We start from the raw sequence: 55792 nt of genomic DNA, 5'->3' as shown, positions 1-55792 counted from the left end.
AGTTTGGGAAAGTGGATATCCCGCAGGAGGCGTTTATCCAGGCGCTGAAGATGGGCGATTGAGGACACTTTCGCGCGATGCATACCTCAGGCGCAAGTTACTGCTGCCTTGCGTTAAGATGCAAAAATCAATTAACTTCCACTAGCAAACGGCGGAATGACGGATACGCCAGACGAGGGTGGTGGGGAATGAGTGGTGATCGGGATGCTTTAGCTGCGCTCATCGAGGGTTATCATCTTCGTTTCCCCTTCTCTTTGTTGGCTCTGGTTTCTCAGCAAATGCGTTAGACAAAAACAAAGACCCGCTGCCGACGGGGAGAGCTTTGGTGAGGCTGCTTCATGAGCGGCTGAAAATGCCTCTAAAGTACGAACTCGATACCATATCCAGAGAGTACATACATCAGATTGGTGAGCTCGATCTATTCGAACTTTTAAAAGAAAAGCTGACGCCTGACGAAATACCTCCATATATCGAGGATATAACCGGCTTTGCATGGAAGAGAATATACACTACAAACTACGACAATGTAATCGAGATTGCTAGGTCTAAGAAGAAGATCAATTCAACCCCTATAGATTGTACAGCTTCCCAATATTTTCTGGAAAAGAATAATACAACGTCAGTTGTACATATAAACGGAATTTTGGATGGCGTGGCCTTCCCCGATTTCGCGACTCGAATTAAATTGACGAAGGCAAGCTATCTAACCAATACATTCATCGAATCGCCTTGGTATTGGAAGTTTAAGACAGACCTATCGATCGCTGGATGCGTCGTCATAATAGGTTACAGTGTTTATGATATCGATATTGCGCGAATATTATACTCCGATCCGGTGCTGAAATCGAGACTTTTCTTTATCGAAGTAGATGATATTGACCCAGTCCTGAAGAGAGAGCTTGAGCAGTATGGAACCGTACTAAACATCGGAGTCGAGCAGTTTGCCGAGATTGTCAGGCAAGCCAAGCATGTGGATCGGACTACGAAAGAGCTAATTTCATTCAGGTTGGAAGCAATGCCGACCGACTCTCGCCGACCTACCGGCGATGACGTTTTAAAATTGCTTTTGTATGGCAGCATCGAGGGCGCTGCTCTATTGGGGCAAGGAGTCCAGAGCACTCCCTATGTGGTGCGTAGGGAGGTTGAGGAAGCAATACTCGACCGTTTGTCAGAGGGCCCATGCCGCATATTGCTTCACTCAGACTTGGGTAACGGCAAGTCAGTTTTGGCAGAATCGCTCAAAATGCGGCTACTCCAGCAGGGCCGCACAGTTCTTCACGTGAATGCCTCCGATGAGACGCTCGGCCAAGACTTGTCGGTTGTATCGCGCCACTTTGTTGAGCCAATATTTTTTATCGATGATGTTTTTCGATTTTCCCAAACAGTCAAAGTGATCTTGTCTGAAGTTCCCAGGGCATCTATTGTCGCTATGACTCGCTCATCGATTTATGAATTGAGGTCATATCGGGTGGCGGAGATTCTTGGAGACGGTTACACAGAATACGACGTCAACAAATTGACTAGAAATGATATAGCTGCTTTCGTAAAAGTTATTGACGATAATGGCCTTTGGGCAGATTTCTCGAACAAAAGTCAAAGCGACGAAGAATATTTTGTAAGCAAGGAGTGCAAGGGAGAGGCCCGTAACTTACTCGTCTCACTATTCCAATCGCCGTCTATACGAGAGAAGATTATTAAGGCGTTCAATGAGAACCCAAGTAGCGAATCTCTTCGTATAGTTTGCATAACACTTTTCTTGGACATCGCGGGCTTCAATCCTGACATAATGCTTGTGGGGCAACTGTCAGATATTGACGTCTTCACCAAGAGGGAATTGATTAATAATCAGTTCTCAATGGAATTGATAGAGAGGCGCCATGGGACAATTCGCCTAAAATCTTCTATATTCGGCGAATATGTTTTACAGCATGTTGTGGATGTGGACTACGTCGTCGATTTAATAGTAAATGTTGTAAAGAAGTGTGAGAATGCTGGCAGAAATAGGCTGTTCTTTGAACTACAGAAGGAGCTTATTCGATTCAGCTTTATAGACCGGATATTTGCTCGTAGAAAGATGGGCGACAAATATAAGGTAATTTATGATCGCCTGAAAGAACTTCCATCAATGGCTAGGAATCCATTGTTCTGGCTGCAGTTTGCAATATCCAGACTTGAGGATGGTAATTATCCGGCCTGCGAAATTCATTTTCGGACAGCCTATAGCCATGCGAGCAGGAAAGGAAATTTTGATACGTTCCAGATTGATAATCATTACGCGCGCTTCCTACTAGAGAGCAGAACCAAGGATATGTCGTATAGGGACGATTTTAAGGTGTTCTTGGAAGCACACGCTCTTTTAATAAAGCAGGCGGTAAAGGAAGAGGATGCGTACTATCCATTCAGGGTGGCGTCTGGCTATCTGCCTTTTTTTATAGCGCGCGGGTCTAGCTACGATGAAAATCAGAAGAATGTTATTAGAAAGAGTGCTGAAGAGGTCATATCTCGAGCCAAGCTTATACCAAGGGGCACCAAGAAACATCATCATGTAGAGCAATGCGTTGCCAATCTTGGAGAATTACTGGCGATGCTCGGGTAGCAGCGAAGATGTGGATATTTAAGCTCACGGATCAAGACTTCGTTGCTGTCTGGGAGGCTAGATGCAATACCGGCGGCTCGGCAATGACCTCGTCGCGGCCGGCTTCCTGGCTTTCCTCGCTGGCAAAAGCTTGCTTCTGGCCGGCAATGCGGCCGGGCTGCAGGCGGGCGTGCCTTCCTATGCCGGCATTGCGCCGTGAGCGACGGGGTTGGGGTTCCGGGCGCTGTCGTCGGATGGTGCGCACGGGCGGGTGTTCCCGCTTTTTGTCTTTGCCTTGGGCTGCCTTGACTGGGGGCTGTTCAAAGCGAGCAGCGGGTTCGACAGCAGGGTTCAGGTGACGGTGGATGCCAAGGGCTTTCGCGACAAGCGCGCCGGCGACGCGCTGATGCCGTGGCAGACGGTGCGTAGGGCCCGCGTGCATGGCAACCATGGCGGGCCGACATTGGTGAATTTCGAGCTGACCGGGCCGATGCCCGAGACACCGGATCACCTTTGAGAACGCTCCCCCCTGACGTATCCTGCTCTCAGAGACACACCACATGCGCACCACCTCAGACATCATCGCCTCTCTCGGCCTCGCCATCGGCGGTGCCTTTGGCCTCGCCGGCACCTTCGTCGCCAGCGCGCCGCTGCGCGAAACGCTCTGGGCGATCGACGGCGTGGCGCTGGTGGTGGCCACCGCGCTGCTGACGATGAAATACCAGCGGCTCGGCAATGATTGCGTGGCGGCTGGCTTCCTGACCTTCCTGGCCGGCGAGAGCCTGCTTCTGGCCGGCAATGCGGCGGGGTTGCAGGCCAGCGTGCCTTCCTATGTCGGCGGCATTTCGCTGTGGGCGGCGGCGCTGATCCTGGTCAGCGTGCCGAACATTTTCGCGCTGTGGATGCGGATCACCGCGCTCATTGCCGCCGTGCTGTTCCTGGTGTCGGTGGGCATGGTGCTGTGGGGCGCGCCCCTGCTGCCGACCTCGGCGCCGCTGCCAGCGGCAGGCTATCCCTTCCTGGTGCTGACCTTCGCCGGCTGGATCTGGACGCTGCTGAGGCCGGCGCGGTGAGCGGGGCCGCCTTGTTTCCTGCGTCGGCGCCGCCCCTCACCTGCCTGCCGGCGTTCGTCGCTCGAAAAGCCAAGCAGTTGGCTTTTCGTCCGCTATGCGGACCGCTCCTCAACTCCCCGTATACGGGGCGAGGGACGCTTATTGCACCTGCTTTCGGCAATTGTCGGCGTTGCAAGAAAGGCGTCGGCGTTGCGCCCAGCCCTCTCGCCCCGTTTACGGGGAGAGATGTCCGGCAGGACAGTGAGGGGCAGCGCCGACCTTGGCAATTGTACAGTGCGCCCCGAACCACGGCCGCCCCGCATTGACATCGGGCGAATACCGGCGCCTTTGGACCTCAGCCATTGGGGGCCAGGGGGAATTTTCATGAAAAAGACCTATGCAAAGCCGACGCTGAGCAAGCGCGAGAAGCTTTCGGCCGTGACGGCCATAGCCTGTCCGGTATCGCAACCCTGCGGATAGCTTCCGCTGCAAGGCCCGCGCTGGCGCTGAACGGCGACTTTTTCCAGCGTGTCGCCGACTGCGATCCGAAGCCTCCCGTGAGGGTCGGTACGAATTCGTACCAATCTCCCGACTTGGTTGATCGCGCAGCACGGTGCCGGTACATAAATCGGGCGGCGGACCTTTATAAGGTCGCTAGTGGCCGGCGCGGGGCTCAGGCAATTGTCTCACCGGCATGCGCGCCGGCCATTTTCCCCAAACGATGAGCGTTGGCGCTGCCCCTCACCTGCCTGCCCACCCTTCGCAGCAGTTGAGGAAGGGGGCCTTTCCTCTCCCCCGTCGATCGGGGGAGAGGTGTCGAGCGAAGCTCGACGGAGTGGGGGTCGACCCTTGGACGCACGGCGAGGCGATGCTTGCGCTATGTCCGTTCGCGGTTGCCAGGTGGGTTCCCCCACTCCGTCGCTGCTTCGCAGCGCCACCTCTCCCCCCTCCGGAGGGAGAGGAAGCCAAGACTGGCGAACCTCAACTCTCAATCCAGACCTTTTCGAAATGCTGTTCCAGCGCCTGGTGCTGTTCGCAGCCTTCGATGCCTTTGCGGTAGGTGCGGTAGACCGAGCGCCAGTAGGGCTGGATGATGATGCCGGAGTCGCGCAAATTCTGTTCGATCTTGGCCATGATCTCCTTGCGGGCTGCAGGATCCGGCATGGCCAGCGCCTTGTCGAGCAGCTCGTCGAACTCCTTGTTGGCGTAGGCGCTTTCGTTCCAGGCGGCGCCGGATTTGTACGCCAGCGCCAGCACCTGGACGCCGAGCGGGCGGCCGAGCCATTCGGTGCAGGAGTAGGGGAACTTGCTCCAGTCGTTCCAGAAGGTGGCGGCGGGCAGCACGGTGCGCTTGATCTTGAGGCCGGCCTCGCGGATCTGAGCGGCGATGGCGTCCGCCGTGTTCTTCTGCCATTCGACGTCGACCGAGATCAGCTCGTATTCATGGTCCGCCTTGCCGGATTCGGCGAGCAGCTTCCTGGCCTGCTCGACGTCGCGTTTGGCGGGGCCGATATCGGCATATTCGGGGTGCATGGGGCCGACATGGTGGTTGTCGGCGGGCTTGCCGCGGCCATCGAGGCCGAGCTTCAGCACGGCGGAATTGTCGACGGCGAGCTGCGCGGCGCGGCGCACCTTGACGTCGTCATAGGGCAGATTGCCGACATTGAAGCGGGCGACGATGGTCGAGCCGGTGGCGATCTCGGAATTCTTCAGCCCCATCTTTTCCGTCTGCGAGACGGCGTCGGAGGCGGTTTCGTGGTCGGTGTCGATCTCGCCGGATTCGAACGCCGACAGCATGGCGTTGGGGTCGGAGCCGTAGTCGATCCACTGGATGCCATCGAGGTAGAACTCGCCCTTCCACCACGGCTTGTCCTTGCGCTTGACCTCGGCGCCGGTCTCGGCGTCCCATTTGACCAGCTCGCAGGGGCCGGTGGTGATGGCCAGCGCCTTCAGCGGGTCGCCGTTGCCGTCATAGGAGCGATGCATGATCAGCGCGGGATAGTCGGCCATGCCGGCGATCAGCGAAATGTCGGGTTTTGGCAAATTGAGCTTGATGGTGAAGTCATCGACCTTCTCGATGCCGCCATCGACCACCTTCTTGGTGTCGGCATTGACCAGAGCGCCCATGCGCGCGGCGACCGAATTGCCGGCAACGCCGGCCTCGCACCAGCGGGTGAGGTTGTGGACGACGTCGTCGGCGTTGAAGGCATCGCCGTTCGACCACGAAATGCCCTTGCGCACGTGCAGCGTCAGGGTTTTGGCGTCGTCGCTCATCTCCCATTTTTCCAGGAGCCAGGGCTCGAATGTAAAATCGGTGTTCCAGCGCACCAGGTATTCGTTGCAGTGGCGGGCGACGTTGGACATTTCGACGCCGTCGAAGGTGCGCGGGTCCTTGAAGCCCTTGACGTTCATGGCGACGCGCAAGGTTCCGCCCTTCTTCGGCTCGGCGGCGCGGACTGGGGTCGCGGTCAGACCGCCCAGGGTAAAGGCGCCGGCGGCGCTGACGCCGAGCCCGGCCATCAGCGCCAGATATTCGCGGCGGCTGATGCCGCCCTTCCTGAAATCGTCGGCGACGGGTTTGGCGCGCGGGTGGAGCTTGCGGTCGGTCAGCATGAATTTCATCGTCGTTCCCTCTTTTGTTGGCGCATGCCGCCCAAAAGTGCCCGGCGGTTTCGGGACAACGGCATGCACGAAAACAGGCTCGCCCCGACAGATCGCCAACGCGGGGGGCGGCTGCGACCGCCGGGCCATTGCCGGAATGATAAAGCCGGGTGACGTAGGGAAATGTTCTGGAATCCGCAGGACTTGTGCGGCGCTCCGCAGGGGGATGACCGGCCGTGGCCTGTGAGGGATCCAGCCCTGGTGGCCGCCGAGTTCCATCACACTCTGGCCTGCGGCTTCGCGTTTCACCAGCGGCTTCCCCCACTCCGTCTCGGCTTCGCCGAGCCACCTCTCCCTCCGGAGGGAGAGGAGGGGGACGCGCTTGGCGAGGTCGCGCCTTTCCTCTCCCCCGTCGATCGGGGGAGAGGTGTCGAGCGGAGCTCGACGGAGTGGGGGTCGACCCATGGCTCGATCGTTGTATTTCAATCGACCAGAACCGTTAATGTGGCGCCTATGGGTGCTGTCCCACCAGCGTTGCCAAGGGTCATCAAGGCAACAAAAAACCCGGCACGAGGCCGGGTTTTCAAACGATCCCAGTCAGGCGGGCCTCAGCTCACCTTGGTCTGCGAGGCGGCCTGGTCCTCGGCCAGCTTCTGCTGGAACATCTGGGCGAAGTCGATCGGGTCGAGCATCAGCGGCGGGAAGCCGCCATTGCGCGTCGCCTCGGCGATGATCTGGCGGGCGAAGGGGAACAGCAGGCGCGGGCATTCGATGAACAGGATCGGCAGCATGTGCTCCTGCGGGAAGCCCGAAATGGCGAAGACGCCGCCATAGACCAGCTCGACGTTGAACAGCACTTCCTGGTCGAAGGAGGCCTTGGCGTTCAGCGTCAGGTTGACGTCGAACTGCTTGTCGGAGAGCGGGTTGGCGTTGACGTTGACGTTGATGGCGATGCCGGGCGCCTTGTCGCGGCCGCGCAGCGAGTTGGGCGCGCCGGGGCTTTCGAAGGACAGGTCCTTGACATACTGGGCCAGGACGTTGAGCGAGGGCTGCGCCGCCGCGTTGCCGTTTCCGTTGGCCGCGCCGGTCGGCGCGTCATCATTGCTGGCCATGAGCCGTTTCCTTTTCCCCTGGGCAGCGTTGCTGACCGAATTGAAATCGGGCGTTCGCTACCATGGCCGGCATGACAAGACAAGGTTTGCCGCCTTGTGACCTTGGGGCGATCGCTCCGACCTTTTATGGGGGGAGATCGATTGCCAAGGGCAGCGCTGCCCCTCACCTGCCTGCCGGCATCCTCTCCCCGTAAACGGGGCGAGGGGTGCTGTCATCGGCGCTTTCGCCAATCGCCAACCCTGCGGGATTGAGCGCCAGCCCTGCCGCCAGCTTCTTTCGCCCCGTTTACGGGGAGAAATGCCCGGCAGGGCAATGAGGGGCGGCGCTGGCCTGTCAAAACAGACCAGAACGCTGCAATCGCGACCTAATCGTCCTTCAGCCGCCGCCACGGCGAATTATGGTCGGGGCCGCGCTTCAGGTCGTCCTCGCGCGAATAGTCGCCGTCGTCGAGGTCGATGACCTTGTCGCGCTGCCGGCGGAAGCCGCCGGTGGAGAAATTGGTGGCCACGACGATGCGGCCCTTCAGCCTGCTCCAGGCAAGGTCGCGCACCGGCGGCAGGAACAGGAGCAGGCCGATGATGTCGGTGATGAAGCCGGGGATGATCAAGAGGATCGCCGCCACCACGATCATGGCGCCATGCGCGAGCTGGCGGCTGGGGTCGTGGCCGGCGTCCATCTCGGTGCGGATGCGGGTCATGACGCCGAAACCCTGGTGCCTCAGCAAAAGCACGCCGGCGAAGCTCGAGGCCAGCACCAGGCCGACCGTCGCCAGCGCGCCGATCTCACGGCCGACGATGACGAAACCGGCGATTTCCAGCAGCGGCAGCGCGAGGAGAAAGAGGGGAAGCAGCGAAATGCGCAAGTCTTTACCGACCATTCGATTGTTTTGCCCCGCCGGCGACCAATCGCCGCTGGCATGGAGGCTGTTAGATAGGTATGCCTGCCTTTGATTTGAATGATTGCGCCTTGCGTTCTATATGCTTTGAATGTTGAACGCTATGCGACCGCGGGCTCCAGGCCGCGCGGTCCGGCCTAGAGGCAGGGATTGATTGGCGGAAGATATGGGCTTCTTCGACTTCGGCACGATTTTCTTCCTGATCGCGGCGGTGGTGATCTTCTTTCAGCTGCGCAACGTGCTGGGCCGTCGGACCGGTAGTGAGCGGCCGCCCTTCGATCCCTATACGGCCGCGCGCACCGACAAGGACGCCACGCAGAAGCCCGAAAACGTGGTTTCGCTGCCGCGCAAGCGGTTGCCCGGCGAGCCGGCGCCGGCGGACAATTATGCCGCCATCGACGCCTTCGCCAAGCCCGACACCGATCTCAACAAGGGCCTGCGCGCGATCAAGGACAACGACCCGTCCTTCGACCCCAAGGGGTTCGTCGACGGCGCCAAGATGGCCTATGAGATGATCGTCATGGCCTATGCCGACGGCGACCGCAAAACGCTGAAGAACCTTCTGTCGCGTGAGGTTTTTGACGGCTTCGTCGCCGCGATCGGCGAGCGCGAGGCCAAGTCGGAAAAGATCCAGTCCTCCTTCGTCGGCATCGACAAGGCCGACATCGTCTCGGCCGAGATGAAGGGCGGCGAGGCGCATGTCACGCTGCGCATCATCAGCGAGCTGATCTCGGCGACGCGCGACAAGGCGGGTGCCGTCATCGACGGCGACCCCGAAACGGTGGCCGAGGTCAAGGATGTCTGGACCTTCGCCCGCGACACGCGCTCGCGCGATCCGAACTGGAAGCTCGTCGCCACCGAAGAAGAAGACTGACCCCGGCAAGGCGAGGCTCCGGTGTCGCTATCGCCTTCCTTTGCGGCAAAGTCTTTCGACGATCTCCCCGGCTGGGACGACGACGACCATCTGCCGGCCTTCGAGGCTTTTCGCCGTTCCGCCTTCCACGTGCTGGTAAAACCCTATCGCAGCGGCGCGCTGGGCGTCGATTTCGGCGCCTTTGCCGAGGCCTATGCGCAAGCACGCGAAGCCCCCCCGGCGAACCGGTCCGAGGCCCGCGCCTTCTTCGAGCGCCATTTTGTCCCGATGCTGGTCCGGCCGGAGACCGGCGCTGGCCTTGTCACCGGCTTCTACGAGCCTGAAGTCGAGGCTTCGCCGGTGCGGACGGAGCATTTCGTCGTGCCGCTGCTGTCGCGGCCGGCCGACCTCGTCGATGTCGACGACGCCAACCGGCCCGCCGGGATGGATCCCTATCTCGCCTTCGCGCGCCGGACCGCCGACGGGCTGGCCGAATATCCCGACCGTGGCGCGATCGAGCGCGGCGCGCTCGCCGGCCAGCGGCTGGAGATCGCCTGGCTGGCCGACAGGGTCGATGCCTTCTTCATCCATGTGCAAGGCGCGGCACGGCTCGCCATGACCGACGGCCGGCTTTGCCGCGTCACCTACGCCGCCAAATCCGGCCAGCGTTTCACCGGACCCGGGAAGGTGTTGAGGGAGGCGGGCGAAATCCCGCTCGCCGAGGTGACGATGCAGTCGATCCGCGCCTGGTTCAAGGCGCATCCGGAGCGCGTCGACGAGATCCTGTGGCGGAACCGCTCCTATATCTTCTTCCGCGAGGCCGCCGGGGATGACGCCGCGCTGGGACCGATCGCGGCCGCCAAGGTGCCGCTGACGCCGGGCCGCTCGATGGCCGTGGACCGGCTGCTGCACACGTTCGGCACGCCTTTTTACATCGACGCGCCGACGCTCACCGCCTTCGACAAAAGACCGTTCCGGCGGCTGATGATCGCGCAGGACACCGGCTCGGCCATCACCGGACCGGCGCGCGGCGACCTGTTCGCCGGTTCGGGCGACGCCGCCGGCGAGATCGCCGGCGTGGTGCGCAACGCCGCCGACTTTTTTGCGCTGGTGCCGCGCGCGCTGGCCAGGGGCGCAAGATGAGCAAGCGCGGGGATAAACTCAGCGAGGACGACCGGGTGCTGTGGAACCTGGTGGCGCGCACCGCCAAGCCGCTCAAGGGCCGCGCCGCCGTCGACATTCCAGACTTGGCCGTCGATGCCACGCCAACGCCGCCGCAACCGGGCCAGCCCGTCGCCGCGCCGGCCGGCCTGGCAAAGCCGAAGGTGCAGCATGTGACGCAGCGGCTCGACGAACCGACGCTGGACAAGTTGCAGAAGGGCCGGCTGCCGATCGAGGGCCGCGTCGACTTGCATGGCATGACGCAGGACGAGGCCTATTCGCTGCTGTTTTCGTTCCTGCACCGGGCGCATGCCGGCGGCGTCCGCTATGTGCTGGTCATCACCGGCAAGGGGTCGTCCTCGGGTGGCGATGGCGTCTTGCGGCGCGCCGTGCCGGCCTGGCTGTCGACGCCGGCGTTCCGGCCGCTGGTCTCCAGCCACGACCATGCCGCCCGCAACCATGGCGGTTCGGGAGCGCTCTATATCAGGCTGCGGCGGGTACGCTCATGAGGACTTCGCCCATGAGTCCAGGCGCATGACGCCGTTCGGCGAGAAGCTGCGGGCGCTGAGGGCCGAGCGCGGCGTCAGCCAGAAGGACATGGCCGCGGCGATCGGCGTCAGCGCCGCCTATCTCTCGGCGCTGGAGCATGGCCGGCGCGGCGCGCCGACCTGGACGCTGATCCAGAAGATCATCGGCTATTTCAACATCATCTGGGACGATGCCGAGGAACTGGCGCGGCTGGCCGAAGCCTCGCACCCACGCGTGAAACTCGATACGTCGGGCCTTTCCCCTGCCGCCACCGAACTCGCCAATCTTCTGGCCGAAAACATCGAGAAGCTGGACGAAGCGGAATTGCGCCGCATCACAGCGTCGATCCATGCGGCGTTGGGCCGGCGATCCTAGAGCTCTTTGTTTTCACGCAATTCCGGACGGAAAACCGTTACACACTTTTCCTGGAATTGCTCTCGAACGGCTTTGCCCGGACTTTGCGGCGGCCGAGCGATCGCCCGAGCGCAAAAAAACGGCGCCCGCCGGCGAGCAGCCAGCGGGTGGCCGTGGCGGGATCAGCTCTTGCCGGTCGTGCTGCCGCCATTGTTTCCCCGGCCGCCATTGTCGTGATGGTCGCGGCCACCGTTGCCGCCGCCCAGACAGTCCGATGCGCCAGCGCTGCAACAACGGCCGCTCCACAGATCGTTGAGGTTGGTCTTGGCACAGCTTTTGGTCTCATCGGCCAGGGCGGATCCGGTCAGCGCCGACACGGCAGCGGCGGCGAGAAGGGTGTTGCGCAGAAAAGCAGTCATTTGAAGTCTCCATGATTTGGGTTCGGTTACAGCCATGTGTCGCTGGTCCGAACGAAATGGTTCACGGAGGGATGAAAGAGTCGCGGATAACGATGCGAGATGTGCGATCGGCAATGCCGGCGCCGCCCCTCATCTGCCTGCCGGCATCTTCTCCCCGTAGAACGGGGAGAAGGGATTTCCCGCGCCGTCGCCGCTTGTCCTGCAACGGTGACGATTTGCGAAAGCAACGACAACGGCGTCTTTCTCCCCGTCACTATACGGGGAGAAATGTCCGGCAGGACAATGAGGGGCAGCGCTGCCCTTTGCTAAAGATAAACGGACACTTTCATGGGCACGAGAGCTGCAGCGGCTCGAAGCGCGGCGCTCGTTGCTACTGTACCGAGCCGACCAGGACCTGCTGGCCGCCGCGGATCGAGACCCAGCGGCCGGTGTTGTCTATCGCCTGCCGCTTGAGGAAGCGGTAGCCGGTCTCGTCCCAGGGCTTGACCTTGTCGGTCAAATTGTCGAGCACGTAGTCGCCGCCATCGGTGCGCACCGTCAGCACGGCGTGGCCCTCACCGTCGGGCTTGCGCACCACGGTTATCAAGAGATCGGCGAGCGATATGCCCATGCGGGACAGCTGGCGCCGCTTCTCCAGCACATAGTCCTCGCAGTCGCCCACGCCCTTGTCGGGATAGGCCCAGACCTCGTCCTTGCCGTAAATGTCCATGTCGCTCATCGGCTTGACGGCGGCATTCACCCTGGCGGTGACGTTGACCAGCTTGCGCATCAACCCGTCGGTCAGGACCGCCGGCGCGAGGTTGGCTGGGCGGATCGAGCATTCGCCCGGATGCTGCTTGCAGAAATCGTAATGGCCGATCGGCTGCGAGGTGAGGCCCCCGGTGGCCATGGCGTCCGACGCCCAGGCCGGCGCCATCCAGCCTCCCGTTACTGCCAGCCCGGCTGCCACGCATACGCGCAGCCTTCCCATGGTAGAGGAATTCATTGTCCCCGCTCACCCTGTTGTTAACGAAACGTTAAGGGCGATTTACACTCCGTGTCAATTACGGCGTCGGGCTGATTTCAAGCATGGTTACCCGCGGGGAGGGACAGCGGCCCTTGTGCAACAAAACCGGACCTGCCGCCCGGTTCGTTTTCAAATGCCTACCGCCTGGCGGTGCGGACCAGCTTCGGCTTCACTGCCACCCGGTCCTGGCGGCCATAGCTGGTGATGAAGTCGACGATGCGCGGCACGATCTCGGAGCGGAAGCGCGAGCCGTTGAAGACGCCGTAATGGCCGACCGCCGGCTGCATGTAATGCGCCTTCTTGTCCGCCGGGATGTTGACGCACAGGTCCTGGGCCGCCCTGGTCTGGCCAAGGCCCGAAATATCGTCGTTCTCGCCCTCGACCGTGAACAGGGCGACGTTGCGGATGGCGGACGGATCGATCCTGGTGCCGCGATGCATCATTTCGCCCTTGGGCAGCGCATGGCGCACGAAGACGGTGTCGACGGTCTGCAGGTAGAATTCCGCCGTCAGGTCCATCACCGCCAGGTATTCGTCATAGAAGTCGCGGTGCTTTTCGGCGTTGTCGCCATCGTGCTTCACAAGGTGCATGAAGAATTCCTTGTGGGCGACGATGTGGCGGTCGAGGTTCATGCTCATGAAACCCGAAAGCTGCAGGAAGCCGGGGTAGACCTCGCGGCCGAAGCCCGGCACCGGCCAGGGCGCGCGCATGACCACGTTGTCGCGGAACCAGTCGATGCCCTTTTCCTCGGCGAGCAGATTGACGGCGGTCGGGTTGCGGCGGGTGTCGATCGGCCCGCCCATCAGCGTCATCGTCGAAGGGACGAAGGGGTCGCCCTTTGCCTCCATCAATGCCACGGCGGCAAGCACCGGCACGGAAGGCTGGCATACCGCCATCACATGCGTGTCCGGACCCAGCGTGTGCAGCATGTCGATGACGTAGTCGATATAGTCGTCGAGATCGAAGCTGCCTTCGGCCATGGGCACCATGCGGGCGTCGACCCAGTCGGTGATGTGGACATCGGCATAGGGCAGCATGGCTTCCACCGTGCCGCGCAGCAGCGTCGCGTAATGGCCCGACATCGGCGCCACGATCAGCAGCTTCGGGTCGGCCTTGCGCCCGGCGGGAACGGCGCGCTCGAACCGGACGAGATTGCAGAACGGCTTCGACCAGACGGTCTTTTCGGTGACCGCGACGCTCTTCCAATCCACCACGGTCTTGGCGAGGCCGAATTGCGGCTTGCCGTAGCGGCGCGTGGTGCGCTCGAACAGTTCGGCACCCGCCGCGATCGATCGGCCCCAGGGGGTATGCGAAACCGGATTGAGCGGGTTGGAGTAGAACATCCGCACCGCATCGGCATAGAGCCGCGCCGGCTGCAAGGCGGCGTGGTTCATTTCGTAGAGCTGGTAGAACATCCGTTACCCCCCGCGACCGAAGGCACGACGAGTAGCGCCGAGCCCTAGATGTCTCGCGGGGAGGTTAACAACTAATTGCTGCGATGCAATACGTCACGTGGCGTGACCAATGCTTCTTTCGTCCAAGAGCCTTGAAAACCGGCGCCGGACGGCACAGCCGGCTCAATGTGCAGCGCCGAAATGTGTAGGATATGTGTCAGGCCTTCGCGCCGGACCCCTGACCATGCCCCCCTGAACGTTCCGCTTTGCGCCGTTGACTGCGGCCCGGAAGAGATCATGGTCAGGAGGCGATCAAATCAGACGCGCGCCATGCAGACCGAAGTCTGACCGGAGCCGATGAAGCCGAGCTGGCCGGCGGCACCTTTCGACAGGTCGAGCACGCGGCCCTTGATAAAGGGACCGCGATCGTTGATGCGCACGACGACGCTGCGGCCGTTGTTCTTGTTGGTGACCCGCAATTTGGTGCCGAAAGGCAGCGTGCGGTGGGCGGCGGTCAGCGCCAAGGGGTTCATGCGCTCGCCCGATGCGGTCCTCGAGTGCAGTGCGTACCAGGAAGCGCGGCCACACTGGCCGGCGGCGGCGGTTGCCGAAGTGGCGGAGGCTCCGACCATCAGGCCAGCAGCGATCGTTACCGCGACAAGCGCAGTCTGTTTTGGGGTCTTCATATTTGGGGGATGGCTCCGTTTTTGACAGACCCCAGCCGTTAGGTCGAGAATAAGGCAGGAAATGCGGCAGTGATCTGGCGGTTCCATGGCGAGATCACACGTTTGGAGTCACAGGGTAACAGTCTGTCAGGGACTTTTTGGCGCGCCAGGACCAGTTTTCGATCATGTTTTGAGCGCCATGATGGACTTTCGCGATAAGATCTGGCGTTGATCTTCAAATAGAAGTCTGCACGATCTGGCCACTTCCTTCGGCTCTTTCATCACGGCGATAGCGCCGCAATCGATCGACTTGAAAAGCGGGATTCGACAATGAGACTGATCAAAAATCTGCTGGCGTTGATTGTGCTGGCCATCGGTGCGCTGTGGTCGCTGCAAGGCATTGGTGTGATTGCCGGCAGCTTCATGACCGGCCAGTCGCAATGGCTCTATATCGGCCTCGCCGTCATGCTGGTCGGCCTGGCCGGGCTGGTGTGGGCGAACCGTCCGCGCGGGTAAGCTTCGAACAGACGGTGGCGAACGTTCGCCGCCGTTCCCGATATCCGCGCTCCGTGCGCCAGGTTGAGCAAGCGCTTGCTCGGGTGGAGCACTTACGCGGGCGATCGAAAGCGCCTTCCGCGATCACACCATAGTCGGCTGGGTGCAGTCTGGTAATTTATCCGGAGCGTCCCTATCTGGGGCCGAAGAACTTCCGTTCTTAACTATAAGACGGCAGGACTAAAGTCTTGCGCGCAGGTAGGCCTTGGTCTGAGGGGCCCTCAAACGTTCCGTACTTGTCCATTGGACGTTCCGTACTTTAGTCAATTGAGATATATGTGGCCTGACGCAGACCCGTTGCAAAGAGGCGCGTGCTCCAGCCTTCGGTGTCTCCAATTTGCCACGGATTTCGAGCCGGGCTTTCTCTTTAACTCCCAGGGCCAATTTCGACCGGATTTCATTGACGGCGTTTGCGATGGCGTCAGCGGTCGAGAAGTCGAGGGCCAAGTCCAAAATGCACTCCGTTGTCCAGATCGAAAGGATGCCCAGAAGGCCCTTCTCATCCTCGACCGTGCTGACGTGGATCTCGGTCGGCACGAAAGGCAGAGCCTTGACGGTTCGGCGCATGGATCACCTGCTCTCCCCCAAGCCGCGACATTCGCGCGCCCAGGTTACGATTTCAAGTTGGCCATAAGCTACCCAGCGGGAAAAGAATGGCCGGTGCGGGGATGCTTGGGTTGAAAGCGGGTCGCACCGGCCATTGCGGGTTTAGGCTTCGATTTGGGATCGTCCCCCGCATGACCAAGCTATATGTATATTAGCTATTGCTCAACTAAGACTGAAGTCCCTCCCGCTGCCAGCCGGAGGGACGGCGTTCAGCCGCCCAACGCCTCAGACACGGCGCGCGCGGTCTCGGCGCCGGAAAAGTTCTGCTGGCCGGTGATCAGGTTGCCATCGCGCACCGCAAAGCCGCGCCACAGGCCGGCCTGGAGACGGTGCGCCAGCTCGGATCGTTCGGGGGCGCTGCCCCGCTCACCTTCGTCGTTAACGACATTCACCGCTGGAATTTCATTCCCCGTCTGGCCACCGGATTGGCACGATCTATCTTCTTTCCAACTGCGATCGGCTGGAAAAGACGCTAGGTTGACCCATGGAGGCTCCGACATGAACGAGCACAGAAAAGCCACGGCCGATAGTGCCGCCTCGAAGAGCGACCCCTCGGACAGCGCCATGTCGCGCCTGCGCCCGCCCTATGCGTCGGTGCTCGCCCTGATCGGACAGACCCCCATCGTCGAGCTGACCAAGTTCGACACGGGAAAATGCCGGCTGTTCATCAAGCTCGAGAGCCAGAACCCGGGCGGCTCGATCAAGGACCGCATCGCGCTGTCGATGATCGCGGCGGCCGAGAAAGAGGGCAGGCTGAAGCCCGGCGGCACAATCGTCGAGGCGACCGCCGGCAATACCGGGCTCGGCCTCGCCCAGGTCGGCATCCCCAAGGGCTACCGGATCATCCTCGTCGTGCCCGACAAGATGTCGCGCGAAAAAATCCAGCACCTGCGCGCGCTCGGCGCGGAAGTGCGCCTGACGCGCTCCGATGTCGGCAAGGGCCATGCCGAATACTATCAGGACATGGCCGAGAAGATTGCCGCCGAACTGCCTGGCGCCTTCTATGCCAACCAGTTCGCCAACCCCGCCAACCCGCTGGCGCATGAAACCACGACCGGTCCGGAGATTTTCTCGCAGCTTGACGGTGATGTCGACGCTGTGGTGGTCGGCGTCGGCTCGGGCGGCACGCTGACCGGGCTTGGCCGCTTTTTCGCCAAGGCGTCGCCGAAGACGGAGATGGTGCTGGCCGATCCGGTCGGCTCCGTGCTGGCGCCGCTGATCAAGACCGGCAAGATGGAAGAGGCGGGAAGCTGGACCGTGGAAGGCATCGGCGAGGATTTCGTACCGCCCAATGCCGATCTGTCGCTGGTCAAGAAGGCTTATTCCATCAGCGACAAGCAGAGCATGCTGGCCGTGCGTGATCTCCTGTCACGCGAGGGCATCCTGGCCGGCTCCTCGTCGGGCACGTTGTTGTCGGCTGCGTTGCGCTATTGCCGCGAGCAGACGGTGCCGAAGCGCGTCGTCACCTTCGTCTGCGACAGCGGCAACAAATACCTGTCGAAAGTCTTCGACGATATCTGGCTGGCCGAGCAGGGTCTGGCCGACCACGAACAGCATGGCGATCTGCGCGACCTCGTGATGCGCTCGCCCCGCACCGGCGACATCGTCTATGTCGGTCCTGACGAAAGCCTGCTCAACGCCTATGGACGCATGCGCCGCTCCGATGTCTCGCAACTGCCTGTGCTGGATGAGGGCAAGCTGGTCGGCATCGTCGACGAGAGCGATATTCTTGCGCATGTCGACGGTCCCTATGACGGCCGCTGGGAACGCTTCAACGGTCCGGTGCGCTCGGCCATGACCTCCAACCTGCACACGCTGCAGGCCAGCCAGACGCTGGACGCGCTGCTGCCGGTGTTCGACCGCAACGAGGTCGCCATCGTCTTCGACGGCGACGAGTTCGTCGGCCTGATCACCCGCATCGACCTGATCAACCATCTGAGGCGCCGCGCAAAATGACCACATCCGGCAAGAATCGCCTGGCCTTCTCCACCCGCACCATCCATGGCGGCCAAAGCCACGACCCGCTGACCGGTGCGGTGATGGTGCCGATCTACGCCACCTCGACCTATGGCCAGCAGTCGCCCGGCGTGCACAAAGGGTTCGAATATGCCCGCAGCCAGAACCCGACGCGCTTTGCCTTCGAGCGCGCGGTGGCCGACCTGGAAAGCGGCTCGGCGGCCTTCGCTTTCGCTTCCGGGCTGGCGTCGATCGCCACGGTGTTGGAGCTGCTCGATTCCGGCGCGCATATCGTCGCCACCGACGACATCTATGGCGGCTCGTTCCGGCTGATGGAGCGGGTTCGCAAGCGCTCAGCCAACCTGCAGGTGAGCTTCGTCGACTTCACCGACCTTGCGGCGGTAGAGGCCGCGATCCGCCCGGAAACAAAAATGCTCTGGGTCGAGACGCCGACCAACCCGCTGTTGCGCATCGTCGATCTCGAGGGCGTCGCAGCCCTGGGCAGGCACAGAGGCATCCTCTCGGTCGCCGACAACACCTTCTGCAGTCCCTATATCCAGCGGCCGCTGGAGCTCGGCATCGACATCGTGGTCCACTCGACGACCAAATATCTCAACGGCCATTCCGACATGGTCGGCGGCGTCGCGGTTGTCGGCAACAACAAGGATCTCGCCGACCGGCTGAAATTCCTGCAGAACGCCATCGGCGCCATATCGGGCCCATTCGACAGTTTTCTGGCGCTGCGCGGGCTGAAGACCCTGGCGCTCAGGATGGAGCGTCATTCCGCCAACGGCCTGAAGATCGCGCAGTGGCTGGAAGCCCGCAGGGATGTGCGCCGTGTCATCTATCCCGGCCTCGCCAGCCATCCGCAGCATGGCATCGCTGTCCAGCAGATGCACGCCTTCGGCGGCATGATTTCCGTCGTGCTCGACCGCGATCTCGCCGGCACCAAACGCTTCCTCGAACGCACGCAGCTGTTCACGCTGGCCGAAAGCCTCGGCGGGGTGGAGAGCCTGATCGAACACCCGGCGCTGATGACGCATGGCTCCATTCCCGCCGAAAAGCGGGACGAGATCGGCATATCGGATTCGCTGGTGCGGCTGTCGGCGGGAATCGAGGATGGCGATGACCTGATCGCGGACCTGGATCAGGCGCTTGGGGGCTGAGCCACTCCGCCGAGGCGAGCCAATCGCCAAAGCTGGCGCCGCCCCTCATCGCCCTGCCGGGCACTTCTCCCCGTATAGTGACGGGGAGAAGGGGCGGCCGCGACCTCGGCGACCTCTTTGCGACGTTGGTGATTGGCGAAGCACGCGGTGACAGCGTCCCTCTCCCCGTCCCTATACGGGGAGAGGATGCCGGCAGGCAGGTGAGGGGCAGCGCTGACGCCTCACAAATCAGCAGTTAGCCAACAGTCCGATTGACCCCAGCCGCCATTCGCCCGAGATGTAGCGCCCATGGCCACGCGCGAACCACCAAAACCCACAGACGCTCCCCTCACCTTCGCGGTGCTGGTCTTCCCCGGCTTTCCGATGATGGCGTTCAGCTCCGTCATCGAGCCGTTGCGCGCGGTCAATGTGCTGGCGAAGCGGGAATGCTACCGCTGGATCATCGTCGGGGCAACGGAGGGCCCGGTCGAAGCGTCGAACGGCGTCGTCATCCAACCGGGGTTTTACGCCGAGGCCGCGCCCAGGGTCGACCGCATCGTGGTCTGTTCGGGCGGCGACGCCGATCATCTCGTCGCCGAGGATGCGGCGAGCTGGATCCGCCGCAGCCTGCGCGCCGGCGCCCATATCGGCGCGGTGGCGGACGCGGCGTTCTTCCTGGCGCGTGCGGGCCTGCTCGACGGCCATGCCTGTACCTTGCACTGGACCAGCCAGGCCGCCTTCACCGAGGCCTTTCCCAACATCGAGCTTAGACGCGACCTCTATGTCATCGACCGCAAGCGCTTCACGTCGGCCGGCGGCGTCGGCAGCCTCGACATGATGCTGGAGATCATCACCCGCGACTACGGCCCCGAGCTTGCCGCCGGAGTCGCCGAGTGGTTCGTGCACAGTCCCTTGCGATCGAGCATCGACCGCAAGCTGATGCCGTTGCGCCTGCGCACCGGCGTCCAGAACGAACTGGTGCTGTCGGCGATCGCGATCATGGAGGACGCGGTGGAGGAACGGCTCGGCATGGCCGAGCTGACGGCGAAGCTCGGCGTTTCCTCCGACAAGCTCGAACGCTCCTTCCGCTCCGAACTCGCCATCTCGCCCAACGGCTACTACCGGCGGCTCAGGCTGAGGCGCGCCGCCGACCTCCTGGCGCACTCGACGCTCGCCGTGCGCGACGTCGCGCTGGCCTGCGGCTTTGCCTCGATGTCGAGCTTTGCCCGGGCTTTTCGCGAGGAACACGGGCATGCGCCGAAGATGGCGAGGAGGCATTAGGCGCAGTCAGCGGGCGGCCGTTTCAGCCGCGCCGAAGGAATAGCAGGTAGAAAGCCATGAACATAAAAACTATCCCAATATTTGCAGCCAGCCGCCCCCAGAATTGACCTCTGAAGAACAGGAAATCCACACCGACTATGACCACCACCATCGCCACCACGTAAAGCGCAACGGCTACTTGTCTGCTCATTGGAGCTGGCTTCTCCTTTTCAAGTTCGCCAGCACGTGACCTGACGTGCCGGTGCTCCATTACCCGGCCAGAATAACGCGGTTGGGAGGTTCCGCAAAAGGACGCATCGTTGTTCCTGGGCCACTCGACGGCCACGCTTGAGTTGAATGAGGTTCAGCGGCATCCCGCACAACACACGCGGTTTTCCGCACAATCCCTCCGCCCCGCCTGCGCCATGGTCACACCTTGCAACCGACCCAAGGCCAGACCCATGAGCATCGTCGTATTCGACCCCGACAGCACCGAGGACGTTGACTTCAAGGACCGCATGCGCCACCCCGCCGCCGCCGATCCGGCCGGCGGCATGTGGTTGTCCGACACGGAGCCGTCCTTCATCGACGCCGACGCGCTCCGCAAAGGCCGGCTCAACAAACTGCGCGGCTGGATGCGCGAAGCGGGCTATGGCGGCGTCGTGCTGTTCGACCCCTACAACCAGCGCTACGCCACCGGCTCGCGCAACATGTTCGGCTATTTCCTGCGCAACTCGACGCGCTATTTCTTCATTCCGACCGACGGGCCGATCGTGCTGTTCGAATATCCGCAGAGCTACCATGTCTCCATGGTGCTCGACACGATCGACGAGGCGCGTCCTTCCAAACTCGTCTGGTCGTCGGTCTCCGGCCGCGACGACGAAACCGCCGGCCCGTTCGCCGACGAGATCGCCGAGCTGCTGAAAAAACATGGTGGCGGCTCGATGAAGCTCGGACTCGACCGCTGCAGCCATCTGCAGGCGCTGGCGCTGGAAAAGCGCGGCTGCGAGGTCCGCGATTGCCAGGGCGAGATCCTGGCGGTGCGCGCCGTCAAGACACCGGAAGAAGTCAAATGCCTGCTGGTGTCGATGGCCGGGGCCGAGGCCGCCGTCTATGCCGTGCGCGAGGCGATCAAGCCGGGCGTCTCCGAAAACGATCTGTTCGCCATCATGTATGGCGAGGTCATCCGCCAGGGCGGCGAGTTCATCGAGACACGGCTGCTGACCTCGGGACAGCGCACCAATCCGTGGTTCAACGAGGCCAGCGGCCGCAAGATCAGGCCCGGCGAATTGCTGGCGCTCGATACCGACACGATCGGCTGCTATGGCTATTATTCCGATTTTTCGCGCACCTTCCGCTGCGGGCCGGGCAAGCCGACCCCTTACCAGAAATCGCTCTACCGCATGGCGCACGACCAGGTTCAGCACAACATTTCGATCGTCAAACCATGCATGGCTTTCCGCGAGATCGCCGAGAAGGCCTGGAAGATCCCGGACCGCTTCGTCGACCAGCGCTATACCTCGGTCATGCACGGCGTCGGCATGCATGGCGAGACACCGTTCATCGCGCATGCCATGGATTACGAGACCTATGGCCGCGACGGCCATATCGTGCCAGGCATGGTGGTGAGCGTAGAAAGCTACATCGGTGAGAAGGGCGGCCGGGAGGGCGTCAAGCTGGAAGACGAGATCCTGATCACCGAGACCGGCACGGAGCTTCTGTCGCGCTTCCCCTATGAGGACGAGTTTCTGGAGAAAGAGGTTTGATTCCCGTTACGCATCCGTTGGCAATCATCGCGAACGCCCCTCTCTTCGTCATCCTAGGGCGGAGCAAGGAGCGCAGCGACGCGGCGCAGACCCTAGGATCCATGCCGCGACCCAGACGTGTCACCACAGGGCAGATTCTGCCCCGCTCCGTCCTCTGGCCAATGTCACGGCATGGATCCTCGGGTCTCCGCGACGGAGCTTCGCTCCTGCTTCGCCCGTGGATGACGAAGGTCGGGAGGCACCGGCCAATCGCCACCGGCTGCGCCAACTCTCTGAACGGAACGGCGTTGGCCGACCGCTGCCCAGGCCCGTCCGCATGAAAGCCCCCATCTCCATCAAGCGCGGCACCGTGGCCGCCGTGTTCATCGACCTGCAGGAAGAGCACCGGCAGGACCCGCGCTATCTTGTCGAGGGCTACGAAGAAATCCTCGCCAACGTCCAGCGCCTGCAGGCGGCGGCGCGGCAAAACCATGTGCCGCTCCATCACTGGGCCTATATTGTCGATCTCGACAGCCAGGACCGGCCCTTTCATCCGGTCGGCGAAGACGGCAAGTCGGCCTTTTCCGACAAGAGCGACCCGCTGACCGAAATCTGCCGTGAGGTGGCGCCGGCGAATGGCGAGGCGCTGCTGATCAAGGCCGAGGCCAGCGCCTTCCGTTCGGGTCCGGCCGCTGACCGGCTCAAGGCTTCCGGCATCGAATGGCTGGTTGTCGCGGGCGTGTGGACCGAAGCGTGCATCGACGCCACCGTAAAGGACGCGGTGACGAAGGGCTTTCGCGTGCTGTTGGTCAAGGACGCCTGCGGCAGCGGCAGCGCGGCCATGCACCAGACCGCCATCCTCAATCTTGCCAACCGGCTCTATGGCGGCGCCGTCACCGACAGCGACGGCGCCTGCCGGCTGCTGGCCGGCGAGACGGTCACCGTCTGGCAGGTCGAAGGCTCGGTACCGCTGCGCTTCACCTTCGAGAACGCTGCCCGTCTCTATGCCGAGCTTTGACGTGCCCCTCAGATTGAAATGACCAGCCGCGGCAAATACGGACCATGGCTCGACCCGACGCTCTGGGCCTATATCGACAGCATCAACGCCTGGTACCCGCCCGAGATCGTCGGCCTGCCGGTCGACAAGCAGCGCGCGGTCTATGCCAGGATGTGCCGGGCCTTCCACCAGGGCCGCCCGCCCGGGGTCAAGGCCAGCGACAGCCTGGTTGCCGCTTCCAAGCATGACATCCCGGTCCGCCGCTACCGGCTCGCCGGCGCGACGCCGCGTGCGACAGTGCTCTATTTCCACGGCGGTGGCTTCATCCTCGGCGGACTCGAAAGCCATGATGACATCTGCGCCGACATCTGCGCCGGCACCGGCTTCGACGTGCTGTCGATCGACTACCGGCTGGCGCCCGAGCACCTCCACCCTGCCGCCTTCGACGATGCGCTGGCGGCTTTCGAATGGGCGGCGGCGGCCAGCGACCTGCCGCTGGTGCTGTGCGGCGAAAGTGCGGGCGGCAATCTGGCGGCGGCGGTGGCACAAGCCACGCGTCACCATCCACGCGCCGCGATCGGCCAGGTGCTGATCTATCCCGGTCTCGGCGGCAACGAGGCCACTGGCTCCTATGTCGAGCACGCCGATGCGCCGCTGCTGTCGACAGGCGATGTCGCCTTCTACCGCGACGTCAGGTCAACCAGGAAGCAATCGCCCGACGATCCGACCTTCTCGCCGCTGCGCGACACCGACTTCTCCGGCCTGCCGCCGACCGTGATCGTCACGGCCGAGTGCGACCCGCTATCGTCGGACGGCGAGGTCTATCGCAACCGTATCCTGAAAGCCGGCGGCAAGGCGTGGTGGCATGAGGAACCTCGCCTCGTACACAGTTTCCTGCGCGCCCGCACGACAGTGCCGGCCGCGGCGGAAGCCTTTGCGCGCATCATCGCGGCGGTTGCCGCGCTGGGCCGAGGGCAGTGGCCCTACTGAGGCAACTTTTCCCGGACGGCTTTTATGAGGACAGCGCCTGGGCTGCTTCCTGCGGGGAGGCTTTCAGCCACAGCGCCTTTTCGCCAAGCGTGGCGACCATGGCCGCATGGGCCGCGCGCTCTGCTTCGGTCAGCCGCGGCACGAGCGGCGCCGGCCGTTCGGCAACGATGATCTCGATCTGGCGGACATTGTCGCCGCGCTGGGCCGGCCCGGCAGCGCTGTCGAGAATGAGAGCGGCCTGCTTGCCACCGATCAGCTCGATATAGACCTCTGCCAGCAATTCGGAATCGAGCAGGGCGCCGTGCTTGGTGCGCTTCGTATTGTCGATGCCATAGCGCCGGCACAGCGCGTCGAGCGAATTGGGACCCATCGGGTGCTTGCGGCGCGCCAGGGCCAGCGTGTCGACGACAAGCCCGTTATCGACAGGCGGGTGACCGAGCCGGCCGAATTCGACATTGAGGAAGCCGATATCGAATGTGGCGTTGTGGGCGACCAGCTTGGCGCCTTCCGTGAACCTCAGCCATTCCTCGGCGATTTCGGCGAAGGTCGGCTTGCCCGCGAGATCGGCCGCGCTGATGCCATGCACGGACTGCGCCTCGGCGTGGATCGCGCGCCCTTGCGGGTTGATATAATGATGGAAGGTCCTGCCGGTCGGAAAACGATTGACCAGTTCGACGCCGCCAAGCTCGATCACGCGGTCATCGCGCGAATCGAGGCCGGTGGTTTCCGTATCGAAGATGATCTCACGCATCGAATCAGGTCGCTCCTGGGAGCAGGATCGTCAGACCGGAACAAAATGGCAATGGGCAATGCTGACGGCCTGCCGTCAGGAGCCCGACTTATCCCTTGATTTCGGCAATAATCGCTGCGACCGCGACGCGCGCGGCGTCCAGCCCCTCGCCGGTGTCGATGACGAAATCGGCAAGCCTTCGTTTTTCGGCATCCGGCACCTGCCTGGCCAGAATCGATGCCAGTTTTTCTTCCGTCATGCCTGGTCGCGCCAGCACGCGCTGGCGCTGGACTTCGGCCGGCGCGGTGACGACGACGACCTTGTCGACCCGGCTACGGCCACCGGTTTCGAACAACAGCGGGATGTCGAGGAGCACGATCGATTCGCCCGCGTTACGATGCTTGGCCAGGAAGGCTTCGGCGTCGGCCCGGACCAGCGGGTGGATGATGGCCTCGAGCTTTTTCAGGGCCGCCGTATCGCCGAGCACACGGGCGCCGAGTTTTGCGCGGTCGACGCTTCCGCCGACGGTGGTGCCGGGAAAGGCGGCTTCGACCAACGGGGCCGCCTTGCCCGCATAGAGGCGATGCACCGCCTCGTCGGAATCATGTACCGGCACATCGGCTTCGGCGAACATCTTCGCCGTCGTCGACTTGCCCATGCCGATCGAGCCCGTGAGGCCGAGCACGATCATGATTTTGGCACCAGATCGGCAACGATGATCGCGCGCAGTTCCGGCGTAACCTTCGGCCTGACGCCGAACCAGCGCTCGAAGCCGGGCACCGCCTGGTTAAGCAGCATGCCGAGCCCGTCGACCGTCTTCAGCCCTCGTGCCCGCGCGGCGGCGAGCAGCGGGGTTTCGAGCGGTACATAGACGATGTCGTTGACGACGGCGTGGTCGGGCAGCAGCGCGGGGTCGACGGGCAGGCCCTCATTGCCCTGCATGCCAAGCGCGGTGGTGTTGACCAGCAGCCCGGCGTCGCCCAGGAGTTCGGCGGTCGCGGCCACTTCGTGCGCCGAGACACCGGCGCCAAAGCGGTCACGCAATTCAATCGCCCGGGCGAGCGTGCGGTTGACGATGCGGATGTCACCGAGGCCGCGCTCTTTCAGCGCGTGGACGACGGCACGGGAGGCACCGCCAGCGCCCAGCACCACGGCCGGGCCATTGGACGCCCAGCCCGCGGCGTAATCGTCGAGATTGGCGGCAAAGCCATGGCCGTCGGTGTTGCCGCCCCACAATGTGCCGTCTTCGAGCCACAGCGTGTTGACGGCGCCGATCTCGTCCGCCGCATGGTCGCGGCGCGCGACCCCGGCAAAGGCTGCCTCCTTGTGCGGGATGGTGACATTGCCGCCGCGGTAGCCATTGGCCTGCAAGCTTGCCAGGAAATCGGCGAAGTCTCGCGGCGCCACGTCGATCGCCTGGTAGCTGCCGTCAATGCCATGCTTGGCCAGCCAGTGGCCGTGGATCATCGGCGAGCGCGAATGTTTTATGGGATGGCCGGTGACGAAGGCTTTCTTGAAGATATCAGCCATCGATGGCTCCCAGCATACGCAGTTCCGCCAGCAGAGGCAGCAGCGGCAGGCCGACAATGGTAAAATGGTCGCCTTCTATTTCAGCGAACAGCTGGATGCCTTCGCCCTCGACCTGATAGGCGCCGACGCTCGACAATGCCTTGGCGCCGACGCGGGCGAGATGCCGGCCGATGAAGGCGGGGTCGAGCCTGCGCATGGTCATCGAGGCGATGCCGACATGGCGCCACAGCACCTTGCCGTCGCGCACCAGCACGGCGGCGCTGTTGAGCTGATGGGTCTTGCCCGACAGCGCCAGGAGATGGCGGCGCGCACCTTCCATGTCGGCCGGCTTGTGGAACACCTCGTCGCCGAGCGACAAGGTCTGGTCGCAGCCGAGCACCAGCGCGCCGGGCCGGCGCTCGCTGACTTCGGTTGCCTTGGCTTCGGCGAGCACCAGGGCGACGTCCTCGGGCGATGCGCCGCTGTCCTGCAACGGCGCTTCCAGCGCCCGCTCGTCGAGCATCGCTGGAACCGCCTCGATGTCGACGCCCGCATCGACCAGCATCGCCTTGCGGAACGCGCTGCCGGAGGCGAGGATGATTTTTTCTGTCATTTTTGCTCCCGGGCGCAAATACAGGGATGAGTTTTATCTGCAACGTTGGCGCCGCCCCTCATTGTCCTGCCGGACATTTTTCCCCGTATAGTGACGGGGAGAAAGAAGTTGGCCGCAACGTCGGCGCCAATCGGCGAAACCACCCATAACGGCGCCCCTCTCCCCGTCACTATACGGGGAGAGGATGCCGGCAGGCAGGTGAGGGGCGGCGCCGACTTTCCCATAGGAAGACTCAAGAAACTCACTTTTCGCCATCTATCTGTTCTTCCCCCTGAGGGCAACGATCGCCGCCGCCGTCTCCTCGATCGAACGGCGGCTGACGTCGATCATCGGCCAGCCATGGCGGGTGCAGATCTGGCGGGCGTAGGCGAGCTCCTCGTTGATGGCGGCACGGTCGACATAGTCGGTCGCGACATAGGAGTTCGAATTGCCCAGAATGCGGTTTTGGCGCACATGCGAAATGCGCTCGGCGGTGGCGATCAGTCCGACGACCAGCGGTGTCCTGGCATTGATCAGGCTCTCGGGTACCGGCACGCCGAGCACGATCGGGATGTTGGCGGTCTTGATGCCGCGGTTGGCGAGATAGATGCTGGTCGGCGTCTTCGACGTCCGCGATATGCCGATCAGCACGACATCCGCATCATCCATGTTGGCCGGCAGCTGGCCGTCATCATGGTCCATGGTGAAATTGAGCGCATCGATGCGCCGGAAATATTCGGCGTCGAGAACATGCTGGGCGCCGACGCGGCGACCGGCCGGCGTCCCGAGATAGGACTGGAAGACGGTCAGCACGGGCTCCAGCACCGACACGCAGGGAAGCCCCATGGCCGCGCAGCGTTCGTCGATGCCGCGCGCCAGCTTCTGGTCGACCACCGTGTAGAGGATGATGCCCGGCTCCTCCTCAATGTCCTCGAACACCTTGGCTATCTGTTTTTCGGTGCGGATGAGCGGGTAGATGTGTTCGATGGCGCGCGCGTCCTTGTACTGCGCCGAAGCGGCGCGGCCAGCGGCGAGCAGCGTTTCCCCCGTGGCGTCGGAAATCAGATGCAGGTGGAAGAAGCTCTGAGGTTTGTTCACAGGGGGTCACCTGGGGCTGTGGGCGGATGTGGATAAGGTCTGACAGGCGGACGTGCTGACCAGGGGCGACTGTATCAGATGGCGGTTTGTCCACAATTCGATGCGCTGTCAGCTTCGCCGGACGGCTGGGGACAAGTCCGTGGACGACGCGTTTTGCCTTTCGCCTGTCCACAGGGCGGGTCTCGAGGGCGGTCGATCTAGCGCCTTGACTTGCCAGCGAGATTCCTGATTGTCCCCAGAACCCTGCAAGCCGCGACCCTGAATGCGCGACAATATGCTTGCTGGCGTTTTTGGGGCCAAAGCGGGACAGGTGGCAATCACCACAACCAACAGACTCTTAGAATCAGAAGACTCTTTTAAAATAAGATATTTGATTAAAGGGAAGCCGGGAGAGGCGAGCGCTCGATGCCTGCAAGACGGATCATGCTGGATGTCCTGAAGGGCAAGACGGTGTTTCCTCCTCCGCTCTGGATGATGCGCCAGGCCGGGCGCTATCTGCCGGAATACCGTGAGACGCGAAGACGCGCCGGTTCGTTCCTCGATCTCTGCTACGACCCCGACCTTGCCGTCGAAGTGACGCTGCAGCCGATCGAGCGCTTCGGCTTCGACGCTTCGATCGTGTTCTCGGACATCCTTGTCGTTCCCCATGCGCTTGGCCGCGACGTTCGCTTCGAGGAAGGGCGCGGGCCGCTGCTGACGCCGATTTCGGTGGCCGAGATCGCGGTGCTGGGAAGCGAGATGTTTCACGTGAATCTCGAACCGGTCTACGAGACGCTTCGCCGGCTGCGGGTGAAATTGCCCGACGAGACGACGCTGATCGGCTTCTGCGGCGCGCCCTGGACAGTGGCGACCTATATGATCGCCGGCCACGGGACGCCGGACCAGGCGCCGGCGCGGCTGTTCGCCTATCGCGAGCCGGAGGCGTTTCGACGACTGCTGAAAGTGCTCGCCGATCATTCGGCCTCCTACCTGATCCGCCAGATCGAGGCCGGCGCGGATGTCGTGCAGATTTTCGATTCCTGGTCGGGGGTGCTCGACGATGCCTCGTTCGAACAGTTCTGCATCGAGCCGGTAGCCGAGATCGTCAGGCAGGTTCGGACCGTCTATCCCGACGTCCCGATCATCGGCTTTCCCAAGGGTGCCGGAGCCCGCTACCAGGGTTATCGCGAGAAGACCGGCGTGACGGGCCTGGGTATCGACTGGACGGTGCCGCTGGAGGCAGCGAGGGCGTTGCAGCGGCAAGGGGCCGTCCAGGGCAATCTCGATCCGTTGCGGCTGGTGGCCGGCGGGCAGGCGTTGGCCGACGGCGTCGGGGCGATCCTTCGGTCACTGGGGAACGGGCCGCTGATCTTCAATCTCGGCCATGGCATCACGCCGGAGACGCTGGTGGCGCATGTCGAGGCAATGGTGAAACAGGTTCGGAGCGCGGCACGCTGATGGCTGACAGAGATAGCACCAACAGCACCGGCCAGGCGATGAAGCGCATGGTCATCGGCATCGCTGTCCTGATCGTTCTTACCGCGCTTTTGTTTTTCTTCGCGCCGGAAAGCTTCTACCCCTGGGCAAAGGCGATCCATATCCTCGCCGTCATCTCCTGGATGGCCGGCATGCTTTATCTGCCGCGGCTGTTTGTCTATCACGCCGACGCGGAGAAGGGCTCCGTTCAATCCGAGACGTTCAAGGTGATGGAGCGGCGTCTGCTGCGCGGCATCATCAATCCGGCGATGATCCTCACCTGGGTGTTCGGGCTGTGGCTGGCCTGGAAGATCTTTGCGTTCCACGGCGGCTGGCTGCATGCCAAGATCGGCCTGGTGCTGATTTTGTCGGGCATTCACGGCTACCTGGCCGGCGCGGTGCGCAAGTTCGCCGAGGACCGCAACGAAAAACCGGCAAGGCACTGGCGGATCGTCAACGAGATCCCCACATTGTTGATGATCGCAATCGTGATCCTGGTCGTCGTGAAGCCCTTCTGAGGCTTCATCCGGCCCCGTCAAAAGGCGGCTTGCTCTTTCAGCCGACCGACGATACAAGACGGGTCTTCCTTCCCGTCATGCGCCGCCCGTCATTGCTTTCGGCCGCGCCCGGCATTTGTCGCATCCCGCCGATCTTTTCCCCAAAGCCTACCCAGAGTCTATCTAATGCAAGAAATGAAACTCACCGAGTTCAAGAACAAGAAGCCGCCTGAGCTGATTGCTTATGCCGAATCGCTCGAGGTCGAGAACGCCAGCGTCATGCGCAAGCAGGAACTGATGTTCGCGATCCTGAAGAAGCTCGCCGCCCAGGACATCGAAATCATCGGTGACGGTGTGGTCGAGGTGCTGCAGGACGGTTTCGGCTTCCTGCGCTCCGCCAATGCCAACTACCTGCCAGGTCCCGACGACATCTACATCTCGCCGTCGCAGATCCGGCGCTTTTCGCTGAAGACCGGCGATACGGTCGAAGGACCGATCCGCAGCCCGAAGGAGGGCGAGCGCTATTTCGCGCTGCTCAAGGTCAACACGATCAATTTCGACGATCCCGAGAAGATCCGCCACAAGATCCACTTCGACAATCTGACGCCGCTCTATCCGACCTCGCGTCTGAAGATGGAGGTCGACAATCCGCCCAGCAAGGACATATCGCCTCGCGTGATCGACCTGGTGGCACCGATCGGCAAGGGCCAGCGCGCCCTGATCAACGCACAGCCGCGCACCGGCAAGACGGTGCTGCTGCAGAACATCGCGCACTCGATCACCGCCAATCATCCGGAATGCTATCTGATCGTGCTCCTGATCGACGAGCGTCCGGAGGAAGTGACCGACATGCAGCGTTCGGTGAAGGGCGAAGTGATTTCTTCGACCTTCGACGAGCCGGCGGTACGCCACGTCCAGGTCGCCGAAATGGTCATCGAGAAGGCCAAGCGCTTGGTCGAGCACGGCCGTGACGTGGTGATCCTTCTGGATTCGATCACCCGCCTCGGCCGCGCCTACAACACCGTCGTGCCATCATCCGGCAAGGTGCTGACCGGCGGTGTCGACGCCAACGCGCTGCAGCGCCCGAAGCGCTTCTTCGGCGCCGCCCGCAACATCGAGGAAGGTGGCTCGCTCACCATCATCGCCACGGCGCTGATCGACACCGGCAGCCGCATGGACGAAGTCATCTTCGAAGAGTTCAAGGGCACCGGCAACTGCGAAATCCAGCTCGACCGCAAGGTCGCCGACAAGCGCATCTATCCGGCGATCGACATTCTCAAGTCGGGCACCCGCAAGGAAGACCTGCTCGTGTCGCGCCAGGACCTGCAGAAGATCTTCGTGCTGCGCCGCATACTGGCGCCGATGGGAACCACCGACGCGATCGAGTTCCTGATCGACAAGCTGAAGCAGACCAAGACCAACGGCGATTTCTTCGATTCGATGAACACGTAATCGAAGCGAGGCAGGCTTTCTCTTCGTCATCCTCGGGCTTGACCCGAGGATCCATTCCGCGACGTTGCGAACAAGGTGGCGGTGCAGAACTTGGCCGTAGTGACCTTGCGATGTCACGGCATGGATCCTATGGTCTGCGTCGCATCGCTCCTTGCTCCGCCATAGGATGACGAACTACGCAACAACCCTTCCAGTTCATCCGGATTCGTAACCACCGGCAGGCAGACCTGGCCGGTGCATAGCCAGGCGCCGCGCCGGTTGGTCGGCGGCAGGATTCCACCGGGCAGCAGGGGTCGATTCGCTGCCGTACCAATCGGCACGACGATGTCGACGCGGCGCGGGTCGGGATTTCGATTCGCGACCGGAACGAGCTTTTGATCTTCCGGTCCGTCCACGATGACCAGTTTCAGCGGTTCGATGGCAAGCGCGCAGGCATTGACGATGCCCGTCTGGCCGTAGGCCTGGTGCGCGGCGCGGCCGGCGGCATGCTCGGCGGTTTTCCAGGCCTTCTCCTGCAAGTCGAGATTGCCGGTGACTGAGGCGAGCCGGACCTGCGCCTCGATGATCTGGCTGGTGGCTGACGGAATGGCCTCGTCGACATCGCCCCTGATGCGGATCGGCACATCGGTGCTGTCCGATGCGGTCAGATAGTAGCCAGTGCCTTCCGCGTCGGCGTGCCAATGATCGAGCTGTTCGAGGAACCGGCCGGCCTGGTCGACATAGGTCCAATCGCCGGTGGCTTCGAACAGCGAGATCGCCGCATTGGTCATGGCGGCATAGTCGCTCGACAGGGCGGGAAACAGTTTCCTGGCGCCGAGCATGGAATGCGGCAAGCGACCGTCGCGGCTGGCGGCACTGATATGGGCAAAGGCCTTTGCCGCGGCCTCGATCCAATCCGGCCGCGCCAGCGAACGGCCGGCCTCGGCGAGCGCGGCGATCATCAGGCCGTTCCAGTCGGTAAGGGTCTTTGCGTCGAGGCCCGGCCTGACGCGTTCTTCCCGGACGGCGAGTAGCCGTGCCTTGAGGGGGATCAGCTGTTGACGATCGGCCACACCAAGCGCTTGCTGGGAGATGGTCTGATGGACCACCGGCTTGCCCTCCCAGCCGGGTGGGCTGGAAAGCGTGAAGTAATTGAAAAACAACGCTGAATCGTCTCCAAGCGCGGATTCGATCTCTTGTCTGCTCCAGGTATAGAACAGGCCTTCCTCTCCATCGCTGTCGGCGTCGAGGCTCGCGGCAAAGGCGCCGCCATCGACGCGCATTTCGCGCAGCAGCCAGTCGACCGTGTCTTCGATTCGTATCCGGAACAAATCATTGCCGGTCGCCGCGAGAGCCCAATTGCAGAAGCGGATGAGCTGGGCGTTGTCGTAGAGCATCTTCTCGAAATGCGGCACCAGCCATTCGGCGTCCGTCGAGTAGCGGCTGAGTCCGCCGCCGATGTGATCACAGATGCCGCCGCTCAGCATATGTTCGAGGCTGACCAGCACATCGTCGCGATGCGCGGCATTGCCGTCGCGCAGCCAGGACAGCCACAGCGTTTGCATGAACGGCGCGTTCGGGAATTTCGGCGCGCCGCTCAGGCCGCCGCGATCGTGGTCGATCATGCCACTGACACGGCCGGCGAGATCGGACAGCATATCGCGATCGAGTAGCGCCTTGGAATGTGTGCCCGAGAGCCGCGCCTCGACATGCGAGGTCAGGCCGTCGGCGCTCTGGTGCAGACTCGCCCTCTTTTCGCGCCAGGCCTTGTCGACCGCTTCCATCACTTGGATGAATCCTGGGCGGCCATAGCGCGGCTCGCGCGGGAAATAGGTGCCGCCCCAGAACGGCTTGCCGTCGGGCGTCAGGAACATGGTCAGCGGCCAGCCGCCTTGCTCGCCCATAGAGGATAGTGCCGCCATGTAGATCTGGTCGATGTCGGGGCGCTCCTCGCGGTCGACCTTGATATTGACGAACAGACGGTTCATGACGGCGGCGACGTCGTCGTTCTCGAAGCTTTCATGGGCCATGACATGGCACCAGTGGCACGCGGCATAGCCGACGGAGAGCAGGATGGGCCTGTCCAACGCTTGTGCTTCCTGGAGCGATGCCGGTGACCATCCCCGCCAATGCACGGGATTGCCGCTGTGCTGCTGCAGATAGGGGCTGGCCTCGTCGGCAAGCAGGTTTTGCGCGGGCAATGTCACGATGGCCAACTTTCGGGGCAACTCGGGGTCGGTGATGGGACGAAAGCTAGGGCGGTTCGGTAGAGCGGGCAAATGATTTCAGGCGATTCGATCGTGGCACTGTCGAGCGGCCGGCTTCCGGCTGGGGTGGCGGTGCTGCGTCTCTCCGGCCCACGGACTCGATTCGTGGTCGAAACGATTGCCGGCGGCATGGTTAAGGAGCGCGCGGCGGTCCTGCGTAAATTCAGGGCTCCAGATGGGACGGTGCTCGATAACGGCTTGATTGTCTTCTTCCCAAGTCCGGCCAGTTTTACCGGCGAGGATGTCGCCGAATTCCATGTTCATGGCGGACGCGCCGTGGTGGCCAGGATGCTGGAAACGATCGCTGGCTTTCACGGGGTAAGGCATGCGGAACCCGGAGAATTCACGCGCCGGGCCTTTCTCAACGGCAAGGTCGATCTGGTCGAGACGGAGGCGCTGGCGGATCTCGTCAACGCCGAGACCGAAGCGCAGCGGCGCTTCGCGGTCCGGAATGCCGAGGGCGCGCAGAGTGAACTCTACCTCAACTGGCGTCGGCGCCTGATTCATGCGCGGGCCATGATCGAGGCCGAGATCGATTTCGCCGACGAGGACGATGTGCCGGGTTCCGTTTCGGATACGGTTTGGTCAGACGTAAGGTCGATGATCGCCGAGATCGACGGTCACATCGGCGGATTCCATGCGGCCGAGATCATCCGCGACGGCTTTGAAGTCGTCATCCTCGGTGCGCCCAACGCCGGCAAGTCCAGTCTGTTCAACGCCTTGGCGCGGCGCGATGCTGCTATTGTAACGGATGAACCCGGTACCACCCGTGACCTGCTGGAGGTCGTGCTGGATCTTGAGGGCTTGCGTGTCACACTGACCGATACTGCCGGGCTCCGGGAAGCACCGGGGAAGGTCGAGGCGATCGGCATCGAGAAGGCGAGAGCTAAAGCCGACCACGCCGATCTACTGCTGCTGCTCGAGGACGCCACGCACCCAAGGGACGCCGGTCCGCTGCCGACGCCGCCGCCGGCATTGCGTGTCGGCACCAAATTCGACCTGCTCGATAGGAGAGCCGTCCGCAATGTGGCTGGGCGCTATGAGTTTGGCATATCGGTGATGGACGGGACGGGGGTGGAGGAATTGCTGACAGAGATAGGGCGCCGCGCCAGTCAAGCGGCCGGCGACGCCGGGGAAATTCTGCCGTCACGTCTGCGCCATGTCGAGTTGCTCGGTGCGGCGAACCGGCATCTGCAGCGCGCCATCGATGAGCGGGCGGCCCAGGAATTGCGCGCTGAAGAGCTGCGTCTGGCAGCGGATCGACTGGGGCGGATCGTGGGTGCGGCGGATGTAGAAGATTTGCTCGACGTGATCTTTTCCCAATTCTGCATCGGGAAATGACTCACGTGAAACACGCACGGTCGATGGCAGAGGCTCCGGCTGACTCACGTGAAACATCTTGGGCCGTGATTCACGTGAAACGCGGGCAGAAGCAGGGTTTCCCCTGTTTCACGTGAAACGTCGTGAGGAAGTTTTCTTGACACTCCCGCCTTGCGGGGACATGTGTCGCTCATCTTCTTTGAGTCCGGGACCAAAATAAAATGACCGATCACTATGATGTGGTTGTGGTGGGGGGCGGCCATGCCGGCTGCGAGGCGGCCAGTGCGTCAGCGCGCGGCGGCGCCAGGACCGCGCTCGTGACGCTGCGTTTCGACACGATCGGCGTCATGTCGTGCAACCCGGCGATCGGTGGGCTTGGCAAGGGCCATCTTGTGCGCGAGATCGACGCCATGGACGGGCTGATGGGCCGTGTGGCGGATGCCGCCGGCATCCAGTTCCGTCTGCTGAACCGCCGCAAGGGCCCGGCGGTGCGCGGTCCGCGCACACAGGCCGACAGGAAGCTCTATCGCCTTGCCATGCAGGAAGCGATTCGGCAGCAGAACGATCTCGACGTTGTCGAGGGCGAAGTGCTCGATTTCGAGATCTCCGATGGAAAGATCGCCGCGGTTCTGCTGGCGGACGGCCGGCGGCTTGCCTGCGGCGCCGTGGTGCTGACGACGGGAACCTTCCTGCGCGGGCTCATCCACATCGGTGAGAAGAAGATCGTCGCCGGCCGCATGAACGAGAAGGCCAGCATGGGACTGTCGGCGACGATGGATCGCGCCGGCTTCAAGCTCGGGCGGCTCAAGACCGGCACGCCGCCGCGGCTGGATGGACGAACCATCGACTGGTCTGCGCTGGAAGGCCAGGCGGCGGACGAGCATCCCGTGCCGTTCTCGCTGATGACCGACCGCATCGTGACGCCGCAGATCGAGTGCGGCATCACCCGCACGACCACGGCCACGCATGAGCTGATCCGCACCAATCTTGGCCGTTCCGCTATGTATTCCGGCTCGATCGAGGGGGTTGGGCCGCGTTACTGCCCCTCGATCGAGGACAAGATCGTCAAGTTCGGCGACCGGGACGGGCACCAGATCTTTCTGGAGCCGGAAGGGCTCGACGACCACACCGTCTATCCCAACGGCATTTCCACCTCGCTGCCGGAAGACGTTCAGCTCGACATTCTGAAGACCATTCCCGGGCTGGAGCGTGCCGTCATGCTGCAGCCCGGCTATGCCATCGAATATGATCATGTCGATCCGCGCGAACTGCATCAGACACTCGAGACCAGGCGCGTTGCCGGACTTTTTCTCGCCGGGCAGATCAACGGCACGACCGGCTATGAAGAGGCCGCAGCGCAGGGCCTGCTCGCCGGCATCAACGCGGCGCGCCGCGCCGCGGGCGGCGAGCAGATCGTGCTCAGCCGCACCCAGGCCTACATCGGCGTGATGGTCGACGATTTGACCAGCCGCGGCATCAGCGAGCCGTACCGGATGTTCACCTCGCGGGCAGAATTCCGGCTGTCGCTGCGAGCCGACAATGCCGATGAGCGATTGACCCCACTGGCGCAGACGCTGCGGATCGCCTCGGCCCGGCGGATGCAGCGGTTTGGCGATGTCACGCGGCGGCTCGACGAAGCGCGCCAGCTGGCACTTTCGCTGGCCATGACGCCGAACGAGGCGGCGCGGCATGGCCTGGAGATCAATCGCGACGGCGTGCGCCGCTCCGGCTTCGAATTGTTGGCCTATCCCGGTGTCGACATTGCCTGGCTGGCCCGGGTCGAACCGAAATTTCACGACATCGATGCCAGGACTGCGGAGCGCCTCGAAACGGAAGCGAAATATTCGGTCTACCTAGATCGCCAGAGCACGGATGTGGCGCAGATCCGGCATGAAGAAAGCCGGCTGATCCCGGAGACGGTCGATTTTGCCGGCGTGCCCGGATTGTCCAATGAATTGAAGCAGAAGATGCAGGCGCGGCGGCCGCGCTCCATCGCCGATGCACAGCGCATGGAAGGCATGACGCCGGCGGCGCTGGCGGTCATCGTCGCGCATGTCCGTCATTGGGAATCCGCTGAAAAGGCCGAGCAGAGGGACGTTGCGTGAGCTCTTTTTCCCTGAAGAGCCTGCAGGACGCCGCCGGCCCGGTTTCACGTGAAACATTCGAGTGCCTGGTGGCGTTCGAGGAACTGTTCCAGAAGTGGAACCGCAGCATCAATCTCGTGGCGCAATCGACCTCGGCCGACGTCTGGCATCGCCACATCCTGGACAGCGCCCAGCTCGCACGGATAGAGCCTGAAGCCAGGCATTGGGTCGACATCGGGTCGGGCGGCGGGTTTCCTGGGCTTGTGATGGCCTTTTTGCTTGCCGAGCGCCCGGGGGCCAGCATCGATCTGGTCGAAAGCAACCGCAAGAAGGCCTCGTTCCTGCAGACCGTCATCGGTCAGTTCAGCCTGCCGGCGCGGGTCGTGGCGCGTCGTATCGAGGACAGCCATGTGCTTGTTTCGAAGCCGCAGATCGTCACGGCGCGGGCGCTGGCCCCGCTGTCGGTTCTGCTCGACTTGTCCGCGCCATGGCTGGCCTCGGGGGCGCGGGCGCTGTTCCACAAAGGCCGGGATTACCGTGCCGAAGTGCAAGAAAGCGTTAACCGGTGGACGTTCGATCTGGTAGAACATCCAAGCGTGACCGACGCCAGCGGCGTCATCCTCGAATTGTCCCATGTGCGACCTGTCTGAACCGCGACTGGTCTGATTATTCGGCGACCCCAAGATGAATTTCTGGCATAAACCCATGATGAAGAACGGCCCTCGAATCATCACCGTAGCCAACCAGAAGGGCGGTGTCGGCAAGACGACCACCGCCATCAACCTGGCCACCGCGCTGGCGGCAATCGGCGAAAAAGTGCTGATCGTCGACTTGGACCCGCAAGGCAATGCGAGCACCGGCCTCGGCATCGACCGCAAGGACCGGACGGTCTCGTCCTATGACGTGCTGACGGGCGAACTGGAGCTGGAAGCCGCGGCCATTCCGACCGCGGTACCCGGCCTGTCCATCGTGCCCTCGACGCTCGACCTGCTCGGCATCGAGATGGAGATCGCCTCGGCGCCCGACCGGGTACTCAAACTGCGTAATGCGCTGCGGGCGGCGACCGAGCGCGGGGCGCCTTTCGGCTATGTGCTGATCGATTGCCCACCCTCGCTCAATCTTTTGACCTTGAATTCAATGGCGGCAGCCGATTCCGTTCTCGTACCGCTGCAATGCGAGTTCTTCGCGCTCGAAGGTCTCAGCCAGCTGCTCGAAACCGTCGAGCAGGTGCGCCGCTCGATCAATCCGGACCTCACCATCCAGGGAATCGTGCTGACCATGTATGACGGCCGCAACAATCTCGCCAACCAGGTGGTGCAGGACGTGCGCGAGCATATGGGCGACAAGGTCTATGAGACCATCATTCCACGCAATGTGCGCGTGTCCGAAGCGCCGTCCTATGGCAAGCCGGCGATCCTATACGACCTGAAATGCTCCGGCAGCCAGGCCTATCTGCAGTTGGCGTCGGAAGTGATCCGCCGCGAGCGCAAATTGCGCGCCGCTTGATTAGATCGGATGCATATTAATAGCCGATTCGGTACCGAAACCATCTGAAATAGACTTGGAATAAAGATGAGCGAAGATCTCTCGAGGAAAAGACTGGGTCGCGGGCTGGCAGCATTGATCGGCGAGATCGATCGCCCGGCCGCACCGGAAAAGCCCGGCATGAGCGCCGACGGCAAGGTGCCGATCGAGTTCATCAGCGCCAATCCGAAAAATCCGCGCCGGCATTTCGGCGATGCCGAACTGACCGATCTGGCCCAGTCGATCCGTGAGCACGGCGTGGTGCAGCCGGTGGTGGCGCGGCCCTCGCCGACGCAGGCGGGCCGCTACGAGATCATCGCCGGCGAGCGCCGCTGGCGGGCGGCGCAGCGCGCCGGGCTGACCGAGATCCCGGTCATCATCCGCGATGTCAACGACCGCACGGCGCTGGAGCTGGCGATCATCGAGAACGTCCAGCGCGCCGACCTCAATCCGGTCGAAGAGGCGCAGGGTTACCAGCAACTCATCGACGACCATGGCTATACCCAGGCCGATCTCGGCCAGGTGATCGGCAAGAGCCGCAGTCATGTCGCCAACACGTTGAGACTGTTGAAGCTGCCCGACGTGATCCGCGACATGCTGGTCGACGGCGCATTGTCGGCGGGCCACGCCCGCACGCTGGTGACGGCGGAAGATCCTGCCGGCCTTGCCAAGCGCATCGTCGAGGAAGGCCTTTCCGTGCGCCAGGCCGAGGCGCTGGCGCAAATGCCGGCCGGCACCAGCTCCAACGGCACCAAGCCCGCCGCGCCCGCCGCCGAAAAGGACGCCGACACGCTGGCGCTGGAGAAGCTGCTCACCGATACGACCGGCATGATCGTCACGGTCGACCACAAGGGCAAGGGCGGTGTGCTGCGGGTTGCGTATCGGAGCCTGGAACAGCTGGATGAACTGTGCCGGAGGTTGAAGCAGGACTGATAGTTAGTCGGCAAATATTGCTGTTGATTTGATGCGTCGGCGCCGCCCCTCATCCCGCTGCCGGGACCTTCTCCCCGTATAGTGACGGGGAGAAGAGGCTAAGTGAGGTGCCGGCGCCCTTTCTTGCGACGCTGGCGATTGGCGAAAGCAGCGACAAGAGTGTCCCTCGCCCCGTTTACGGAGAGAGGATGCCGGCAGGGAGGTGAGGGGCAGCGCCAACGGAACATCAGTTTGGCACCAAGGGGCGGGCACAGTGGAGATGGTGGCGGCCTCTGGCTTGCCAGCCATCTTGCAGTGGGGGCCAATCGCCTACCTTTGCCCCAGCCTCGTGCTCTCCACAGCGATCCCCTGCCGCGCCTGTCGCCAGCTCTGGCGCTCGCGGCTTGACTGTGCCGGGCAACGGTATAACCTAAATTAGAGATGGCTTACATTATCTGCCCTAGCGTGCCGGTCAGTCGCGGCGAGGGCTATTTGCCATTCCTACATAGTCATGAATGGCACCGCCTCGCCAAAACGATATGCCGACGCGCCTGACGCATGGGAGGTGCAAATGGCAGTCCGCTGGCAATTGTCCGGAAGTTACTTCGAAAATTGTAACTGCGATGTCGTGTGTCCCTGCCTGCTGTCCACCAACGCGCAGCTGACATCGAAGCCGACGAGAGGCGTTTGCGACGTTGGTTTGGTCTTTCATATCGATACGGGCAATTACGGTGACGTTCGATTGGATGGGCTGAGTGTCGCGATGGTTGCTCACACGCCGGGTCCGATGGCAGACGGCGACTGGACGGCCGCCGCCTATATCGACGAACGGGCCGATGACAGGCAAACGGAGGCGCTAGGTGCCATCTTCACTGGCGCAGCGGGCGGCCCCATGGCGGTGTTGGCACCCATGATTGGCACGAACCTCGGCGCCAAGAAGGTGCCGATAGACTACCGGATAGACGGCAAGAAGCGGTCGGCTGAGATTGCGGGTATCATGCGGATGGCTGTCGAACCACTGCCGACAATGCGCGAGGACGGGCAGATGTGGGCGGCCACCGGCCATCCTGTCAATCCCGACTGGCTCGCGATGGCGATGGGGGCGGAAGGCAGCACATTCAGCGACCATGGCATGAGCTGGGACAATTCCCGCCGAAACGGACATTACGCCCCGATCAATTGGTCTGGCCAGCAGTAGCCGCTGGCCGCATAGTACGGAACGTACTTGTCCATGGCGCCGACGTCCCAGCGATACATCATTCTCGCGCTGCTGATCGCTATCGCCGCGGCGGCGTGGACCCTGCTTGTCTGGCAGCAGATGGGCATGGACGCGGACATGCGCATGGAAATGTACTCACTCACCATGGGTATGAAGGCGCCGCTGTTTCTTGCCGTCTGGATGATCATGATGATTGCCATGATGTTTCCGACGGCCGCGCCCATGATCCTGACATTTCACAAGGTCCAGGCCGGCAAACAGGGCCGGGGGGAGACCTTTGTCTCGAGCTGGGTGTTCGTGGCCGGGTACATGCTGGTTTGGGGCGTGATGGGCGTTATCGCCTTTGCCGGCGCGGCGGGTGCTGAGATGCTTGCCGGACATGTGGGATTATCCACGGCGACGGCCGCGCGTATCGGCGGCGCGCTGCTGATGATTGCGGGCGCCTATCAACTCTCCCCGCTGAAAGATCTATGTCTGGCCAAATGCCGCACGCCGATCGGCTTCATCCTGACCTCATGGCGCGATGGTTACTGGGGCGCGGTTCGCATGGGCCTGGAGCACGGACTTTTTTGCCTGGGCTGCTGCTGGCTCTTGTTTCTCGCCCTCTTTCCTCTCGGGATCATGAACGTCGCCGCAATGGTCGTGGTCACCTTGCTCGTCTTTGCGGAAAAGACCCTTCCGTCGGGAGATCGGATCGCCAAGATGTCGGGTGTCGCCCTGCTCCTTTATGGCGCGGCGGTGCTGGTCTTTCCACAGGCGCTGCCAACCTTCCAGCCGGCGGGCGCCATGATAATGAATTGACCAATGGAGGCAGCGCTCGGCGCCGAAAGGGAAGATCGCTCTCCTACCTTTGCCCCAGCCGCGCACTTTCCACCGCGATTCCCAGCAGCGCCTGTCTTGCCAGTGCTACCGACAGGTCCGGCCTGCGCCGGGTCTGCAGCACGGCCGACTGCAGGCGGGTCAGCGCGCGGCCGAGTGCTTCGCTGTTCCAGCGCTCCAGCGTCTTCTCCACCAGCTTGCGGCGCGAGAAAAAGACCGGCGGACGGGCAGCGGCAACAACGGAAGCGGCGTTGCGGCCGCCTGAGTCCATCTGGCCGCGCATGACCTGGATCTGCTGTATCTGCCGCATCGCCGAGGACAGCACCAGGAAGGGCGGGCCGCCACCCTGGCAATGGCGGGTGAAGGCGGTGTCGAAGTCGCCGACCTTGCCTTCGAGCAGCGCGTCGACGGCGTCGTCGAAAGAGGCGCCGGACACGTCGCCGGACATGGCTCGCACCTCTTCCAGCCCGATTTCCTTCTGCCCGTGGGCGTAGAGGACGAGTTTTTCGATCTCGCCGCGCGAGGCCAGCCGGTCGCCGCCGAGATTGCGGCGCAAGGCTTGTCTCGCCTCCAGCGTCATCGACATGCCGGCCTTGCGCAGCTCGTCGTCGATGACCGTGTCGATGTCTCGGGCTTCATCGGCATAGCAGGGCAAGGCCATGGCATTGTCCGCGCCCTCGACCACCGCGCGCAGCCCGACGCCTTTCTTCAAATCGCCGGCCTCGATCAGGATGATGGCGTCCCGTGCCGGTTCGACCGTCAACGCCTTGACGTCGTCGGCCAGTGCCTTCTGGCCGCCGGCATTGCGCACCCAGAGCAGCCGCCGGTCGGAAAACATCGGCACGGTGCGGGCCTCGTCGAGCAGCCGCCCCTCGTCGCGATCGACCTCCGAACCCTCGAGCCTCACCACCGAGAACGGATCGTCAAGCGGCAGGCCGGTCTTTTCGGCAAAGGCCTTCGCCCGCTCCGAGACGAGACCGCGATCGGGGCCATAAAGCAGGACGATCGAGATGCGCGGATCAGGCTTCGCGAGCCACGAATCGACCTCGAATGCTTTCTTCTGTGCCATGAAGAGTGGTTAGCATGATGCGGGGATGGAGTGAACGTTCTCCAGCTTGGGTTTCTCTCTCGGGAGGGGTCCGATCGCGGACAAGGAAAAAGCGTGGGGTCACCCAAGCCTGGCGCTTTCCTCTCCCTCCGGAGGGGGGAGAGGTGGCCCGGCGAAGCCGGGACGGAGTGGGGGAAGCCGGTCCTCAAATCCGCTGTCGCTGGCACTCATCACAGAACCTCAATCAGGCGAGGCGTCGTCCCGGCTCGAAAGAACAACGCCGAGCCAGGCCGGCCCCCACTCCGTCGAGCTTCGCTCGCCACCTCTCCCCCGAACGACGGGGGAGAGGAAGGGCGCCTAGTAGGGTGAGGAACCAAGTCTAGCCAACCAATCACCTTATCTGGCGACAAACACGGCGCTAGCTTGCGCCAAATTGCGTGCCGCCGCTCAACATCGACAAGAAATTTCGCGGACATATCTTCATGTTGAGCGCGGGAGGCCGGATCGGCCGGCGCGGCCGGAAAGGCGTGCCCGACGAATTCGCACTGGACGCGCGGATGTGCAAATATCCGCGTCCAGGCAACATTGGAGGACTTGAGGTCATGGCCGATGCTGGGATGTTGCGTTTTCACGTTCCGGAGCCGGAAGTGCGGCCGGGCGGCACGCCTGATTTCTCCAACGTGACCATCGCAGAGGCGGGCTCGGTGCCGCGTCCCGACATCGACGTCGATCCGCGCACCATCCGCGACATGGCTTTCTCCATCATCCGCGTGCTGAACCGCAACGGCGAAGCCGTCGGGCCGTGGGCGGGGCTGCTGTCCAGCGAGGAGCTGCTGGAGGGCCTGCGCAACATGATGACGCTGCGCACCTTCGATGCGCGCATGCAGATGGCCCAGAGGCAAGGCAAGACCTCTTTCTACATGCAGCATCTGGGCGAGGAGGCGGTGAGCTGCGCCTTCCGCAAGGCGCTCGCTCCCGGCGACATGAATTTCCCGACCTATCGGCAGGCCGGCCTGCTGATCGCCGACGGCTATCCGATGGTCACGATGATGAACCAGATCTATTCCAATGAGGCCGATCCGCTGAAGGGCCGGCAGCTGCCGATCATGTATTCGTCGAAAGAGCACGGCTTCTTCTCGATATCGGGCAATCTGGCGACGCAGTACATCCAGGCGGTCGGCTGGGCGATGGCTTCGGCGATCTCGAACGATTCACGCATCGCCGCCGCCTGGATCGGCGACGGTTCCACGGCGGAATCGGATTTCCATTCGGCGCTGGTGTTCGCCTCCACCTACAAGGCGCCGGTGGTGCTCAATGTCGTCAACAACCAGTGGGCGATCTCGACTTTCCAAGGCATCGCGCGCGGCGGTTCCGGTACGTTCGCGGCGCGAGGCCTGGGCTTCGGCATCCCGTCGCTGCGCGTCGACGGCAATGACTATCTGGCGGTGCACGCGGTGGCCAAATGGGCAGCGACAAGGGCACGGGAGAATCTCGGGCCGACGCTGGTCGAATATGTCACCTACCGCGCCGGCGCCCATTCCAGTTCGGACGATCCCTCCGCCTACCGGCCAAAGACCGAGTCCGACGCCTGGCCGCTCGGCGACCCGGTCATGCGGCTGAAGAACCATCTCATCAAGCTTGGGGTCTGGTCGGACGAGCGGCACGCACAGGCCGAAGCAGAAATCCTCGATACGGTGATCGCGGCGCAGAAGGAGGCGGAAAGCCACGGCACGCTGCATGCCGGCGGCAAGCCGTCGACGCGTGAGATGTTCGAAGGTGTGTTTGCCGAGATGCCGCCGCATCTCAGGCGCCAGCGCCAGCGGGCGGGAGTCTAGCCATGCCAAGACGGACCATGATCGAGGCCATTCGGGACGCCATGGACGTGTCGATGGAGCGCGACGACAAAGTCGTCGTGTTCGGCGAGGATGTCGGCTTCTTCGGTGGCGTTTTTCGCGTCACGCACGGGCTGCAGGCCAAGTACGGCAAGAGCCGCTGCTTCGACGCGCCGATCAACGAATCCGGCATTGTCGGCTCGGCCATCGGCATGGCCGCCTACGGCTTGAAGCCCTGCGTGGAGATTCAGTTTGCCGACTATATGTATCCGGCTTACGACCAGCTGACGCAGGAAGCCGCAAGGCTGCGCTACCGGTCGAATGGCGATTTCACCTGCCCGATCGTGGTGCGCATGCCGACCGGCGGCGGCATCTTCGGCGGCCAGACGCACAGCCAGAGCCCGGAAGCGCTGTTCACCCATGTGTCCGGCCTGAAGACGGTGGTGCCGTCCAACCCGCATGACGCCAAGGGGCTGCTGATCGCGGCGATCGAGGATCCCGACCCGGTGATCTTCTTGGAACCGAAGCGGCTCTATAACGGCCCGTTCGACGGCCATCACGACCGGCCGGTGACACCCTGGTCGAAGCACGAGCTCGGCGAGGTCGCCGACGGCCATTACACGGTACCGCTCGGCAAGGCGGCGATCCGCAGGGCGGGCTCGGCCGTCACGGTGCTGGCCTACGGCACCATGGTCTATGTCGCCCAGGCCGCGGCCGAGGAGACCGGCATCGACGCCGAGGTCATCGACCTGAGGACGTTGCTGCCGCTCGACCTCGACACGATCGTGGCTTCGGTGAAGAAGACCGGGCGTTGCGTCGTCGTGCACGAGGCGACGCTGACTTCCGGTTTCGGCGCCGAACTGTCGGCGCTGGTGCAGGAAAACTGCTTCTACCATTTGGAGGCGCCGGTGGCCCGCGTCGCCGGCTGGGACACGCCCTATCCGCATGCGCAGGAATGGGAGTATTTTCCGGGGCCGGCCCGTGTCGGCCGTGCCCTCATCGAAACAATGGAAGCCTAGAGTGGGGGAGGCCTGAGATGGGCGAACATATCATCAAGCTGCCCGATGTCGGCGAGGGTGTCGCCGAAGCCGAACTCGTCGAATGGCATGTGAAGATCGGCGACATCGTGCGTGAGGACACGGTGCTGGCCGCCGTGATGACCGACAAGGCGACGGTCGAGATCCCGTCGCCCGTCGATGGCGAGATCCTGTGGCTGGGCGCCGAGATCGGCGACACGGTGGCGATCGGATCGCCGATCGTGCGGCTGAAGGTGGCGGGCGAGGGCAATGTGAAGGCCGGAAGCAAAGCGGCTGAACCAGCGGTTGAGACCCAAGCTCCCTCCAAGCCGGCAAGCCCAAAACCCGAAACCGCACCGGTCCCGAAGGCAAAACTCGCCGAGGCACCGGCGAAACCCGCACCGTCGCCGGTTGCTGCGGCGAAGACCACGACACGGACCTCGGTCTCCGGCGCGCCGCGTCCGGAAGGCGAAAAGCCACTGGCGTCGCCGGCCGTCCGCTTGCGCGCGAAAGAGGCGGGCATCGATCTCAGGCAGGTTACGGGAACCGGTCCCGCCGGCCGCATCGGCCACGAAGACATCGAAGCGTTCCTGGCGCGCGGGCCGCAATTGGCCAAGGCATCGGGTCTCGCCCGCAACGATGCGGTCGAGGACATCAAGGTGGTTGGTCTCAGGCGCAAGATCGCCGAGAAGATGACGCTGTCGAAGTCGCGCATCCCGCACATCACCTATGTCGAGGAGATCGACGTCACGGCGCTCGAGGAATTGCGCGCCGCGCTCAACAAAGAAAAGCGCGCGGACAGGCCAAAACTCACATTGTTGCCGTTCCTGATGCGGGCGATGGTCAAGGCGATCGCGGATCAGCCCCAACTCAATTCGCTGTTCGACGACGAGGCCGGCATCATCCACCAGCATGGCGGCATCCATATCGGCATCGCCGCGCAGACGCCGTCGGGGCTGGTGGTGCCGGTGGTCAAGCATGCCGAGGCGCGCGACATCTGGGATTGCGGCGCCGAGGTCGCCAGGCTTGCCGAGGCAGCCAAGTCGGGCACGGCGACGCGTGACGAGCTGTCCGGATCGACCATCACCATCACCTCGCTCGGCGCCATGGGGGGTGTCGCGACCACGCCTGTGATCAACCACCCGGAAGTGGCGATCATCGGCGTCAACAAGATGATGGTGCGGCCGCTATGGGACGGGACCCAGTTTATCCCGCGCAAGATGATGAACCTGTCTTCGAGCTTCGACCACCGCGTCATCGACGGCTGGGATGCGGCGGTGTTCGTGCAACGGATAAAGACGCTGCTGGAGACACCGGCGCTGCTTTTCGTGGAGGGGTGACGGAATGGGTCTTCAGCGTATTCCTCAGCAGCTTTACTTTGAGCTTCGCGCCGCCCCTCATTGCCCTGCCGGGCATTTCTCCCCGTATAGTGACGGGGAGAAAGAGGCTGACATCGACGGTTTCGCCAATCGGCAGCGTTGCAAACGAGGGCGCCAACATCACGGCCAATCCCTCCTCCCGGTCACTATACGGGGAGAAGGTGCCGGCAGGCGGATGAGGGGCAGCGCTGGGCTGGATAGGAGGGCGTCGGCAGCTCACACGACGAGGAAGCCGACATCATGAAAGAAATCTCCTGCAAGCTGCTCGTCATCGGCGCCGGGCCTGGCGGTTATGTTTGCGCCATCCGTGCCGGGCAGCTCGGCGTCGATACGGTCATCGTCGAGGCCGGCAAACCCGGCGGCACCTGTCTCAATGTCGGCTGCATCCCCTCAAAAGCGCTCATCCATGCGGCGGAGGAATTCGAGAAGGTGTCGCATATGGCCAGCGGCAACAGCCCGCTCGGCATTTCGGTCACGGCGCCGGTGCTCGATCTGGCCAGGACCGTCGCGTGGAAGGACGGGATCGTCAGCCGGCTCAACAGCGGCGTCGCCGGCCTGCTCAAGAAGGCTAGGGTGAAGACCGTGCATGGCTGGGCGACGTTCCGCGACGGCAAGACCGTCGAGGTCGAGACCGAGACCGGAAGCCAGGTGATCCGGGCCGAGACGATCGTCATCGCCACCGGCTCGGCGCCGGTCGAATTGCCGTTCCTGCCGTTCGGCGGGCCGGTGATCTCGTCCACCGAGGCCCTGGCGCTGAGCGACGTGCCCGAAAAACTCGCGGTCGTCGGTGGCGGCTATATCGGACTGGAGCTCGGCATGGCCTTTGCCAAGATGGGCGCTAAGGTGACCGTCGTCGAAGCCTTGCCGCGCGTGCTGGCGCAGTATGATGCCGAACTGACCCGGCCGGTGGTCAAGCGGCTCTCCGCGCTCGGCATCGAGGTGATGGCAGGAGCCAAGGCCAAGGGCCTGTCGACGAGTGGCGATGCGCTGCTCATCGAGACATCTAACGGCAAGAGCGCCAAGGTCGCCGCCGACAAGGTCCTGGTGACGGTCGGCCGCAAGCCGGTGACCGAGGGCTGGGGGTTCGACCAGATCGATCTCGACAGGGCCGGAAAATTCATCAGGATCGACGACCAGTGCCGGACCTCGATGCGCGGCGTCTTCGCCATCGGCGACGTCACCGGCGAGCCGATGCTGGCGCACCGGGCAATGGCGCAAGGCGAAATGGTCGCCGAGATCGTCGCCGGCCACAAGCGCAGCTGGGACAAGCGCTCGATCCCCGCCGTCTGCTTCACCGATCCCGAGCTGGTGACGGCGGGGCTGTCGCCCGAAGAAGCCAAAGCACTTGGCGGCGAGATCAAGATCGGCCTGTTCCCCTTCGCCGCCAACGGCCGCGCCATGACGAAGCTCGGCGAGGATGGGTTCGTCCGCGTCGTGGCGCGCGCCGACAATCATCTGGTGCTCGGCATCCAGGCGGTCGGTCAGGGCGTGTCGGAACTGTCGGCGGCGTTCGGGCTGGCGCTGGAAATGGGCGCAAGGCTGGAGGACATCGCCGGCACCATCCATGCCCACCCGACGCAAGGCGAGGGTTTTCAGGAAGCCGCGCTGAAGGCGCTGGGGCACGCGCTGCATATTTGAGGTTACCGCCCCTTTCCTCTTCCTCCGGAGGGGGGAGAGGTGGCGCTGCGAAGCAGCGACGGAGTGGGGGAAGCCAGTCCTCGAACGCACCGCCGCCGAAAGCCCATCACAGAGCCTCAGTCAGTGCGATGCATCGCCCCGGCTTGCTTTACACCGTCCGAGCCAAGTCGACCCCCACTCCGTCGAGCTTCGCTCGACACCTCTCCCCCGATCGACGGGGGAGAGGAAGGGCGCGAACCCATCGCCGAAGGCGACGTCTCCTCACCCCGCCAGCCGGCTCACCATCTCGTGCTGGGCGTAGGCGCGGCCGAAACGGTTGGCGAGGAAGGCGTCGAGCGCGATCTCCTCCTGTTTGACGAAGCCGGTCGCCGGCAAGCTGCCATCGGCCAGCATGTCCAGCACGGCGCAGATGCCGGAGGCGGTGGTGATCTGGATGGCGCTGCGCACCGTCTGGCCGACGCGCCGGGAATAGATCTTGTTGGCGTAGGTCTCCTGCAGCAGACGGCCGTTCTTGCGTCCCGAAACGGTGACGAAGACGATGACCACGTCCTGCAGCGTCGCCGGCAGGGCGCTTTCGAAAATGTCCTTCAGCACGTCGCGGCGGTGGCGCAGGCCAAGGTCGTTGAGCAGCGCCTTCATGATCGTGGCATGTCCGGGATAACGGATGGTGCGGTAGTTCAGCGTGCGCACCTTGCCTTTCAGCGTCTCCGCCAAGGTGCCGAGACCGCCGGAGGTGTTGAAGGCCTCGTAGGTGACGCCGTCGAGCGAGAATTCCTCGCGCTCTTCCAGCGGCGGCACTTCGACCAGCTCGCCCTCGACGATCGCCTCGCAGGGCTCGCAATATTCGTTGATGACCCCGTCGGTGCTCCAGGTCAGATTGTAGTTCAGCGCGTTGGACGGGTATTGCGGCAGCGCGCCGACGCGCATGCGCACACTTTCCAGCGTATCGAAGCGGCTGGCGAGATCGTTGGCGACGATCGAGATGAAGCCCGGCGCCAGCCCGCATTGCGGGATGAAGGCGCTCTTGGCGGAACGGGCCAGCTCCTTGACGCGCCTGGTCGAGACGACATCCTCGGTGAGATCGAGATAATGCACGCCGGCGCTGGCCGCCGCCTCGGCGATGCGCGTGGTGAGATGGAAGGGGGCGGCGCTCAGCGCCGCGAACTTGCCGGCGAGCGCGGCTTCAAGCTCGCCAGCCGCCGCGATGTCGAGTTCGAGCGTCTCGACACCAGCAGGGACCTCCGCCGCTGCGAGTTGCGCCGCCGAACGGTCGACGAGGGTGACGCGGTAGTCGCCTGTCACGGCAAGCATTTCGGCGATGGTCGAGCCGATCTTGCCGGCCCCGACGATAACGATGTTGTTCATGGTCAAATTCCCCTGCGATCTGCGTTGCCGGATTCATCGCAGCTTGCCTGTCGAAAGGAAGCGTGGAATCCTGCAAAACGAACCCTATCTTTTGTCGATTTGCCGAAGTGATTCGTCGAAATGCTCAGTGAAGCCGAACAGGCCCTGCTTTCCCTGCTGCGCGCCAACGCGCGCGCTTCGACGGCCGAACTGGCACGGCAGCTCGGCGTGTCGCGCACGACGGTGCAAAGCCGGATCGAGCGGCTGGAACAGCGCGGCATCATTACAGGTTATGGCGTCAGGCTGGCGCCGGACTATGAGCAGGGGCTGGTCAGGGCGCATGTGCTGCTTACCGTCACGCCCAAGCTCGCCGACAAAGTGGTGCGCGCGCTGCAGGCGCTGCCGCCGGTCAGGACACTGCACTCCGTCAGCGGCAATTTCGACATGATCGTCATCGTCGACGCGCCGTCGATCCGCGACCTCGACACGCTGCTCGACCAGATCGGCGCCATGGAGGGGGTCGAACGGACCGCGTCATCGATCATCCTGTCGACGCGGATAGATCGGTGACGTTACAGCCGATCTCCTCGCAAGGGGGATCGGACGTTACACCGGGTTTCCCCAACCTCCGAAGTTAACCGGTCGCCAACGGAAAGCTCACCACCACGGCCAGCCCAGGCCGGCAGTCCTCGAGCGCGATGGTCGCGCCGTGCAGGTCGGCAATGGCCCGGACGAGACTGAGGCCGAGGCCGCTGCCTGGCGTCGATCGGCTGTGGTCCAGCCGGTAGAGCCGCTGAAACACTTTTTCGCGCTCGTCGGCGGGAATGCCGGGGCCGTTGTCGGCGACGCTGGCAAGGACGCGGTCAACCCGACGCGTCACCGACAGTCTTATGGTGGTGCGTGGCGGACAATGGCGCAGCGCATTCTCCACCAGATTGGCGAACATCTGCGTCAACAGTTCGCGGTCGCCATGGATACGGTCGGCCGTTTGCTCCAGCCGCGGCGGTGATAGCGACTTGCCGTCGTCCTCGGCCACATCGGTATAGATCTCGGCGATGGTCTGCAGGATCTCGCCGAGATCGACATCGGTGAAGCGCGCCTTGCGCGCGCCGGCCTCGATCTGCGCGATCCGCAGCAGCGCATCGAAGGTCTCGTTGATCTGGTGGCCCTCGGAACGCGCGTCGGCCAGATCGTCGGAGACGTCCTGATGCCGCGCGGCCTTGTCCGCGGCGCCCTCCAGGATCATCTGCAGCCGATTGAGCGGCGTCTTCAAATCATGCGCGATGTTGGCGCTGACCTGCTTCATGCCTTCGACCAGCGCCGAAAGGCGGTCGAGCGCGGCGTTGACTTGGCTGGAGACGATGTCGATGTCGTCGTCCTTGCCGGTCAGCGGGATGCGGGTATCCAGCCGGCCATGCGAGACATCGACCATCGTGGCGGCAATGCCGTCGAGGCGGTGCTGGACGCGCGAGGCGAGCAGGGCGCCGCCGGCGACGGCCAGGCCGGTGATGATCAGGGTAGCCCAGCCGAAGCTCATCATCGCTACCGTTTCCAGCTCTTCCGTCTCGGAAAGGCTAAAAGCAACTGTCAGATTGTTGCCGCCGATGGAGCCGGAATAGGCCCGGTATTCGGTGTCCGGCGGCACGCCGGGCAACACAGCGTTGAATGCCGAGAACCCGTCGGGCAGTCCCGCGGCGGTGAAGTTGCCCGCCAGGCGGTTTCCGGCTGCGTCGGTCAGCGAAAACAGCTGATCCTTCTTGGGGCTGAGCTTTGCATGGCTTTCGATCGTGGCGACCAGGTCCTCCAGATCGTTATCGGCATAGGTCGCGGCGACGATTGAATAGGTCTCCTTGATGGTCTCGTCGAGTCGCTCGGCAAGATCGGCGCTCATCATCTGGTAGACGATCGCGCCCGACAGGATGAAGGCCAGCATGAACAGGAAGGCGAATGTCAGGGCAAGCCGGAACGGCGTGCTGCGCAGCAGGCTGGTCCAGGTTCCGGTCATGGTGCGAGCGGCGCGTGCAGGCTGTAGCCGGTGTTTCGGATCGTGTGGATGAGCTGGGTTTCGAACGGCTTGTCGACCTTGGCCCGCAGCCGGCTGATATGGGTCTCGACAACGCTGGTCTTGGGATCGAAATGAAAATCCCAGACACGTTCCAGAAGCATGGTGCGGGTGATCACGCGGCCCTCGCCGCGCATCAGCACCTCGAGCAGGCTGAACTCCCTCGGCTGCAGGTCGATCGGCTGGCCCTGTCTGACGACGCGCCGCATGATCAGGTCCATTTCGAGGTCGCCAACCCGCAGAACGGTCTTCTGCTCCTGCGCGGCCGGCCGTCGGCCGAGCGCGTTGATACGGGCGAGCAGTTCGGAAAAGGCGAAGGGCTTGACCAGATAGTCGTCACCGCCGGCCTCGAGCCCCTCGACACGGTCGTCGATGCCGCCGACGGATGTGAGGAAGATCGCTGGCGTGCGCACGCCCGCCGCGCGGATAGCCTTCACCATCGACAGGCCGTCGAGACCCGGGATCATCCGGTCGGCGACGATCACGTCGTAGCCGCCGCTGGTCGCTGCGAAAAGCGCGTCATGCCCGTTGCGCAGGAGGTCGCAGACATGGCCGGCCTCGGTCAGGCCCCTGACGATATAGTCCGCCGTCCTTTGGTCGTCCTCGACGAGAAGTAGTCGCATCGCTGTTCCGGTTGATTGCCGATATCACGGGCAGGCTACCACCGGCACGGGTCCGTTCCTAGCATGGTCACCTGCTGGCCAGGCCAGCGGCGCGCGGAAGGCTCAATCCGTTTCCAGCAACTTTTCGTCCAGCTCATCGGCCGCCGCAACCTATGCCGCCCTTAAATGGCGGGTCGGCATCCAAACGATAGGCAAGCGACTTCACTCCAGCCTGTACGGCAGCATACAAATCCGTAAGGATGGTTCTGCTTGGCGCAAAAGGCCTTTACGAATGCCTCGTGGTGCGCTGATAGAAGGGGGTCGCCTTGTATCCGCCATCAATGGCGTGCCCCAGTGGCCGGGCTCGCACAGAGCGCCCCAGGAAAACACGAATGAGCTACGCCTCCCTCAAGCCGGTTTCAAAGGCTTTTGTCCAGCGCAAGCGGCTGATTTTCATCCGCGTCGCGGCAGCGCTGGCGGTGCTGCTGCTGTTCCTGACCAAACCGGCGCTCGCCGAAGGCTCGAACGGGCACGAGATGCTCGAATTCCTCGGCTTCTGCCTGGTGCTAGCCTGCGTCGCCGGCCGGCTGTGGAGTATTCTCTATGTCGGCGGCAAGAAGAATGAGGAGCTGGTTTCGACCGGGCCGTTCTCGATGAGCCAGAACCCGCTCTACTTCTTCTCGACGGTCGGAGCAGTCGGTATCGGTCTGCTCTATGGCTCGCTGGTGGCCGCCGCTGCCCTTGGCCTTGCCAGCTTCCTCATCTTCCGCGTCACGGCGCGCAAGGAGGCCGAATATCTCCTCGGCAAGTTCGGCCCGGCCTATACCGCCTATATCAAGGCGACGCCCCGGTTCTGGCCGAACCCGCTGCTCTACCGCGACAATGACGAGCTGCAGTTCTCGACCCGCGCGCTAAGGCGCACCTTTTTCGATGGGCTTTATTTCCTCGCCATCTTCCCGATCATCGAACTCGTCGAGTATTTCCGGGAAAGCGGACTGCTGCCGACTTTCTTCACGCTCTACTGAGCGTCGCACGGCAAATGCGAGGCTAATCGCTCAGCCGGTGCCTCGGCTAGCCGCCCAGTGGATAGGGCATGTAGCCGACGAAGCCGGCTATCTTCCAGCTCGCCCCGATCTTCCGGCAAAAATACAGCGTCTGCCATTTCAGCCGGTCGACGCTGCCATCCGCCTTGGCGACGCTGCCGTCGAACTTCTTGTGCAGCACGGCGCGGTCGCCGTCGACATCGATGTCGCGCAGATTGGTGACGCGAAACAGAGCCTCGCGCAACGGCTCGGCGAATTTGGTCGCGGCCGTCTCCTTGGCCTGGCGCAGCCATTCGTCGCGATAGATCTCCAGCCGCGGGAATTGCAGCCGCCAGGCATCGGCGTTGGCCAGGAAATGCGCATGCATGCCGAAGAAGCTTTCGGCGACGAAGTCGTCCTCGACCATCGACCAGTCCTGGCCGATGAAGGCGTCGATGTCGCGTCGCACCAGCATCTCCCATAGCGCATGGCGGTCGGCGTCCCCAGAAGGAAACGGGTTCTTGTCGAAGGTCATCGTCGGGGTCTCCGGTCTCGCAAGGGCGTCTGTCCGTCATGGCGTCGAGCCCGTCCGGCAAGCGCACGATGCAAGCGCTTCTGTAATAAAGCAACACGGATTTCGAAGAATGTTGCTTTCCAACAAGGGCCTCTATCGGGATCGCCCCGATCGCGGTAAATCTCGCCCGAAGCGGGCGCCGCCTCGGTGTCCTGCGCGCCATCAGAGGAGATCATCCCTTGCCCAAGCAGACTTTTGGAACGTCCCACGTGCCGCTGTCGCCCGCCGTGCGGGCCGGCGATTTCGTTTTTGTCTCGGGCCAGGTTCCGGTCGGCGGCGACGGCATCGTGGTCAAGGGCGGGATCACGGAACAGACCGAACAGGTGCTCGCCAATGTGAAGGCCGCGCTGGCGCTCGCCGGCTGCACGATGGACGACGTTGTCAAGACCACCGTCTGGCTTGAGGACGCGCGCGACTTCGGCGGCTTCAACGCTGTCTATGCCAGGCACTTCCCCAAGAATCCGCCGGCCCGCACCACGGTCGAATCGCGGCTGATGATCGACATCAAGATCGAAGTCGAGGCCGTCGCGTACAGGCCGGTCTGAGACGCAACAAGGCGGAGGCATCTCCATGCAATTCGACCTCCTACTGAAGGGCGGACGGCTGATCGATCCGGCGTCCGGCATCGACGCGCCGCGCGACGTCGCCATCGCCAATGGCCGCGTCGCCGCCGTCGACGCCGAGACCCCCTGACCGGCGCCGCGCAGGTGGTCGACGCGACCGGCTGCATCGTCGCGCCCGGTCTCGTCGACCTGCACAGCCACGTCTATTGGGGCGGCACGTCACTCGGCGTCGATGCCGACCGGCTCGCCGCCAAGAGCGGCACCACCACCTTCATCGATGCCGGCAGCGCCGGCGCGGGCAATTTCCTCGGCTTCCGCCGCCATGTCATGGAACGCTCGAAGGTGCGCATCCTGGCCTATGTCAACATTTCCTTTGCCGGCATTTTCGGCTTCTCGCAGACGGTGTCGGTTGGCGAATGCAGCGATCTCCGGCTTTGCGAACCGCGCGAGGTGGTGGCGGCGGTGCGCGAGCACGCCGACGTCGTGGTCGGCGTCAAGGTCCGCTCCGGCAAGCATGCCGGCGGCACCAGCGGCATCGCGCCTGTCGATCTGGCGCTGGAGGCCGCCGACAAAGCCGGCCTGCCACTGATGGCGCATATAGACGAGCCGCCGCCCGGCCGCTCCGAAGTGCTGCCGCGCCTGCGCCGGGGCGACATCCTCACCCATTGCTTCCGGCCGTTCCCCAACGCGCCGGTCTTCGCTTCCGGCGCGGTGCGGCCCGACATGCGGCTGGCGCGCGAGCGCGGCGTCATCTTCGATCTTGGCCATGGCATGGGTTCATTCGATTTCGACGTCGCCCGCGCCATGCTGGCCGAGGGGCTGGCGCCCGACGTCATCTCGAGCGACGTGCATCTCTACTGCGTCGAAGGGCCGGCCTTCGACATATTGGTGTGCATGTCGAAGCTGATCGCGCTCGGCATGCCGCTGGTCGAGGTTTTGCGCGCCGCGACGCAAGCGCCGGCGCGGGCGATCGCGCGGCCCGATCTTGGCACGCTGGCGGTGGGCACCGCCGGCGACGTCGTCGTGCTGCGGCAGCGGTCAGGCCGCTTCACCTTCGTCGATGCGGTCGGCGCCTCGCTGGTCGCCGACCAGCGGCTGGTGTCGGAAGGCATCGTCATCGGCGGCACCTGGTGGCCGAACGAGGCGGCGAACGATGTCAGCGAGACCGAACGTTTCGAAGCGCAAGCCGCGCATACCCATGTCGAGGCGGCGGCCCGGCATTTTGGGCATCGGCATGATTAGCCGATCTCGGCCGGCAAGGTTGTGCCTGGCTTGCGGCTTATGCGCGTTTGGCGAATGGCTTCCCCCACTCCGTCGCTGCTTCGCAGCGCCACCTCTCCCCCCCTCCGGAGCAGGGGAATCGCATATGACGTTTTGGGAGTTGA

The 55792-nt window shown here is 63.2% G+C and carries 55 protein-coding genes and 1 pseudogene (1 of these 56 cut by a window edge); 35 read left to right on the top strand and 21 right to left on the bottom strand.

Going from position 1 to position 55792, the window contains the following annotated elements; all coding sequences use genetic code 11:
* The 6 genes from lepA to C7I87_RS35495 all read left to right on the top strand — a co-directional run.
* Positions 1–62, top strand: the 3' portion of a protein-coding gene (gene lepA / locus C7I87_RS33520) for a translation elongation factor 4 (RefSeq protein ID WP_149908217.1). 1744 nt of this gene lie to the left of the window's left edge; only the last 62 of its 1806 coding nucleotides appear in the window; its start codon lies off the left edge, out of view; its stop codon occupies positions 60–62.
* 263 nt (positions 63–325) lie between these two features.
* A complete protein-coding gene (locus tag C7I87_RS33515; RefSeq protein WP_149908216.1) occupies positions 326–2596 on the top strand; it encodes an SIR2 family protein in 2271 nt (756 codons plus the stop codon).
* Positions 2597–2657: 61 nt separating this feature from the next.
* The gene (locus tag C7I87_RS35505; protein ID WP_188394111.1) at positions 2658–2795 is read left to right on the top strand and encodes a hypothetical protein; all 138 of its coding nucleotides are present in this window, start codon (positions 2658–2660) and stop codon (positions 2793–2795) included.
* Positions 2796–2804: 9 nt separating this feature from the next.
* Complete coding sequence (locus C7I87_RS33510; RefSeq protein WP_149908215.1) at positions 2805–3092, top strand: hypothetical protein; 288 nt, start codon at positions 2805–2807, stop codon at positions 3090–3092.
* A 43-nt stretch (positions 3093–3135) separates the two neighbouring features.
* Positions 3136–3648, top strand: a complete 513-nt coding sequence (locus C7I87_RS35500; RefSeq protein ID WP_188394108.1) for a hypothetical protein — start codon at positions 3136–3138, stop codon at positions 3646–3648.
* 363 nt (positions 3649–4011) lie between these two features.
* Positions 4012–4107 carry a putative RiPP precursor gene (locus C7I87_RS35495; protein WP_188394107.1) on the top strand — a complete coding sequence of 32 codons (96 nt, stop codon included), beginning with the start codon at positions 4012–4014 and terminating at the stop codon, positions 4105–4107.
* Between the two features lie 501 nt (positions 4108–4608).
* Here the strand turns inward: C7I87_RS35495 and C7I87_RS33495 are convergent.
* From C7I87_RS33495 to C7I87_RS33480, 3 genes are all read right to left on the bottom strand, one after another.
* Positions 4609–6249, bottom strand: a complete 1641-nt coding sequence (locus C7I87_RS33495) for an ABC transporter substrate-binding protein (protein WP_149908214.1) — start codon at positions 6247–6249, stop codon at positions 4609–4611.
* Between the two features lie 587 nt (positions 6250–6836).
* Complete coding sequence (gene secB, locus C7I87_RS33490) at positions 6837–7340, bottom strand: protein-export chaperone SecB (protein ID WP_149908213.1); 504 nt, start codon at positions 7338–7340, stop codon at positions 6837–6839.
* Between the two features lie 365 nt (positions 7341–7705).
* On the bottom strand, positions 7706–8203 hold the full coding sequence (locus C7I87_RS33480; RefSeq protein ID WP_149908287.1) for an FxsA family protein: 498 nt from the start codon (positions 8201–8203) through the stop codon (positions 7706–7708).
* Between the two features lie 199 nt (positions 8204–8402).
* Between C7I87_RS33480 and C7I87_RS33475 the strand changes: the two genes are divergently transcribed.
* The 4 genes from C7I87_RS33475 to C7I87_RS33460 are packed head-to-tail and all read left to right on the top strand — an operon-like array spanning position 8403 to position 11153.
* On the top strand, positions 8403–9110 hold the full coding sequence (locus C7I87_RS33475; RefSeq protein ID WP_149908286.1) for a Tim44/TimA family putative adaptor protein: 708 nt from the start codon (positions 8403–8405) through the stop codon (positions 9108–9110).
* 21 nt (positions 9111–9131) lie between these two features.
* Positions 9132–10232 carry a murein transglycosylase A gene (locus C7I87_RS33470; RefSeq protein ID WP_149908212.1) on the top strand — a complete coding sequence of 367 codons (1101 nt, stop codon included), beginning with the start codon at positions 9132–9134 and terminating at the stop codon, positions 10230–10232.
* Positions 10229–10759 (top strand): Smr/MutS family protein, encoded by a 531-nt coding sequence (locus C7I87_RS33465; RefSeq protein ID WP_149908211.1) that lies wholly within the window; start codon positions 10229–10231, stop codon positions 10757–10759. Before C7I87_RS33470 ends, C7I87_RS33465 begins: the two co-directional genes overlap by 4 nt.
* A gap of 25 nt (positions 10760–10784) precedes the next feature.
* The gene (locus tag C7I87_RS33460; RefSeq protein WP_149908210.1) at positions 10785–11153 is read left to right on the top strand and encodes a helix-turn-helix domain-containing protein; all 369 of its coding nucleotides are present in this window, start codon (positions 10785–10787) and stop codon (positions 11151–11153) included.
* A gap of 161 nt (positions 11154–11314) precedes the next feature.
* Here C7I87_RS33460 and C7I87_RS33455 read toward each other — a convergent pair whose 3' ends face one another.
* The 4 genes from C7I87_RS33455 to C7I87_RS33435 all read right to left on the bottom strand — a co-directional run bounded on the left by C7I87_RS33455 (position 11315) and on the right by C7I87_RS33435 (position 14637).
* A complete protein-coding gene (locus tag C7I87_RS33455; protein ID WP_149908209.1) occupies positions 11315–11551 on the bottom strand; it encodes a hypothetical protein in 237 nt (78 codons plus the stop codon).
* A gap of 370 nt (positions 11552–11921) precedes the next feature.
* Entirely contained in the window at positions 11922–12536 is a 615-nt protein-coding gene (locus C7I87_RS33445) for a transglutaminase-like cysteine peptidase (protein WP_149908208.1), read from the bottom strand.
* Positions 12537–12694: 158 nt separating this feature from the next.
* Positions 12695–13972 carry a polyhydroxyalkanoate depolymerase gene (locus C7I87_RS33440; RefSeq protein ID WP_149908207.1) on the bottom strand — a complete coding sequence of 426 codons (1278 nt, stop codon included), beginning with the start codon at positions 13970–13972 and terminating at the stop codon, positions 12695–12697.
* A 296-nt stretch (positions 13973–14268) separates the two neighbouring features.
* The gene (locus C7I87_RS33435) at positions 14269–14637 is read right to left on the bottom strand and encodes a septal ring lytic transglycosylase RlpA family protein (RefSeq protein ID WP_149908206.1); all 369 of its coding nucleotides are present in this window, start codon (positions 14635–14637) and stop codon (positions 14269–14271) included.
* Positions 14638–14946: 309 nt separating this feature from the next.
* Between C7I87_RS33435 and C7I87_RS35490 the strand changes: the two genes are divergently transcribed.
* The gene (locus C7I87_RS35490; protein ID WP_188394106.1) at positions 14947–15132 is read left to right on the top strand and encodes a hypothetical protein; all 186 of its coding nucleotides are present in this window, start codon (positions 14947–14949) and stop codon (positions 15130–15132) included.
* A gap of 219 nt (positions 15133–15351) precedes the next feature.
* Here the strand turns inward: C7I87_RS35490 and C7I87_RS36305 are convergent, their stop codons facing one another.
* Both C7I87_RS36305 and C7I87_RS33420 read right to left on the bottom strand, forming a co-directional pair.
* The gene (locus tag C7I87_RS36305; RefSeq protein WP_246696524.1) at positions 15352–15738 is read right to left on the bottom strand and encodes a hypothetical protein; all 387 of its coding nucleotides are present in this window, start codon (positions 15736–15738) and stop codon (positions 15352–15354) included.
* Between the two features lie 248 nt (positions 15739–15986).
* The gene (locus C7I87_RS33420; RefSeq protein WP_246696523.1) at positions 15987–16169 is read right to left on the bottom strand and encodes a hypothetical protein; all 183 of its coding nucleotides are present in this window, start codon (positions 16167–16169) and stop codon (positions 15987–15989) included.
* Positions 16170–16275: 106 nt separating this feature from the next.
* Between C7I87_RS33420 and C7I87_RS33415 the strand changes: the two genes are divergently transcribed.
* From C7I87_RS33415 to C7I87_RS33405, 3 genes are all read left to right on the top strand, one after another.
* Complete coding sequence (locus C7I87_RS33415; protein WP_149908205.1) at positions 16276–17733, top strand: pyridoxal-phosphate dependent enzyme; 1458 nt, start codon at positions 16276–16278, stop codon at positions 17731–17733.
* Complete coding sequence (locus C7I87_RS33410; RefSeq protein WP_149908204.1) at positions 17730–18899, top strand: trans-sulfuration enzyme family protein; 1170 nt, start codon at positions 17730–17732, stop codon at positions 18897–18899. The genes C7I87_RS33415 and C7I87_RS33410 overlap by 4 nt, the downstream gene beginning before the upstream one ends.
* 288 nt (positions 18900–19187) lie before the next feature.
* Positions 19188–20159: a GlxA family transcriptional regulator gene (locus tag C7I87_RS33405; RefSeq protein WP_149908203.1), complete on the top strand. Its 972-nt coding sequence runs from the start codon at positions 19188–19190 to the stop codon at positions 20157–20159.
* Positions 20160–20181: 22 nt separating this feature from the next.
* Here the strand turns inward: C7I87_RS33405 and C7I87_RS35485 are convergent, their stop codons facing one another.
* Positions 20182–20349, bottom strand: a complete 168-nt coding sequence (locus C7I87_RS35485; RefSeq protein ID WP_188394105.1) for a hypothetical protein — start codon at positions 20347–20349, stop codon at positions 20182–20184.
* Between the two features lie 250 nt (positions 20350–20599).
* Here C7I87_RS35485 and C7I87_RS33400 point away from each other — a divergent pair, with 250 nt between their 5' ends.
* From C7I87_RS33400 to C7I87_RS33390, 3 genes are all read left to right on the top strand, one after another.
* Positions 20600–21904 carry a M24 family metallopeptidase gene (locus tag C7I87_RS33400; protein WP_149908202.1) on the top strand — a complete coding sequence of 435 codons (1305 nt, stop codon included), beginning with the start codon at positions 20600–20602 and terminating at the stop codon, positions 21902–21904.
* 316 nt (positions 21905–22220) lie between these two features.
* Positions 22221–22901, top strand: a complete 681-nt coding sequence (locus C7I87_RS33395; protein ID WP_149908201.1) for an isochorismatase family protein — start codon at positions 22221–22223, stop codon at positions 22899–22901.
* Between the two features lie 18 nt (positions 22902–22919).
* A complete protein-coding gene (locus tag C7I87_RS33390; RefSeq protein WP_149908200.1) occupies positions 22920–23870 on the top strand; it encodes an alpha/beta hydrolase in 951 nt (316 codons plus the stop codon).
* Between the two features lie 22 nt (positions 23871–23892).
* On the opposite strand, the gene dnaQ is transcribed toward C7I87_RS33390, so the two are convergent.
* The 5 genes from dnaQ to C7I87_RS33360 all read right to left on the bottom strand — a co-directional run bounded on the left by dnaQ (position 23893) and on the right by C7I87_RS33360 (position 27799).
* Positions 23893–24621, bottom strand: coding sequence for a DNA polymerase III subunit epsilon (gene dnaQ, locus C7I87_RS33385; RefSeq protein WP_149908199.1), 729 nt, complete (start codon positions 24619–24621; stop codon positions 23893–23895).
* 88 nt (positions 24622–24709) lie between these two features.
* A complete protein-coding gene (gene coaE / locus C7I87_RS33380) occupies positions 24710–25291 on the bottom strand; it encodes a dephospho-CoA kinase (protein WP_149908198.1) in 582 nt (193 codons plus the stop codon).
* On the bottom strand, positions 25288–26130 hold the full coding sequence (locus tag C7I87_RS33375) for a shikimate dehydrogenase (RefSeq protein WP_149908197.1): 843 nt from the start codon (positions 26128–26130) through the stop codon (positions 25288–25290). The genes coaE and C7I87_RS33375 overlap by 4 nt, the downstream gene beginning before the upstream one ends.
* A complete protein-coding gene (locus tag C7I87_RS33370; protein WP_149908196.1) occupies positions 26123–26722 on the bottom strand; it encodes a Maf-like protein in 600 nt (199 codons plus the stop codon). Before C7I87_RS33370 ends, C7I87_RS33375 begins: the two co-directional genes overlap by 8 nt.
* Positions 26723–26977: 255 nt before the next feature.
* Positions 26978–27799, bottom strand: coding sequence for a pyruvate, water dikinase regulatory protein (locus tag C7I87_RS33360; RefSeq protein ID WP_149908195.1), 822 nt, complete (start codon positions 27797–27799; stop codon positions 26978–26980).
* A gap of 405 nt (positions 27800–28204) precedes the next feature.
* Between C7I87_RS33360 and hemE the strand changes: the two genes are divergently transcribed.
* The 3 genes from hemE (at position 28205) to rho (ending at position 31203) form a co-directional block, all read left to right on the top strand.
* A complete protein-coding gene (gene hemE, locus C7I87_RS33355) occupies positions 28205–29236 on the top strand; it encodes a uroporphyrinogen decarboxylase (RefSeq protein ID WP_149908194.1) in 1032 nt (343 codons plus the stop codon).
* Entirely contained in the window at positions 29236–29772 is a 537-nt protein-coding gene (gene hemJ, locus C7I87_RS33350) for a protoporphyrinogen oxidase HemJ (RefSeq protein ID WP_149908193.1), read from the top strand. Before hemE ends, hemJ begins: the two co-directional genes overlap by 1 nt.
* A 165-nt stretch (positions 29773–29937) precedes the next feature.
* Positions 29938–31203, top strand: coding sequence for a transcription termination factor Rho (gene rho, locus C7I87_RS33345; protein WP_027145740.1), 1266 nt, complete (start codon positions 29938–29940; stop codon positions 31201–31203).
* 113 nt (positions 31204–31316) lie between these two features.
* On the opposite strand, the gene C7I87_RS33340 is transcribed toward rho, so the two are convergent.
* Positions 31317–33389, bottom strand: a complete 2073-nt coding sequence (locus tag C7I87_RS33340) for a thioredoxin domain-containing protein (protein WP_149908192.1) — start codon at positions 33387–33389, stop codon at positions 31317–31319.
* A 72-nt stretch (positions 33390–33461) separates the two neighbouring features.
* On the opposite strand from C7I87_RS33340, the gene mnmE reads away from it, so the two are divergent.
* The 7 genes from mnmE to C7I87_RS33305 all read left to right on the top strand — a co-directional run bounded on the left by mnmE (position 33462) and on the right by C7I87_RS33305 (position 41309).
* Complete coding sequence (mnmE, locus tag C7I87_RS33335) at positions 33462–34790, top strand: tRNA uridine-5-carboxymethylaminomethyl(34) synthesis GTPase MnmE (protein WP_149908191.1); 1329 nt, start codon at positions 33462–33464, stop codon at positions 34788–34790.
* Positions 34791–34990: 200 nt separating this feature from the next.
* On the top strand, positions 34991–36874 hold the full coding sequence (mnmG, locus tag C7I87_RS33330) for a tRNA uridine-5-carboxymethylaminomethyl(34) synthesis enzyme MnmG (protein WP_149908190.1): 1884 nt from the start codon (positions 34991–34993) through the stop codon (positions 36872–36874).
* Positions 36871–37503 (top strand): 16S rRNA (guanine(527)-N(7))-methyltransferase RsmG, encoded by a 633-nt coding sequence (gene rsmG / locus C7I87_RS33325; RefSeq protein ID WP_149908189.1) that lies wholly within the window; start codon positions 36871–36873, stop codon positions 37501–37503. The genes mnmG and rsmG overlap by 4 nt, the downstream gene beginning before the upstream one ends.
* 55 nt (positions 37504–37558) lie before the next feature.
* On the top strand, positions 37559–38359 hold the full coding sequence (locus C7I87_RS33320; protein WP_031240355.1) for a ParA family protein: 801 nt from the start codon (positions 37559–37561) through the stop codon (positions 38357–38359).
* A 66-nt stretch (positions 38360–38425) separates the two neighbouring features.
* The gene (locus C7I87_RS33315) at positions 38426–39310 is read left to right on the top strand and encodes a ParB/RepB/Spo0J family partition protein (protein WP_149908188.1); all 885 of its coding nucleotides are present in this window, start codon (positions 38426–38428) and stop codon (positions 39308–39310) included.
* Positions 39311–39860: 550 nt separating this feature from the next.
* A complete protein-coding gene (locus C7I87_RS33310; RefSeq protein ID WP_149908187.1) occupies positions 39861–40487 on the top strand; it encodes a DUF1326 domain-containing protein in 627 nt (208 codons plus the stop codon).
* A gap of 33 nt (positions 40488–40520) precedes the next feature.
* Complete coding sequence (locus C7I87_RS33305) at positions 40521–41309, top strand: DUF2182 domain-containing protein (protein WP_149908186.1); 789 nt, start codon at positions 40521–40523, stop codon at positions 41307–41309.
* 43 nt (positions 41310–41352) lie between these two features.
* On the opposite strand, the gene holA is transcribed toward C7I87_RS33305, so the two are convergent.
* On the bottom strand, positions 41353–42396 hold the full coding sequence (gene holA, locus C7I87_RS33300) for a DNA polymerase III subunit delta (protein ID WP_149908185.1): 1044 nt from the start codon (positions 42394–42396) through the stop codon (positions 41353–41355).
* A 581-nt stretch (positions 42397–42977) separates the two neighbouring features.
* Between holA and C7I87_RS33295 the strand changes: the two genes are divergently transcribed.
* The 4 genes from C7I87_RS33295 (at position 42978) to lpdA (ending at position 48240) form a co-directional block, all read left to right on the top strand.
* Positions 42978–44210 carry a 3-methyl-2-oxobutanoate dehydrogenase (2-methylpropanoyl-transferring) subunit alpha gene (locus C7I87_RS33295; protein ID WP_149908184.1) on the top strand — a complete coding sequence of 411 codons (1233 nt, stop codon included), beginning with the start codon at positions 42978–42980 and terminating at the stop codon, positions 44208–44210.
* A gap of 2 nt (positions 44211–44212) precedes the next feature.
* Entirely contained in the window at positions 44213–45226 is a 1014-nt protein-coding gene (locus C7I87_RS33290; RefSeq protein WP_149908183.1) for an alpha-ketoacid dehydrogenase subunit beta, read from the top strand.
* 17 nt (positions 45227–45243) lie between these two features.
* Positions 45244–46563 (top strand): dihydrolipoamide acetyltransferase family protein, encoded by a 1320-nt coding sequence (locus tag C7I87_RS33285; protein ID WP_149908182.1) that lies wholly within the window; start codon positions 45244–45246, stop codon positions 46561–46563.
* A 279-nt stretch (positions 46564–46842) separates the two neighbouring features.
* A complete protein-coding gene (gene lpdA, locus C7I87_RS33275) occupies positions 46843–48240 on the top strand; it encodes a dihydrolipoyl dehydrogenase (RefSeq protein WP_149908180.1) in 1398 nt (465 codons plus the stop codon).
* A gap of 261 nt (positions 48241–48501) precedes the next feature.
* Here the strand turns inward: lpdA and C7I87_RS33270 are convergent, their stop codons facing one another.
* Positions 48502–49605, bottom strand: coding sequence for a saccharopine dehydrogenase family protein (locus C7I87_RS33270; RefSeq protein WP_149908179.1), 1104 nt, complete (start codon positions 49603–49605; stop codon positions 48502–48504).
* Between the two features lie 120 nt (positions 49606–49725).
* Between C7I87_RS33270 and C7I87_RS33265 the strand changes: the two genes are divergently transcribed.
* Complete coding sequence (locus tag C7I87_RS33265) at positions 49726–50154, top strand: Lrp/AsnC family transcriptional regulator (protein ID WP_149908178.1); 429 nt, start codon at positions 49726–49728, stop codon at positions 50152–50154.
* A 64-nt stretch (positions 50155–50218) separates the two neighbouring features.
* Here the strand turns inward: C7I87_RS33265 and C7I87_RS33260 are convergent, their stop codons facing one another.
* Complete coding sequence (locus C7I87_RS33260) at positions 50219–51589, bottom strand: sensor histidine kinase (protein WP_149908177.1); 1371 nt, start codon at positions 51587–51589, stop codon at positions 50219–50221.
* Positions 51586–52269, bottom strand: a complete 684-nt coding sequence (locus C7I87_RS33255) for a winged helix-turn-helix domain-containing protein (protein ID WP_149908176.1) — start codon at positions 52267–52269, stop codon at positions 51586–51588. Before C7I87_RS33255 ends, C7I87_RS33260 begins: the two co-directional genes overlap by 4 nt.
* 371 nt (positions 52270–52640) lie before the next feature.
* On the opposite strand from C7I87_RS33255, the gene C7I87_RS33250 reads away from it, so the two are divergent.
* Positions 52641–53273 (top strand): methyltransferase family protein, encoded by a 633-nt coding sequence (locus C7I87_RS33250; protein ID WP_149908175.1) that lies wholly within the window; start codon positions 52641–52643, stop codon positions 53271–53273.
* A gap of 46 nt (positions 53274–53319) precedes the next feature.
* Here C7I87_RS33250 and C7I87_RS33245 read toward each other — a convergent pair whose 3' ends face one another.
* On the bottom strand, positions 53320–53805 hold the full coding sequence (locus C7I87_RS33245) for a hypothetical protein (protein WP_149908174.1): 486 nt from the start codon (positions 53803–53805) through the stop codon (positions 53320–53322).
* A 218-nt stretch (positions 53806–54023) separates the two neighbouring features.
* Between C7I87_RS33245 and C7I87_RS33240 the strand changes: the two genes are divergently transcribed.
* Positions 54024–54389, top strand: a complete 366-nt coding sequence (locus C7I87_RS33240; RefSeq protein ID WP_149908173.1) for a RidA family protein — start codon at positions 54024–54026, stop codon at positions 54387–54389.
* Between the two features lie 25 nt (positions 54390–54414).
* Positions 54415–55649: pseudogene (locus tag C7I87_RS33235) on the top strand (amidohydrolase/deacetylase family metallohydrolase).
* The last annotated feature ends 143 nt before the right edge of the window (positions 55650–55792 follow it).

Source organism: Mesorhizobium sp. SARCC-RB16n (genome assembly GCF_008520305.1).
In the GTDB taxonomy this organism is placed as follows: domain Bacteria; phylum Pseudomonadota; class Alphaproteobacteria; order Rhizobiales; family Rhizobiaceae; genus Mesorhizobium.
Note: the sequence above shows the minus strand (reverse complement) of the source record. Positions and strands in the feature narration are given on the sequence as shown.

Excerpts from the sequence above, each read along its gene's own strand:
- C7I87_RS35505 (WP_188394111.1), top strand. The coding sequence starts at position 2,658 with ATGCAATACCGGCGGCTCGGCAATGACCTCGTCGCGGCCGGCTTCCTG.
- C7I87_RS35500 (WP_188394108.1), top strand. The coding sequence starts at position 3,136 with ATGCGCACCACCTCAGACATCATCGCCTCTCTCGGCCTCGCCATCGGC.
- C7I87_RS35495 (WP_188394107.1), top strand. The coding sequence starts at position 4,012 with ATGAAAAAGACCTATGCAAAGCCGACGCTGAGCAAGCGCGAGAAGCTT.
- C7I87_RS33495 (WP_149908214.1), bottom strand. The coding sequence starts at position 6,249 with ATGAAATTCATGCTGACCGACCGCAAGCTCCACCCGCGCGCCAAACCC.
- secB (WP_149908213.1), bottom strand. The coding sequence starts at position 7,340 with ATGGCCAGCAATGATGACGCGCCGACCGGCGCGGCCAACGGAAACGGC.
- C7I87_RS33475 (WP_149908286.1), top strand. The coding sequence starts at position 8,403 with ATGGGCTTCTTCGACTTCGGCACGATTTTCTTCCTGATCGCGGCGGTG.
- C7I87_RS33465 (WP_149908211.1), top strand. The coding sequence starts at position 10,229 with ATGAGCAAGCGCGGGGATAAACTCAGCGAGGACGACCGGGTGCTGTGG.
- C7I87_RS33460 (WP_149908210.1), top strand. The coding sequence starts at position 10,785 with ATGACGCCGTTCGGCGAGAAGCTGCGGGCGCTGAGGGCCGAGCGCGGC.
- C7I87_RS33455 (WP_149908209.1), bottom strand. The coding sequence starts at position 11,551 with ATGACTGCTTTTCTGCGCAACACCCTTCTCGCCGCCGCTGCCGTGTCG.
- C7I87_RS33445 (WP_149908208.1), bottom strand. The coding sequence starts at position 12,536 with ATGAATTCCTCTACCATGGGAAGGCTGCGCGTATGCGTGGCAGCCGGG.
- C7I87_RS33440 (WP_149908207.1), bottom strand. The coding sequence starts at position 13,972 with ATGTTCTACCAGCTCTACGAAATGAACCACGCCGCCTTGCAGCCGGCG.
- C7I87_RS33435 (WP_149908206.1), bottom strand. The coding sequence starts at position 14,637 with ATGAAGACCCCAAAACAGACTGCGCTTGTCGCGGTAACGATCGCTGCT.
- C7I87_RS35490 (WP_188394106.1), top strand. The coding sequence starts at position 14,947 with ATGAGACTGATCAAAAATCTGCTGGCGTTGATTGTGCTGGCCATCGGT.
- C7I87_RS36305 (WP_246696524.1), bottom strand. The coding sequence starts at position 15,738 with ATGCGCCGAACCGTCAAGGCTCTGCCTTTCGTGCCGACCGAGATCCAC.
- C7I87_RS33415 (WP_149908205.1), top strand. The coding sequence starts at position 16,276 with ATGAACGAGCACAGAAAAGCCACGGCCGATAGTGCCGCCTCGAAGAGC.
- C7I87_RS33410 (WP_149908204.1), top strand. The coding sequence starts at position 17,730 with ATGACCACATCCGGCAAGAATCGCCTGGCCTTCTCCACCCGCACCATC.
- C7I87_RS33405 (WP_149908203.1), top strand. The coding sequence starts at position 19,188 with ATGGCCACGCGCGAACCACCAAAACCCACAGACGCTCCCCTCACCTTC.
- C7I87_RS35485 (WP_188394105.1), bottom strand. The coding sequence starts at position 20,349 with ATGAGCAGACAAGTAGCCGTTGCGCTTTACGTGGTGGCGATGGTGGTG.
- C7I87_RS33400 (WP_149908202.1), top strand. The coding sequence starts at position 20,600 with ATGAGCATCGTCGTATTCGACCCCGACAGCACCGAGGACGTTGACTTC.
- C7I87_RS33395 (WP_149908201.1), top strand. The coding sequence starts at position 22,221 with ATGAAAGCCCCCATCTCCATCAAGCGCGGCACCGTGGCCGCCGTGTTC.
- C7I87_RS33390 (WP_149908200.1), top strand. The coding sequence starts at position 22,920 with ATGACCAGCCGCGGCAAATACGGACCATGGCTCGACCCGACGCTCTGG.
- dnaQ (WP_149908199.1), bottom strand. The coding sequence starts at position 24,621 with ATGCGTGAGATCATCTTCGATACGGAAACCACCGGCCTCGATTCGCGC.
- coaE (WP_149908198.1), bottom strand. The coding sequence starts at position 25,291 with ATGATCGTGCTCGGCCTCACGGGCTCGATCGGCATGGGCAAGTCGACG.
- C7I87_RS33375 (WP_149908197.1), bottom strand. The coding sequence starts at position 26,130 with ATGGCTGATATCTTCAAGAAAGCCTTCGTCACCGGCCATCCCATAAAA.
- C7I87_RS33370 (WP_149908196.1), bottom strand. The coding sequence starts at position 26,722 with ATGACAGAAAAAATCATCCTCGCCTCCGGCAGCGCGTTCCGCAAGGCG.
- hemE (WP_149908194.1), top strand. The coding sequence starts at position 28,205 with ATGCCTGCAAGACGGATCATGCTGGATGTCCTGAAGGGCAAGACGGTG.
- hemJ (WP_149908193.1), top strand. The coding sequence starts at position 29,236 with ATGGCTGACAGAGATAGCACCAACAGCACCGGCCAGGCGATGAAGCGC.
- rho (WP_027145740.1), top strand. The coding sequence starts at position 29,938 with ATGCAAGAAATGAAACTCACCGAGTTCAAGAACAAGAAGCCGCCTGAG.
- mnmE (WP_149908191.1), top strand. The coding sequence starts at position 33,462 with ATGATTTCAGGCGATTCGATCGTGGCACTGTCGAGCGGCCGGCTTCCG.
- mnmG (WP_149908190.1), top strand. The coding sequence starts at position 34,991 with ATGACCGATCACTATGATGTGGTTGTGGTGGGGGGCGGCCATGCCGGC.
- C7I87_RS33320 (WP_031240355.1), top strand. The coding sequence starts at position 37,559 with ATGATGAAGAACGGCCCTCGAATCATCACCGTAGCCAACCAGAAGGGC.
- C7I87_RS33315 (WP_149908188.1), top strand. The coding sequence starts at position 38,426 with ATGAGCGAAGATCTCTCGAGGAAAAGACTGGGTCGCGGGCTGGCAGCA.
- C7I87_RS33310 (WP_149908187.1), top strand. The coding sequence starts at position 39,861 with ATGGCAGTCCGCTGGCAATTGTCCGGAAGTTACTTCGAAAATTGTAAC.
- C7I87_RS33305 (WP_149908186.1), top strand. The coding sequence starts at position 40,521 with ATGGCGCCGACGTCCCAGCGATACATCATTCTCGCGCTGCTGATCGCT.
- holA (WP_149908185.1), bottom strand. The coding sequence starts at position 42,396 with ATGGCACAGAAGAAAGCATTCGAGGTCGATTCGTGGCTCGCGAAGCCT.
- C7I87_RS33295 (WP_149908184.1), top strand. The coding sequence starts at position 42,978 with ATGGCCGATGCTGGGATGTTGCGTTTTCACGTTCCGGAGCCGGAAGTG.
- C7I87_RS33290 (WP_149908183.1), top strand. The coding sequence starts at position 44,213 with ATGCCAAGACGGACCATGATCGAGGCCATTCGGGACGCCATGGACGTG.
- C7I87_RS33285 (WP_149908182.1), top strand. The coding sequence starts at position 45,244 with ATGGGCGAACATATCATCAAGCTGCCCGATGTCGGCGAGGGTGTCGCC.
- lpdA (WP_149908180.1), top strand. The coding sequence starts at position 46,843 with ATGAAAGAAATCTCCTGCAAGCTGCTCGTCATCGGCGCCGGGCCTGGC.
- C7I87_RS33270 (WP_149908179.1), bottom strand. The coding sequence starts at position 49,605 with ATGAACAACATCGTTATCGTCGGGGCCGGCAAGATCGGCTCGACCATC.
- C7I87_RS33265 (WP_149908178.1), top strand. The coding sequence starts at position 49,726 with ATGCTCAGTGAAGCCGAACAGGCCCTGCTTTCCCTGCTGCGCGCCAAC.
- C7I87_RS33260 (WP_149908177.1), bottom strand. The coding sequence starts at position 51,589 with ATGACCGGAACCTGGACCAGCCTGCTGCGCAGCACGCCGTTCCGGCTT.
- C7I87_RS33255 (WP_149908176.1), bottom strand. The coding sequence starts at position 52,269 with ATGCGACTACTTCTCGTCGAGGACGACCAAAGGACGGCGGACTATATC.
- C7I87_RS33250 (WP_149908175.1), top strand. The coding sequence starts at position 52,641 with ATGAGCTACGCCTCCCTCAAGCCGGTTTCAAAGGCTTTTGTCCAGCGC.
- C7I87_RS33245 (WP_149908174.1), bottom strand. The coding sequence starts at position 53,805 with ATGACCTTCGACAAGAACCCGTTTCCTTCTGGGGACGCCGACCGCCAT.